The sequence below is a fragment of the Plantimonas leprariae genome, from assembly GCF_008802405.1.
Lineage (GTDB): Bacteria > Pseudomonadota > Alphaproteobacteria > Rhizobiales > Rhizobiaceae > Plantimonas > Plantimonas leprariae.
Map to the genome: position 1 here is coordinate 1 of NZ_VZDO01000023.1, position 54,563 is coordinate 54,563.

Genomic DNA, 54,563 nt, shown 5'->3' on the forward strand with positions numbered 1-54,563 from the left:
GCGGCGCAGCTCCCAAGGCGCAGGCAGACGACTGGGAGGAATTCTGACAACGAAGGGGATGGTCCGCGCATCGCATCGTGCGCGCCCGGACTGATCGCGTTTCGAATTGCGAGAATGCGAAAGCGGTGCCGAGCCTCTGGTTCGGCACCGGTCGCTTTTCGACGCAGGGGCGCTGTCCCGCAACTTCGGCTCGCTTCCCGTCGTTCGATCGAGCGTATGGAAGCGAGGGCGTGACATGACGATGATGGCTGCCGATTCCAGTGGAGCGGATCGATGATCGCCTCGATCCTCATGGGAATCGTCGCGGGCGCGCGCTCGATGCTGCCGCTGGGCGCCGTCGCGTGGTTGGCGCGGCGTGGCGAACTTCCGAACGACGGTCCGCTGTTCCGGCATCGCCCTTCGGTTCCGGTCGTGGCAGGGGCGACCGCCCTCGCCTTCGGCGAAATCCTCGGCGACAAGTTGGCTTCCGCTCCGGATCGCATCGTTGCGGCGGGAATGATCGGGCGCGTCTTTACCGGCGCGCTCGCCGGCGCCGCGCTGTCGCATCGCCGCGAAGAGCGTCTCGGGGCGTGCCTCGGCGCGGTCGCGGCGAGCCTGTCCGCCTATGCGACGTTCGATGCGCGGGCTCGCGCGATGCGGCGCTACGGTCAGCGTCCGACCGGCGCGATCGAAGACATCGCGATGGTCGCCTCCGCCGTCGCGATCGCTCTCGCGTTCCGGGAACGGCGCGCATAGCCCGGTCGGACCGTCGGGAGCGTTCCTTCCCTTCTGAAGGCTCCGGTCAGAACGGCTCCGGAACGTCGCCGAACCGCACCACGACGCCGCCCTCCGGATCGAACACGACGACGCCGGCATAGATGTCGGCCAGACAGCTCGCCGTGTAGCGCGCCTGTTCGCCGTCGGTCTCGGCGATATCCTCGACGGCCTGGGACGAGCCCACCGAAACGTAGCAGCGGATCACGTAGAACGGGCTCAGCGTTCGCGATTGTTCCCGATCGGCCGCGCCGGGCAGCGGCTCCCGCCCGTCGGGTCCTGTCGCTTCAGTCGACAGCGGCGGAACCGCCGAGATCGGCGACCTCGATCATCACGATATCGCCGAGCCGGAACGTCGTCTCGTCGTCGGTCTCGACGAGCGCACCGGCCGAGGTGAGCCACTCCACCTTGTCGTCGCTCCAAGGCGCGTCCGGGCCGAGCGCCTTCGGGCGCGATCCGTGCGAAATGCGGTGCAGATCGTAGATCTTGCCGTCCGACCCTTTCGCGACGAGCAACCTCGTCTCGACGCGCCGCGTTTCCATCGCCGTCTCCAAACCTCCACTGAGCGATTCGAGACTGGGAACCTATCCGAAGCCGCCGCCGATGCCAGTGGCAATTTCGTCAATGGGCTTCCGATCTGCGGTCTCCGCGCCGACCGAATCCGTCAGGCGATGCGAACGGGCGTTTGCGGCCGGGACGATCCGGCGGCGGAGAACACGAGCGAGACGATCACCGACACGACGATGTTGACGACGAGCGCGTAGACCGCCGCGTAGCCGGGTATCGTCAGGCCGAAGAGGTTGAGGGCGTAGGTCGCGTTCTTGAAGGCCTGCAGGTAGGCCATCCAACTGCCGAGTACCATGCCGCAGACCCAGCCGATGAGCAGGCCCCAGCCGTTCAGGACGCGCCACCGGAGGCCGAGCACCAGCGACGGCAGGATCTGGCTCATCCAAATGCCGCCGAGAAGCTGAAGCTGGATGGCGTATTCGAGCGGCAGCGCGAAGATGAAGACCAACGCGCCGGCCTTGACGATCAGCGACACGAGCTTCGCCATCCGCGATTCCTCGGCGTCCGTCGCGGTCGGCTTGATGAACTCCCGATAGATGTTGCGCGTCCAGGTGTTGGCCGCCGCGATCGACATGATGGCGGCCGGCACCAGCGCGCCGATGGCGATCGCGGCAAAGGCGACGCCGACGAACCAGGACGGGAACGTCTCCAAGAAGAGCGCCGGCACCGAGAAGTTGTTGCCGTAGCGCGCGAAACCATCCGCATAGGCCGGGTTGTCCTTCACGCCGAGGGCAATCGCCATGAAGCCGAGCAGCGCGAGAAGGCCGAGCACCACCGAATAGGCCGGCAGGATCGCGGCGTTGCGCCGGATGACCCGCTCGCTCGACGAGGACAGGATGCCGGTCAGCGAATGTGGGTAGAGGAAGAGCGCCAGCGCCGAGCCGAAGGCGAGCGTCGCATAGGCGCTGTAGGAGCCGAGACTGCCTTCCGGCGGCACGGGCAGCGTCTGCTTCGCGGCCGGAACGGCGGCGAAGATGTTGCTGAAGCCGCCGAGATGCATCGGCACCACGATGATCGCCGCGATGACGGTGATGTAGATCAGGACGTCCTTCACCACCGCGATCATCGCGGGCGCGCGCAGGCCGCTCGTATAGGTGAAGGCGGCGAGGATGACGAAGGCGATGATCAGCGGCAGGTCGCCGATGAACCCGCTCGTCTCGATGCCCATCGCGCCGATGACCACTTCCATGCCGACGAGCTGCAGCGCGATGTAGGGCATGGTGGCGACGAGCCCGGTCGCCGCGACTGCCAGCGCCAGCCAGCGGTTGGCGAACTCGCTCTGCACGATGTCGGCGGCGGTAACGCAGTTGCGCTCGCGCGCGATCCGCCAGATGCGCGGGAAGAACAGGTAGAGCAGCGGATAGATCATGATCGTGTAGGGCACGGCGAAGAAGCCGAGCGCGCCCGCACCGAACATGAGCGCCGGCACCGCCACGAAGGTATAGGCGGTGTAGAGGTCGCCGCCGAGCAGGAACCAGGTCACGAAGGTGCCGAAGCGCCGGCCGCCGAGCCCCCATTCGTGCAGGAGGTCGAGGTCGCCCTGCCGCCACCGGGCGGCGACGAAGCCGAGCACGGTCACGAATAGGAAGAGCGCGACGAAGACGACGAGAGCGGTCCAGTTCACGGCCATGAGCGGCTCCACGGGACGGACATTCGGGAAGGCGGGCGATGCGGCGGCCGGGTCATGACCGGCGGGGTCGTAGCTAACGGTGCTCGGCTAGATACACGATGCCGATGATGGCGCCGCACAGCACCACCCAGAGAAGCTGGTACCAGTAGAACAGCGGGATCGAGGCGATGCTGGGCTCGATGCTGTCGTAGGACGGCACCCACATCATCGCGGCGAAGGGCAGGAGGAGCAGCCAGCGGAGCTTCGACACGCGCCGCACGTCGTCCTCGTGCGCGGCCTCGGTCAGCGGCGGCGGATCGGTCAGCAAATCGGATTCCCTCCTAGCGCGCCCGGCGCGATCCGGTCTCCCCTGCCGAATCACGAAGTCGCGAGTCGGGCGAGAGTAGGGAACCGCTTCCGGCGATGCAACCGGAGCGCACACCATGGTGCGAACGGCGACGGCACGCATCGCAATGCATTGCCGAATATAGCGAATCACGGACGTTTGTAGCTCGTCCCGCGATCGGCCAGGCAGTTTGGAATTGTTATCGTTCGAAGCTCTCCCATCTGCCGTGCTCGCGATCGCCGCCCCCGGCCCTTGCCGGCATGGACCGGCCTGCCGGCCGCCTCCTGAGCGGCCCCGCCCGCGGATTTTCCGCCGGCTGCGATCGGCCGAGACGAGAAGGATCGAACGGCAAGATGGACAATCTCGAACCATTCGAAGTGAACCGACGCGACCTTCTCGTCGGCGCCTCCGCAACGGCGGCGGCGATGACCGCGCTGCCGACGATGGCGCGGGCGCAAGGCGCCGCGCCGGACGCCCCGGTGACCGCATCCGTGTCGCTTACCGTGAACGGCGAGCGGCAGGATCTCGACCTCGACCTTCGCACGACGCTGCTGGATGCCTTGCGCGAGCATCTGAAGCTGACCGGCACGAAGAAGGGCTGCGACCACGGCCAGTGCGGCGCCTGCACGGTGATCGCCAACGGTAGGCGGATGAACAGCTGCCTGTCGCTCGCCGTGATGCATCAGGGCGACGAGATCACCACGATCGAAGGGCTCGGCACGCCAGACCACCTCCATCCGATGCAGGCGGCGTTCGTGAAGCACGACGGCTACCAGTGCGGCTACTGCACGCCGGGCCAGATCGTTTCGGCCGTGTCCGTGTTGGCGGAGGTGAAGGCAGGCGTGCCGAGCCACGTCACCGCCGACCTCACCGCCCGTTCGGAGGCGACGAACGACGAGATGCGCGAGCGGATGAGCGGCAACATCTGCCGTTGTGGCGCCTATTCCAACATTCTCGAAGCGATGGCCGAAGTCGCCGGGAGGGACGCATGAAGCCCTTCACCTACGAGCGGGCGACCTCGCCCGCGGCGGCCGCCGCCGCCGCTGCCTCCCGACCGAACGCGAAGTTCATAGCGGGCGGCACCAACCTTCTCGATCTGATGAAGCTGGAGATCGAGACGCCGCAGCATCTCGTCGACGTCAACGGGCTCGGCCTCGACAAAATCGAGGCGACGCCGGAAGGCGGCCTCAGGGTCGGCGCTCTCGTCCGCAACACCGACCTCGCGGCGCACGAGACGGTGCGGCGCGACTATGGCGTCCTGACGCGGGCGATCGTCGCCGGCGCGTCGGGCCAGCTTCGCAACCGCGCGACGACGGCGGGCAACCTCCTGCAGCGGACGCGCTGCCCGTACTTCTACGACACCAACATGCCCTGCAACAAACGGACGCCCGGCTCCGGCTGCTCCGCGATCCACGGCATCTCGCGCCAGCTCGCCGTGGTCGGTTCCAGCGACCGGTGCATCGCGACCTTTCCGGGCGACATGGCTGTGGCGATGCGTGCGCTCGACGCGACCGTCGAGACCGTCGCGCCGGACGGCAAGACGCGTCGGATCCCCATCGCCGACTTCCACCGCCTGCCGGGCGACGCGCCGGAACGCGACAACGTCCTGGGAAAGGGCGAGTTGATCACCGCCGTGACGCTGCCGAAGCCCCTCGGCGGCAAGCATTTCTACCGCAAGGTCCGGGACCGCGCCTCCTACGCCTTCGCGCTCGTCTCGGTCGCGGCCGTGATCCAGCCGGACGGCTCGGGCGCCGTCGCGGTCGGCGGCGTCGCCCACAAGCCTTGGCGCATGGCGGCAGCAGAGGCGGAATTGCCTCGCGGCGCGAAGCCGGTAGCCGAACGCCTGTTCGCCGACGCGCGGCCAACCGAAGAGAACCGGTTCAAGATCCCGCTGGCCGAACGAGCGCTCGGCTCGGTCCTCAACGAAGCGAGGGGCTGATCGCCATGAAGTTCGACACCCCCGCCACCACGAACCCGATCGACGCGATGAAGGCGGTCGGGCAGCCGGCCGACCGCGTCGAGGGACGGTTCAAGGTCAGCGGCACCGCCCCTTACGCCTACGAGCGCCACGACCTCGGGCCCGACACCGCCTACGGCTATGTCGTCGCGGCCGGCATCGGCAAAGGCCGCGTCGCCGCGATGCGTCTCGACGAGGCCCGCCGCGCGCCGGGCGTCCTCGGCATCGTCACGGCGGAGAATGCCGGCCCGCTCGGCAAGGGGAAGCGCAACTTCGCCAAGCTTCTCGGCGGCCCCGACGTCGACCACTACCATCAGGCCCTGGCTCTCGTCGTCGCTCGCACCTTCGAGGAAGCGCGTACGGGTGCCGGCCTCGTGCGCGTCGAGTACGAGCGGACGGACGGCAGGTTCGATCTCGCCGCGCTCGCGAACACGGCGCCCGCGGTCGAGGGCAGCAGCGGCGAAGGCAGCGAGGCGCCGCCGGTCGGCGGCGTCGGCGACTTCGAGGGTGCCTTCGCCCGCGCTCCGGTCCAGCTCGACCAGCGCTACACGACGCCGGACCAGAGCCATTCCGCCATGGAGCCGCAGGCCTCAATCGCCCGCTGGGACGGCGAGAAGCTGACGCTCTGGACCTCGAACCAGATGGTGCATTGGGGCGTCGTCGATCTCGCCGCGACGCTGAAAATTCCCGAGGAGAACATCCACCTCGCCAGCCCCTACGTCGGCGGCGGTTTCGGCGGTAAGCTGTTCCTCCGGGCCGACGCGCTGCTCGCCGCGCTCGGCGCGCGCCTCGTGAAACGCCCGGTGAAGGTGGCGCTGACGCGGCCGACCATCGCCAACAACACGACGCACCGGCCCGCCACGATCCAGCGCATCCGCATCGGTGCGGAGCGCGATGGGCGCATCGTCGCGATCGGGCACGATTCGACCTCGGGCAACGTCGCGAAGGGCCGGCCGGAGACGGCGGTCGCGCAGACGCAGATGCTCTATGCCGGCGCGAACCGCATGACGGCGATGCGCCTCGCCGAGATGGACTTGCCCGAAGGCAACGCCATGCGCGCGCCCGGCGAGGCGCCCGGCCTGATGGCGCTGGAGATCGCCATGGACGAGATGGCGGAAAAGCTCGGGATGGACCCGATCGAGTTCCGCATCCTGAACGACACCCAGGTCGATCCCGGCAAGCCGGAGCGGCGTTTCTCGCGCCGGCATCTCGTGGATTGCCTGCGCGACGGCTCGGAACGCTTCGGCTGGGCAAACCGCAACGCCACGCCGGGCGCGACGCGCGACGGGCGCTGGTTGGTCGGGATGGGCGTCGCGGCGGGTTTCCGCGACAGCCCGGTCCAGACCTCCGGCGCGCGGGTGCGGCTCGGTCGCGACGGGGTCGCGACCGTCGAGACCGACATGACCGATATCGGCACCGGCTCCTACACGATCATCGCGCAGACCGCCGCCGAGATGCTGGGCCTGCCGATCGAACGCGTCGCGGTCTCGCTCGGCGACTCCGCCTTTCCCGTTTCGGCGGGCTCCGGCGGCCAGTGGGGCGCGAACTCCTCAACCGCCGGCGTCTACGCGGCCTGCGCGAAGCTCCGCGAGGAGATCGGTCGGCGGCTCGGCTTCGACGCCACCGACGACCTCGTCTTCGCGAACGGCGAGGTGCGCTCCGGCAACCGCAGCGTGCCGCTGGCGGATGCGGCGAAGGACGGCGACCTCGCGGCCGAGGACAAGATCGAGTTCGGCGACCTCGACAAAAAGTACCAGCAGTCGACCTTCGCGGCGCATTTCGTCGAGCTCGGCGTCGACGCCTATACGGGCGAAACGCGCCTGCGGCGGACGCTCTCGGTCTGCGACGCCGGCCGCATCCTCAACCCGAAGACGGCGAGGAGCCAGGTGATCGGGGCGATCGTGATGGGCATCGGCGGCGCGCTGACGGAGGAGCTCGCCGTCGACAAGCGGCACGGCTTCTTCGTCAACCACGACCTCGCTTCCTACGAGGTGCCGGTCCATGCCGACATTCCGCGCCAGGACGTCGTCTTCCTCGATACGCCGGATTCGACCTCCTCGCCGATGAAGGCGAAGGGCGTCGGCGAGCTCGGCCTCTGCGGTGTGGGCGCGGCGGTCGCCAACGCCGTCTACAACGCCACCGGCATCCGGGTGCGCGACTACCCGATCACGCCGGAGAAGCTGATCGGCGAGCTGCCGCAGGTGGCGTGACGCTCGGGGTTCAGGCGGGCGTGGGAATCTCCGCCGAGGCGTCCTCGATGAGGCGCGTCGGCGTGAAGCCCTCGAAATAGGTCCGCAGGTCCGCCGAGGACTGGAGCAGCCGCTCGATCTCGCGGGGATGCAGCGCGCGGTCGCCGAACCATGGAAAGCGCTTGGCGGAGAAGCAGTCGACCAGCCAGTCCACCACCGCGCGGTGGCGCGCGGTCTTGACGACCTCCGGGTGCACCGCGAGCCAAACGCCCACCTTCGCGCCAAGGTCGATGTCGACCGGCACCAGGTCGCCGCCGATGGCGGTGGCATAGTTCGGCAGCATGCCGAGACCGGCACCCTTGGCGATCGCCCAGTACTGCGCGCTGGCGAAGTTCGTTCGGACGCGTACCATCCGCTCGGCGATCTCGGGCGTGAAGATGTCGGCAAGGCCGTAACCGCCGAACTGCTCCATCTCCTGCGCGATGATGCGATGGTCGGCGAGTTCGGCGACGCTGCCCGGCAGGCCGAAACGCTCGGCGTAGCTGCGCCCGGCGAACATGTTGAGGTGGATGGTGCCGAGACGGCGCTTCAGGAGTTCCGGGGCGGTCGGCTCGGTGAGCTGGATCGAGATGTCCGCTTCCAGACGAAGGACGTCGACCGAGCGAAGCGCGCATTGCAGGTTCACCCGGATATCGCGACCGCGGTTTTCCAGGAAGTTCACGAGCTGCGGCAGGAGCCAGAACGTACCGATGCCCTCGGTCACCGCCAGATGCACCGATCCGCTCATCGTGTCGGCGGCGGACTGCGCGACGCGCCAGAGGTCCGACACCGATTGCTCGACATGGCGGGCCGAGCTTGCCAGCCGCCGCCCTTCGGCCGTCAGCCGGGCGCCGCCGACGTCGCGATAGAAGAGCTTGAAGCCGAGCTGATCCTCCAGCCGCTCGATGCCGAGCTTCACCGTGCTCTGGCTGCATCCGAGGTCGGCAGCCGCCTGCCGGAAGCTCTGCCGTTCGGCCACCGCCAGGAAGATGCGGATGCCGTTCCAGTCCATCCCGTCGGGCACGTGTTCCATTTATCGAACGCCCCGCATCCGTCTTTGGTGCATGCAACCGACCGATTGCTAGTTAACGAAATCTCCACAACTTAGGAGATTTCTCAATGGCCTTCGCCCAAGAAGATTTCTCGTCCGCCGCGTCGGGCGCGCCATCGCATATCGCCGCACGCCGGGCGCCGCGCTTCAACACGAACGATGCCGAGCACAAGGGGACGGGCATCGCCGTGGTGCACGGCATGGACGACCTGATGAAGGTCGTGGCCATCCGCTCGGCGGTATTCATGGGCGAGGAGAAGTTCGCCTTCGCCCAGCAGTTCGACGGCAACGACTTCTGCGCGACGCATCTCCTCTACAGTGTCGACGGCGAGCCCGCCGCCTGCATGCGCATCCGCTTCTTCGGCGATTTCGCCAAGATGGAGAGACTGGCCGTCAGGCGCGAGTTCCGCCGCTCGCGCATCGCCTTCCAGCTCGTGCGGGCCAGCGTCGATCTCTGCCGCGCCAAGGGCTATCGCCGTATCTACGGCCACGCCAAAGTCGACAAGCTCGATTTCTGGCAGCATTTCGGCTTCAAGATCAAGGACAACGGCGAGCCTTTCGAGATGGCGGGCTATCTCTGCGTCGAGATGGTCGAGGAAGTCGAGCCGTTCGACGACGCCATCCGGCTCGGCGAGGACCCGATCCGCACCATCCGGCCGGAAGGAGCCTGGGACGAGCCGGGCATTCTGGAACGCGAGGTCGGCTTCTGATGTCGGCGCTCGCGGACGACGAAACCCGGACGATCTCGGACCTCGCGCGCTCGATCGCGCGCGACCGCGAGACCGCCCGCCGCCTGTCGATGACCTTCGCCTGCCGGCTGCTCGATCTTTGTCTGGTCGAGGTCGCGATGGTCTGGCAGGGCCGCGACGAGCTCGCCTCGCCGCCGACGGCTTCCGGCGGCCCGCTGGCGGCGCTGGTGGAAACCAAGATGCGCCTCGCCATGGCCGAGCAGAACGGCGACGGCCTCGCCTCGCATCGCACCTGAACGCCTTCGGCGGCCCCCCTGCGGCGCTCTCATCCCTGGCAACCGGAATGCCTGCAATGATCGTGAACAATTCGGACAAGCTGGCGACCCTTTTCTACGTCGCGCACGCCTTGCCGTTGGTTCGAAGCATGTCGGAAGAAGCGGCCATCATGACGGAGTTGGCGCTGTCCGAACTGATCCTGTCTTTGCTCGGGCGCAAAAACACGCTAAAGTCGCATACCGGCCTCGTCGATTACCTCAACTATTCGATCGAGGACGTTCAGACGATCGCACCGGCGGCCGCGACGGCCCTGCGGGCGGCGATGCGTGAGTTGCGCGAGGTCCCGTTCGATGTCGACGCGGAAGAAGAAAGACGGACCGGTTGAGGCGGAGATCGGCCGCCGCATTCGCGAGGCGCGGCTGGAACGAAAGGTGACGCAGGAAACGCTGGCGGAGGCCATCGGCATCACCTACCAGCAGATCCAGAAATACGAGGCCGGCAGGGACCGCGTGGCGGCCGGCCGGCTATGGCGCATCTCGCACGTGCTGGGCTGCCCGGTCGACCGGCTCCTGCCGGACGGCGACTTCTTCCGCGCCTGCGACCTGCGGCGGCTCGATCGCGGCGACGAGTTCGAACCGGCGATGCACCGCTAGCGCTTTTCCGCGGGATACCGGGCCGGGCGAAATCGGCGCGCATTCTGTTCAAGCATCCCACCCGTGTGCGGAACATTGCGAACGACGACGCCCGGGGCCGAACCGCGCGTCGCCGCCTCTCCTGTCGACCGGACCTCCGGCGTCAGCGTGCCACGATTCGCTGCGGGCGGTCCGCGATCTCGCCGCGGCCGTCCAGTTCCCTCGATGCCATCGCCCAGTAGACGTGCTCGCTGCCGCTCGGACGCCCGGCCTTCTCCCAGAGGAAGCGGGATAGCTCTCGAATTTGCGGGTCGTTGTCCGTCGTCGCCATGGCGAATCCCTTGCCTGATTCGCCTCATTCAACCCCGGCAAGGTTCAGAAAAGGTAACCGCCGATCGCATCTGTTCAGCTTGACGTCATCAATCTTGTTTATTCTCCGTGTACCGCGGCCGTGTATGCTTCGGACAAAGAATAAAAAGGGGGAATATCAATGCCGACCATCGGATGGCGCGACATAGCCTGCACGGAAGCTGCCGGTCCCGTGCAGTTCCGCAACATGACGGTTCATATCGGCCCGGAGCACGTCGCCCGGTGGAAGACCGATCCGGACGGCCGTTTCAAGCTGACAGTTTCCGCTTCCGACCCGACACGGGCGCATCTCGAGAAGTTCTATCCGAGCCTCTGACGCGCCGCCGGTCCCGCGTCGGCGAAGGCTCAGAAGACGGCGAGATACTTCAGCAGCGAGATGATGCCGATGATGATCACCACGGCCTGAACGATCTGGCGGATGCGCCCGTCGAGCGGCAGTCGCTGCACGAGCCAGAGAACCAGGACGATCACCAGGAAGGTGATGAGAATACCGATCAGAACGTTCATGCCGCCGTCTTCCGTCACGAGATACTTGCCAGCGACGAGATAGCGCAGCTTCGGCGACTTCGAAGTGGGGCATCCGACGAATTACGGCATCTTCGTGATGGCGGCTGCGGGGACAGCTTCGAACGGCGACCGTAGCTGCCGGTTGCCGCGGTCCCGTCGTCGCTGCTAGCGGAGGGGCATGAACGGTCACATCCGCAGCCTTCCCGCCCTCGCCGAGGCGGGCCTCGTGCCACGCGAGCGGCTCGCGGCGCTGGAAGGGGTCGCGGCGCGCTACGCGGTTTCGATCACGCCCGATATGGCCGCGCTCGTGGAGTCGGCCGAAGACGGCATCGCCCGGCAGTTCGTGCCTCGTCCCGAGGAGCTGGAGACGACGCCGGAGGAGCGCGCCGATCCGATCGGCGACGAGCCGCATTCGCCCGTGCCCGGCATCGTCCACCGCTATCCGGACAGGGTTCTCCTGAAGCCGCTGCATGTCTGCCCGGTCTACTGCCGCTTCTGCTTTCGCCGCGAGATGGTCGGGCCGGACGGCCTTGGTACTCTCGACGACGCTGCGCTCGACGCCGCCTTCGCCTATATCGCGGCGAACCCGGAAATCTGGGAAGTGGTCGTCACCGGCGGTGATCCGTTCCTGCTTTCGCCCCGCCGCCTCGCCCGCATCGCCGAGGCGCTGGCAGCGATCGACCATGTCCGGGTGCTGCGGCTCCATACCCGCGTTCCCGTCGTCGATCCCGCCCGCGTCGACGCGGCTCTGGTGCAAGCGCTGAAACGGTTCGGGCGCGCGGTCTTCGTCGCGCTCCATGCAAACCATCCGCGCGAATTCACGCCGGCCGCGCGGGAGGCCGTCGCGCGGCTGGTCGATGCCGGCATCCCGATGGTCAGCCAGTCCGTGCTGCTCGCCGGCGTCAACGACGATGCCGGGACGCTGGCGGCGCTGATGCGCTGCTTCGTCGAGAACCGGATCAAGCCCTACTACCTACACCAGGGCGATCTCGCGCCGGGTACTTCGCATTTTCGCGTGCCGCTCGGCGAAGGGCGCGAGCTCCTGCGTGGTCTCCGCGGCCGGGTCTCCGGCCTCTGCCAGCCGACCTACGTGCTCGACATTCCGGGCGGGCACGGCAAGGTTCCGGTCGGGCCGGACTATCTGGAGCCGGCGGGGAACGGCTGGACCGTCGCCGATCCGCAAGGCCGCCGGCACCGCTACCCGCCGAACGACGGCACTTCGTCGTGAAGCGCAGGCTCGGCGTCCAGCCGCGCCCTACTTCGAACGCAGGCGACAGAGAGAAGCTATCATGGCAAGCAAGCTGATACCTGTCGTCGCGACCGCCCTGCTGGCCTCGGCAGTCGCTGCGCCGAATGCCGTCGAAAAAGCGGAAGCCGCGCCCGTGCTGGGCCGATTGGTGGTCAGCGTCTCGGGGCTGCAGCCCCGCACCGGCTCCGTCATGGTGGCGCTGTTCGATGGCCGGAAGCGGTTTCCGAGCGTCGGAGGTCAGGTCGCCGGACGGCGCGTCGCGGTGACGGGTGCCTCCACGGCCGAAGCGGTGTTCGACGGCATACCTCAGGGCCGCTACGCGGTCGCCGTGTTCTACGACCGCAACAACAACGGCAAGCTCGATACCCGCCTCGGTGCGATTCCGGTAGAGCCGCTCGGCTTCTCCAACGGTGCCAAGGTCGGGCTGTTCGGCCCCCCTGCCTACGAAGACGCCGCGTTTGATCTCGCATCGACCGAACGGACGATCCGCATCGCCGTCAGATAGCCCGCTAGGGCGTCGAACCTGCGAACGCAGCCGCTATCCACCGCAGCCGACCGGCACCGCGTGACGAGACGGTGCCGGGCCAGGGCTGAGGCGGAACGCGGATACGGGAAGCGTCGAAAGGCAGCCTTGCCGTTAGTGCGCCACCAGAAGGGGCGGCATCACGGCAAGCTCCGGAATCTCAGGAATGCAGGGCGAGGGCCGAGGCCGAAGCCCGACGCATGCTCGCGGCGACGCTGTCGATACGCTCGACGGCGACGCGTTCGTAGAGGGCGTCGATCGTGTCGACACCGGACTGTTCGAGGGCCTCAAGTTCGGTGATGAGCCCATCCTCGAACGCTTCGAGTGTTTCGAACTTCGACATCCTCGATCCCTCTTGGCTTATGGTTAACGGGTGGCAGAATCGCCGAAAGCGGCGACGGTTCCCATACTTTTCATCACATCTGCTACGGCAAATGTTACAGAGGGTCGCTGGCAGGCGGCCGCGACATTTCGTAAACGGTCCTTTTTCCCGGCTCGTTCCGAGGAAGCCCGCCCTCTCCTCTCGCCGCTCCCGCATCATGACCCGTCACACCGCCTCCATCGCTCTCGACGGTTCGGCATTCGACTTCAAGACGCTGGCGCAGATCGGCGCCAACCGCATCCTCGTCCTGGCGAGCGAGGATGGCATGCGGCGTTGCGAGGAAGGCCGCCGCGTCTTCGACGCGATGCTAGCGGCGGGCCTGCCGGTCTATGGCTCGACCACCGGCGTCGGCGCGCTGAAGGACCGGATCCTGACGCCGGACGAGCTCGACGACTTCAATGCCGGCCTCGTGCGCGCCCACCATTTCGGCACCGGCCCCGCTTTCGAGGCGGAGGTGGTGCGGGCCGCGATCGCCATTCGCGTCAACACCGCGATGACGGGGCGCGTCGGCTGCACGCCGGACCTCGTCGACGCCTATATCCGCCTTCTCGCCGCCGACGTCGTTCCGGTGGTGCGCCGCACCGGCTCGATCGGCTGCGCCGACATCGGCCTGATGGGCCAGATCGGCGCGGTGCTGACGGGCGTCGGCGAGGCAGTGCATGGCGGGCGGCGCGTGCCGGCGGCGGCGGCGCTCGCGGCGGCGGGATTGCGCCCCTTGCGGATGCGCGCCAAGGACAGCCTCGCCTCGATCAGCGTCAACGCCATCGGCTATGCGGCCGCCGCGAATGCCCTGCGCGGCGGTGCGGCCGTGGTGCGCGTCATGCTGAGCGCCGGCCTCGCGGCGGCCTCCGCCATGGGCGTCTCCGCCGATCCGTGGCTCGCCGCCCGCGAATGCGGCACGCCGCACGAGGCGATGATCGGCGCCTGGCTGACGGAAGCCTGCGGCGAGGCGCACATGCCGAGCGCCACCCACATCCAGGATCCCCTGTCGCTGCGCATGATGGCGCAGGTCTACGCCATCGCCTTCGATGCGCTGGCGAGCGCCGGGCGCACCACGCTCGCCGCCATCGCCCGGCCGGACGACAATCCGGTGATCGTCGGCGACCGGCTGATCACCTCCGGCGCGTCGATGCCGCTCGACGTGACGCTCGCCATGCAGACGGCCTCGCTGGCGCTGGCGCATGTGGCGCGGAACTCCTTCAACCGCTGCGTCCTCATCGGCAACGGCATGCGGCGCGGTCTGCCGATCAACCTCGTGCCTCCGGGCGTGATCGCCACCGGCTTCGGCCCGATCATCAAGCTGGCGGGGGAACTCTTCGCGCGGGCCCTTTCCATGTCGCAGCCGATCTCGGCGCAGTCGCTGGTCGTGGCGGGCGGGCTCGAGGACGAAGCCGCCTTTTTGCCGCTGGTGGTGGAACGGTTCGAGCGGCAGGTCGAGGCGGTGCGCCGTCTCGCCGCCCTCGAAGCGCTGCTCGCCGCGCAGGCGATGGACATCCTCGGCGATCGTCCCGCCGGACTCGTCGGCATGGTCTACGGCATCGCCCGCCACCACTCGCCCTTCTACGTGAAGGATCGCCCGCTCTCCGCCGAAGTCGAGGCGATCGAGGAGGCGCTGGCCTCGCCCGCCACCATGAAGGCGCTGCTCGTGATCGCGCCGATGCCGGAAGTCGATGCGTTCTTTGCGCTGGATCCCGCTCTGACGGCATGAACATGCTTGCGTTCCGGCGTGAATGATCGGAACCTTCCGCGAACGGCGGCCGAATCCCTTCAAGTATGGCCGCGCGAGGGAGTTCTCGACCGTGCGCATCCTCCGTTTCGCTTCCGCCGCCGCCTTCGCGCTCGGCCTATCCGTTCTCCAGGCATCGGCCGCGCCGGTGGTGGTGTCGTCGAAGATCGACACGGAAGGCGGGGTCCTCGGCAACGTCATCCTGCTGGCGCTGAAGAATGCCGGCATCGAGACCACCGACCGCATCCAGCTCGGCGCGACGCCGGTGGTGCGCAAAGCCATCAGCGGCGGCGAGATCGACATCTATCCGGAATATACCGGCAACGGCGCCTTCTTCTTCAACAAGGCGGACGACCCGGCCTGGAAGGACGCCGGCAAGGCCTACGACGCGGTGAAGAAGCTCGACTACGACGCCAACAAGATCGTCTGGCTCCAGCCTGCCCCTGCCAACAACACCTGGGGCATCGCCGTGAAGGGCGAGGTCGCGGATGAGAACAAGCTCACGACCATGTCGGACTTTGGCAAGTGGATCGCCGGCGGCGGTAAGGCGAAGCTCGCCGCCTCCGCCGAGTTCGTCAATTCCGCGCCGGCGCTCCCTGCCTTCCAGACCACCTACGGCTTCCAGTTGAAGCCGGACCAGCTCCTGACGCTTTCCGGTGGCGATACCGCCGCCACCATCGCCGCCGCGGCGCAGGGCACGAACGACGTCAACGCCGCCATGGTCTACGGCACGGACGGCGGCATCGCGCCCTCGGGGCTGAAGGTGATGGAGGACGACAAGGGCGTCCAGCCGGTCTACCAGCCCTCGCCCATCGTCCGCGAGGAGGTGCTGAAGGCCAATCCGAAGATCGAGGAAGTGCTCAAGCCCATCTTCGCCGGCCTCGATCTCGCGACGCTGCAGGAGCTGAACGGCCGCGTCCAGGTCGGCGGCGAGCCGGCCAACGCCGTGGCGGAGGACTACCTGAAGTCGAAGGGCTTCCTCAAATAGCCGCTATCGTCGATCGCGCGACGGCATCGCCGCGCCCGCTGGCGGCGCGGCTCGACAGGCTCGGCGCGGCGGTCGCCGCGCTGGCGCTCGTCGCGGCCGGGGCGCTGCCCTTCGCATCGTTCCGCGCCAACCGCATCGTCGCCGGCCAGGCCCGCATGATCTGGGAAGCGCTGCCGCCGCTTGGCGCCGCGCTCCTCCTCGCGGCCGTGATCGCCGTCGCGTTCGTGGCAGTCGCTCGGACGCCGGCAGTTCTCCGCTTGGCGGCGAGCTTCGTCGCCGTCGCCCTGCTTGCCGTCGCGATCGGGCTCACGCCAGCGCATCTCGCGCCGCCCGGCAACAACTATGCCCGCGTTTCGCCCGCCTCCGGCTTCTGGGTGCTGCTCTTCGCCTTCGCCATCCTCGCCGCCGACGCCCTGACGCGGCTGCGCCCGCGGCCGCTCGCGCGGGTCGCCATCCTCGCCCTCGTCGCTGCCGGGCTGGCCCTGGTGCTCGGCTCCGGCCTCTGGGACGGGCTGTCGATCCTGAAGGAATATTCGACCCGCGCCGCCTCGTTCTGGCGGGAAGCGCGCCAGCACGTGCTGCTCGCCTTCGGCTCGCTCGTCGTCTCGACGGCGGTCGGCGTGCCGCTCGGCATCCTGTGCCACCGCGTGCGCCGGTTGCGCCAGCCGATCCTCGGCGTGCTCAACGCCGTGCAGACGATCCCCTCGATCGCGCTCTTCGGCCTCCTCATCGCGCCGCTCGGCTGGATCGCGCTGAACGTGCCGGGCGCGGCCGCCGCCGGCATACGCGGCATCGGTGCGGCGCCAGCGCTCGTCGCGCTCTTCTTCTATTCGCTGCTGCCGGTCGTCGCGAACACGGTGGTCGGCCTCGGCGGCGTCCCGCGCGACGCCGACGACGCAGCTCGCGGCATCGGCATGACCGACCGGCAGCGGCTGTTCGGCGTTGAGCTGCCCCTCGCCTTTCCGGTGATCCTCACCGGCATCCGCATCGTGCTCGTGCAGAACATCGGCCTTGCCACTGTCGCGGCCCTCATCGGCGGCGGCGGCTTCGGCGTCTTCGTGTTCCAGGGCATCGGCCAGACGGCGATGGACCTCGTCCTCCTCGGCGCAGTGCCGACCGTCGCCCTCGCCTTCGCCGCCGCGGTGATCCTGGACGCGGCCGTCGAGGCGATCACGCCCGCAACCCGAAGGGTGGACGCATGATCGAGCTCCGTCACGTCGTGAAGCGCTACGGCGAGGCGACGGTCGTCGACGACGTGTCGATGGTCGTCGAGCCGCGCACGGTCTGCGCCATCGTCGGCACGTCCGGCTCCGGCAAGACGACGCTGATGCGGATGATCAACCGCATGACCGAGCCGAGCGATGGCAAAATCCTGATCGACGGCGAGCCGAACACGAAGCTGCCCGCCCACGAGCTTCGCCGGCGGATCGGCTACGTCATCCAGAACCACGGCCTGTTCCCGCACCGGACGGTGGCGGAGAACATCGCCGCCGTGCCGAAGCTGCTCGGCTGGGACCGCGCGAAGACCGCCGCCCGCGTGGAGGAGCTGCTGCACCTCTTCGGTCTCGACCCGGCGCGTTTCGCGAACCGCCAGCCGCACGAACTGTCCGGCGGCCAGCAGCAGCGCGTCGGCGTCGCGCGGGCGCTGGCAGCGAAACCCAACATCCTCCTGATGGACGAGCCCTTCGGCGCGCTCGACCCGATCATCCGCAACAAGGCGCAGGCCGACCTCCTCGACATCCAGCGCTCGACTGGCACGACCGTGGTGATCGTCACGCACGACATGGAAGAGGCGATCCATCTCGGGCATCGGATCGCCGTGATGGACGGCGGCAAGCTCCTGCAATACGCGCCGCCGGCCGAGATCTTGGCGAAGCCAGCGACGCCCTTCGTGGAGGAGCTGATCGGTTCGGCCGAGCGGCCGTTCCGCTTCCTGTCGCTGGGGTCGCTGGAGGGGGTCGTCGAGCCGGGCGAGGCGGCGGGCGCGCCGATCGCTGCCGGCACCAACCGGCGCGACGCGCTGGCCGAGTTGCTCTGGTCGGGCCGCGACTCGGCGCCCGTCGCGGATGCCGAAGGACGCACCATCGGGCGCATCCGCACCGCCAGCCTCGTTTCCGGCGCGGCGAGGCCGGCGGCGTGAGGATCGTCCCGGTCGGCCTCCTCCTGCGCCTCGCCGTCCTCGCGGTCCTCGTCGTCTTCATCGCCCGGCCGGAGCTGTTCGGCGGCCTCCTTGCCCCGCTGAACTCCGACGACAAGCCGGCGATCTACAACCAGGGGAGCCTCCTCGGCCTGACGGTCGAGCATCTGGAACTGGTGCTGGCCGCGACCGTCTGTTCGACCGTCGTCGCGATTCTGCTTGCGGTGCTGGTCACGCGCCCATCCGGTCGCGAGTTCCTGCCGCTGTCGCGCAGCCTCGTGAACATCGGCCAGACCTTTCCGCCCGTTGCTGTCCTGGCGCTCGCCGTGCCGGCCATCGGCTTCGGCTGGCAGCCGACCTTCATCGCGCTCTTCCTCTACGGCCTCTTACCGATCTTCGAGAACACGATGACCGGTCTCACCACCCTGCCGCCGGCGGTGATGGAGGCGGCTCGCGGCATGGGCCTCACCGACCGTCAGCGCCTGTTCCGCGTCGAGCTGCCGCTGGCGCTGCCGATCATCCTCGCCGGCATCCGGCTGACGGCAGTGATCGGCCTCGCCACCGCGACCATCGGCTCGACGGTCGCCGCGAGGACGCTCGGCGAAGTGATCATCGCCGGACTCATTTCCGACAACCTCGCCTTCATCGTGCAGGGCGGGCTCATCGTCGCCGTGCTGGCCGTCCTGCTGTCCGACGCCCTGTCGGCACTGGAGCGGGTGCTCGCGAAGCGCGTCGGCCGGATCGCGGCACAAGGGAACTGACGCTCGTGGCGGATTTCGATCTCGTCCTCGCCGGCACGCTGGCGCTGCCCGACCGGGTGGTCGAGGGCGGCTTCGTCGCCGTGCGTGACGGCTTGGTGGCGATGCTCGGGCAGGGCGCACCGCCGCAGGCGCGCGAGCGGCACCTGCTCGGAAACGCCTTGATTCTGCCCGGCGCGATCGACGCGCAGGTCCATTCGCTCTCGCAAAAGGATCAGGAGGATTTCGTCTGGTCGACCCGGGCCGCGGCCGCCGGCGGCGTCACCACGATCGTAGATATGCCCTACGACGAGGGCGATCTCGTCTGCTCGGCCGAAGCCGTGCGGCGTAAGGCGGCCCATGCCGAGGCGACGGCGCGCGTCGACGTTGCGCTCTACGGCACGGTCGATCCTTCGGAAGGGGCGGCGCGCATTCCGGAAATGGTCGAGGCCGGCGTCGCCGGCTTCAAGTTCTCGACCTTCGGCACCGATCCGAAGCGCTTTCCCCGCATTCCGCCGCCACTCCTCCACGACTGCTTCGCGGCGATCGCCCGGACGGGCCTCGCGGCCGGCGTCCACAACGAGAACCACGAGGCGGTGGACGATTTCACCGCCCGCACGAAGGCGGCCGGCATCGCGGACTGGCGCGCCCACGGCCTGTCTCGCCCGCCGCTGGTGGAACTCCTCGCGATGGGGGAGATCTACGAGACCGGCGCGCTCACCGGCTGCCCGGCGCACGTCGTGCATTGCTCGCTCGGGCGCGGCTACGAGATGGCGGCATCGTATCGCGCGCAGGGTTTCGCCGCGACGGTGGAAGCCTGCATCCACTACCTCGTCTTGGACGAGGAGAACGACGTCGCACCGCTCGGCGGCCGGGCGAAGATCAACCCGCCGATCCGCCCGCGCGCCGAGGTCGAGAAGCTCTGGCGGCACGTGGCGGCGGGCAACGTCACGCTCGTTTCCACCGATCACGTCGCGTGGTCGGAAGAGCGGAAGACGAAGCCGGAGATGCTGCTGAATGCCTCCGGCGTGCCGGGGCTGGAGATCATGCTGCCGCTGTTCGTCGACGGCGCGCTCAAACGCGGCGTGCCGCTGACCTGGGCGGCGAAGCTGATGGCTGAGAACCCGGCGAAACACTTCCGTATCGATCACGCAAAGGGCGCGCTGCAGATTGGGCGCGACGCCGATATCTGCGTGATGACGCCGGAGCCGTTCACCTACGATCCCGCCGCGACCGGCCATACCGTCGTCGGCTGGAGCCCCTATGCCGGCATGCGCCTGCCCTGGCGCGTATCCAGCACGTGGCTGCGGGGCCGGCAGATTTTCGACGGGAGTAGCGTCCTCGCCGAGCCCGGCAACGGACGGTTCGTCCGACCGCCGGCGACGCTCGCCGCATGAGCGCGAACCTTCCCGTTCGCGCGCACCGGATCGCGGCGGACATCGAAGCGCTGGCCGCGATCACCGATCCCCATCGGCCGTATACGCGGCGCGCCTTCACGCCGCGCTTCCTCGAAGGCCGCGACCACGTGCGGCGCGCGATGGTGGCGGCGGGGCTCGAAACGCGCATCGATGCCGCCGGCAATCTGATCGGCCGCCGCGCCGGATCGGAACCGGGCACCGGGACGATCGCGGTGGGATCGCACACGGACACGGTGCCGGACGGCGGCCGCTTCGACGGGGTCGCCGGCGTCGTCGCGGGGCTGGAGATCGCGCGGGCGCTCCGCGACAACGGCGTCCCGCTGCGGCACGACTTCGAGGTGATCGACTGCCTCGCGGAAGAGGTGTCGGTCTTCGGCGTATCCTGCATCGGCTCGCGGTCCATCGCCGGCGTGCTGCCCCCGGAATGGCTCGATCGCATCGCGCCGGAGGGCGGCGACGCGGCCGGCATGACGCTTTACGAGGGCGTGCGCTTCGTCGGCGGCGAGCCGGAGCGGTTGCGGACGGCGAAGCGCGGCGACCTTAAGGCCTTCCTCGAACTCCACATCGAGCAGGGCACGGTGCTCGAAGGGGAGCGCATCGACATCGGCGTCGTCTCGGCCATCGCCGGCATCACGCGGATCGAGGTGATCGTCGAAGGCCGCGCGGACCATGCCGGCACGACGCCGATGGGCCGGCGGCGCGACGCGCTGGTCGCGGCCAGCGATTTCGTGACGCGGCTCGACGCGCTGGCGCGACAGCGGGCGGTGGACGGCGAGGGCCATTTCGCGGCAACCGTCGGCGAATTCCGCATCCAGCCGAACGCCGCCAATGTCGTGCCGTCGGAGGCGCGGCTCCTGATCGACGCGCGGGCCGAGTTGCGGGAGGGGATGGACGCCTTCTTCCGCGACGTCGAGGGCCTCGCGGCGGGGATCGCGGCGGTGCACGACGTCACAGTCCAGCCGCCGCGTGTGGTCTCCGACAACCGCCCGACACCCTCCGACGACGGATTGCTGACGGAGATCGAAGCCGCCTGCGATCGGCTCGGCGCGACCCGGCGGCGCATGGCGTCGGGCGCGGGGCACGACATGGCCTTCTTCGCGCGCGTCGCGCCGGCGGCGATGGTGTTCATCCCCTGCCGCGACGGCCGCAGCCACGCGCCGGAGGAATGGGCGGAAGCCGACGCGATCGCGCTCGGCGCGGCCGTGCTCTACGAAACCGTCATCGCGATCGACGCGAAGGGATAGAATATGGGCCGCATCCTCACCGAGAGGGACATCGAGGCCGCGGTGAAGGGCGGTTCGGTCTATGCCGCCGGCGGCGGCGGCTGGGCCGACCACGGCCGGATGCTCGGCCGCGCGGCGCTGGCCGCCGGAACGGTCGAGCTGGTTTCGGTGGACGAGCTCGACCCCGACGCGATCGTCGCCACCGCCGCGGCGATCGGCGCGCCGGCCGGCACGACGAAGTGGGAGATGCGACCGGAGGACTACGTGAAGGCGGCCCGCCTGCTGCAGGAGGCGGTGGGCCAGCCGCTCGCCGGCTTCATGGTCGGGCAGAACGGCCGCTCCTCGACGCTGAACGGCTGGCTGCCGGCCGCCTCGCTGGGCGCCAGGGTGGTGGACGCGGTCGGCGACATCCGCGCCCATCCGACCGGCGACATGGGCTCGATCGGCCTCGCCGGCTCGCCGGAGGAGACGATCCAGACCGCCGTCGGCGGCAACCGCGCCGAGAACCGCTACATTGAGCTGGTCGTGCGCGGTGCGACCGCGAAAGTCTCGCCGATCCTCCGCACCGCCTCCGATATGTCGGGCGGCTTCATCGCCTCGGCGAGAGCGCCGGTAAAGGCCTCCTACGTCAAGGAGAACGCCGCGCTCGGCGGCATCTCGCTGGCGCTCGCCTTGGGCGAAGCCATCATCGCGGCCGAGCCGCAAGGCGGTGCGGCGGTGGTGGATGCGATCTGCCGGAAGACCGGCGGCTCGATCGTCGCCAGCGGCGAGATCACCGCCTTCGACGTGCGCTACACGAACGAGGCCTTCGATATCGGCACGGTGCGAGTCGGCAGCGGCGCGTCGGCGCGCATTCTCCACGTCATGAACGAGTACATGGCCGTGGACGACGCGGACGGGCATCGGCTCGCGACCTTCCCGGACGTCGTCACCAGTCTTTCGCCGGAAGGCGAGCCCTTGAGCGTCGGACAGCTCCGGGTCGGAATGCCGGTGCTCGTGCTGCACGTGCCGAAATCGATCATCCCGCTCGGCGCAGGCGTGCTCGACCCCAGCGTCTATCCGCCGGTCGAGAAGGCGATGGGCATCGCCATCGCCCGATATGCTTTGGAAGGGCGTCGCTGATGGGCCGGCATCCGAACTTTCCGACGCCCGGCGGCCCGGTGCTCCGCGCCAAGGGCTGGCGGCAGGAAGCGCTGCTGCGCCTGCTCGAGAACGTCCTTTCGGTCGGCGAGGACCCGGAACGGCTCGTCGTCTATGCGGCGCTCGGCAAGGCGGCGCGCAACTGGGACGCCCACGCGAAGATCGTCGAGGTGCTGACCACGATGGACGAGGACCAGACGCTGGTCGTCCAGTCCGGCAAGCCGATCGGGCTCTTGAAGACCCACAAGGACGCGCCGCTCGTCGTGATGGCGAACTGCAACATCGTCGGCCAGTGGGCCAAGGCGGAGGTGTTCTACGAGCTGGAGCGGAAGGGCCTGATCTGCTGGGGCGGCCTCACCGCCGGCGCATGGCAGTATATCGGCAGCCAGGGCGTCATCCAGGGCACCTACGAGATCTTCATGCGCATCGCCGAGCGGCATTTCGGCGGCACGCTCGCCGGCCGCTTCGTGCTGACCGCCGGCCTCGGCGGCATGGGCGGCTCGCAGCCGCTCGCCGGCACGATGGCCGGCGCGGCGATCCTCTGCGTCGAGGTCGACCGGGCGCGGGCCGAGATGCGGCAGCGGATCGGCTATCTGCAGCACATCACGGAGGACCTCGACGAAGCCCTCGGCCTCATCGGTCAAGCGAAACATGCCGGCCAAGCCGTATCGGTCGGGCTCGTCGGCAACGCGGCCGACATCTATCCCGAGATCGCGCGGCGCGGTGTCGTGCCGGACGTCGTCACCGACCAGACCGCCGCGCACGACCTCGTCTACGGCTACGTCCCGGCGACGATGACACTGGACGAGGCGCGCTCCTTGCGCGGCGCCGACAACGCCCGGCTGATGGCGGAAAGCCGGAACTCGATCGTCGCACACGTGCGCGCCATGCTCGACTTCAAGCGGCAAGGGTCCGTCGTCTTCGACAACGGCAACTTGATCCGCACCCATGCTCGCGACGGCGGCGTCGAGGACGCATTCACGATCCCCGTCTTCACCGAAGCCTACCTCCGCCCGCTGTTTTGCGAAGCCGTCGGCCCCTTCCGCTGGATGGCGCTCTCCGGCGAGCCGGGTGACATCCGCCGGATCGACGACCTCGTGCTGGAGCTGTTCCCCGACAACCGGATCGTCACCAACTGGGTGCGGCTCGCCCGCAAGCACGTGCCCTTCGAGGGCCTGCCGGCGCGGATCGCCTGGCTCGGCCACGGCGACCGGACGAAGCTCGCCCTCGCCGCGAACGACCTCGTCGCCAGGGGCGAGCTCGCCGGCCCCCTCGCCTTCTCGCGCGACCATCTCGACGCCGCCTCGATGGCGCATCCGAACATCATGACGGAGAACATGGCGGACGGCTCGGACGCGGTCGCCGACTGGCCGCTGCTCGACGCGATGGTGCTCTGCTCGTCGATGGCCGATCTCGTCGCGATCCATTCCGGCGGTGGCGGCTATGCCGGCTTCATGACCAGCGCCGGCGTGACGCTCGTCGCGGACGGCTCGGAAGACGCCGCCCGCCGTCTCGGCTACGCGCTGACCAACGACACCTCGCTCGGCATCATGCGTTATGCCGATGCCGGCTACGAGACGGCGCGGGAGGCCGCGCGCGAGAAGGACGTCGGCTGGCTCGGCCTATAGCCGCATCCCCATCGTCACGCCCTCGCCGCGCTCGATCTCGGCAAAGCCGAGATGGCGGTAGAAGCCGAGCGCCCGCTCGTTCGTCAGGCTGACGCCGAGATGGACGGCGGGAGCACCGGCCTCGCGCAGCGACTCCAGTTCCGTCTTGATCAGCCGCCGTCCCCAGCCGCCGCCCTGCGCTCCCGGCAGGATGTTGATGTGGAGATGCGCGGGATAGCGCGCCGCCAGCGCCGGGTCGGTCCGCTCGGGCGCGCCGATATACTCCAGCACCCTTGCATCGGAAGGCGCGCGCGGCTGACTCGCGGCATGGCGCGACCGAAGCTCCGGCCACCAGCGATGCTCCAAATCCGCCTCGAAGGCGAGCGTGTCGGGCGCGCCGACGACATAGCCGATGGGCTTGCCGCCATCCGCGAGGACGAAGGCGTGCGCCGGCTCGAGTTCCAGATAGGGCACCGCCCAGACGTAGCCGGGATAGTGCGGGTCGGAATAGTCGGCGCTGCCGTCCGTGCCCGACCTCGACGTCAGGAGGCAGATGCGGAACAGCGCCTCGCGGTCGTCCTCACCGGCCTGCCGGATTTCGATGGTCATTCAGAGCTTCGTCCAGCGCCCGTCGGCCTTCGAGGATTCGACGCAGGCCGTGATGAAGCGCATCGCCCTGACACCGTCGGAAACGCTCGGGAACACCACTCCATCAGGCACGCCCTCCCCGCGGTCCGCGGCACGGATGGCGGCGGCCGCCTCGCGGTAGATCGTGGCGAAGCCTTCGAGATAGCCTTCCGGATGGCCGGGCGGAATGCGGGTGACGCGGGCCGCCTCCGGCCCCGCCCCCGCGCCGCCGCGGGTGACGAGCTGCTTCGGCTTGCCGAAGGGCGTCCACCAGAGCTGGTTCGGGTTCTCCTGCGCCCATTCGAGCCCGCCCTTCTCGCCGTAGACGCGAAGGCGCAGGCCGTTCTCGTTGCCGGGCGCGACCTGGCTCGCCCAGAGCATGCCCTTCGCCCCGCCGGCGAAGCGCAGGAGCGCGTGGTCGTTGTCGTCGAGCCGGCGGCCGGGCACGAAGCTGGTGAGATCCGCCGCGACGGCCTCCAGCTCGAGGCCGGTGACGAAGGACAGGAGGTTGAAGGCGTGGGTGGCGATGTCGCCGAGCGCGCCGCCGGCCCCCGCCTTCTCGGGATCGACGCGCCATTCGGCCTGCTTCGAACCGGTATGCTCGGCCGCTTCCGTCAGCCAGTCCTGCGCGTACTCCGCCTGGACGACGCGGATGGCGCCGAGCTCGCCCGCCTCCACCATCGCCCGCGCGTGGCGGACCAGCGGGTAGCCGGTATAGTTGTGGGTGAGGACGAAGACCTTCGCCGAACCGGAGGCGATCTTCTCCAGTTCCACCGCGTCCTCCAGCTTCGCGGTGACCGGCTTCTCGCAGATCACGTGGAAGCCGGCTTCGAGGAAGGCTTTCGCCGCCGCGAAGTGCAGATGGTTCGGCGTGACGATCGCCACCGCCTCGATCCCGTCCTCGCGACCGCGCTCCTGCTCGGCCATCTCGGCGAACGTACCGTAGGCCCGCGAGGGATCGATGCCGAGTTCGGCCGCCGAAGCGCGCGAGCGCTCCGCGTCGGAGGAGAAGGCTCCGGCGACGAGCTGGAACTCACCGTCGATGCGGGACGCGATGCGATGCACCGCGCCGATGAAGGCGCCCTGCCCGCCGCCCACCATGCCGAGCCGGATCGGACGCGCCGCCGACGTTCCTTGCGCTGCGGAAACCATGCGTGCTTTCCCCTATCCCCTCACCGGTCGAGCCCGAGCGCGCGGCGGTTCACCGCCTCGTCCGCACCGGACCCGGCGAAGTCGTCGAAGGCCTTCGCACCGCGCTCGATGATGTGCGCCTCGATGAACGACGCACCTTCCCGCGCGCCCTGTTCCGCGCTCTTGATCGCGCATTCCCATTCGAGCACCGCCCAGCCCTCGAAGCCGTATTGCGTCAGCTTGGAGAAGACCGCGCCGAAATCGACCTCGCCGTCGCCGAGCGAGCGGAAGCGCCCGGCCCGGTTCGCCCAGGACTGGTAGCCGCCGTAGACGCCCTGCCTGCCGGTCGGATTGAACTCGGCGTCCTTCACGTGGAACATGCCGATTTGGGAGTGGTAGATGTCGATGTTCGCGAGGTAGTCGAGGCCCTGCAGCACGTAGTGCGAGGGGTCGTAGAGCATCCGGGCGCGCTTGTGATTGCCGGTGCGCTCCAGAAACATCTCGTAGGTCACGCCGTCGTGCAGGTCCTCGCCCGGATGGATCTCGAAGCAGACGTCGACGCCGTTCTCCTCGAACGTGTCGAGGATCGGCCGCCAGCGCTTCGCCAGTTCGTCGAAGGCGGCCTCCACCAAACCGGCCGGGCGCTGCGGCCAGGGATAGACGTAGGGCCAGGCGAGCGCGCCGGAGAAGGCGGCGGCGGCCTTCAGCCCGAGGCGGCGCGAGGCGACGGCCATACGCTTCACCTGATCCACCGCCCATTCCTGCCGCGCCTGCGGGTTGCCGCGCACGTGCGGCGCGGCGAAGCCGTCGAAGAGCTCGTCATAGGCCGGATGCACGGCCACGAGCTGGCCTTGCAGGTGCGCCGAGAGCTCGGTGATCTCCAGACCGTGGCCGGCGACGATGCCCTTCACCTCGTCGCAATAGTCCTGCGATTCGGACGCCTTGACGAGATCGAACAGCCGCCCGTCCCAGCTCGGGACCTGCACGCCCTTGTAGCCGAGGTCGGCGGCCCAGCCGCAGATCGCGTCGAGCGAGTTCATCGGCGCCGCGTCCCCGGCGAACTGCGCCAGGAAAATGCCCGGTCCCTTGATCGTCATCGGCCTTCCTCCCTGCCCCTCTGCATGGCGCAATATGCAGAGGAGACGGTCGCTGGGAAGCCCGACGCGGTCGATCTTGCCCGGACGGAGAGGCGCGGCGGCCACAGGCTCCGCGCCTCCGAACCGTCGCTCAGTTGGTCTTGGCGAGCGCCGCGACGATCTGATCGACGTTGTAGTGGAACATCTTCAGGTAGGTCGGAGCCGGCCCGTCCTTTGCCGACAGCGACTCGACGTAGAGTTCGCCGCCGGGCTTCGCGCCGGTCGCCTCCGCCACCTGACGGACGAGGCGCGGGTCGTTGGAATTCTCGAAGAAATAGGTGGTGATCTTCTCGGCCTTGATCTGGTCGATCAGCCGCGCGACGTTCTGCGCGGAGGCCTCCGTTTCGGTCGAGAGACCTTGCGGTGCGAGGAAGGTCACGCCGTAGGCGTCGCCGAAATAGCCGAAGGCGTCGTGGCTGGTGAGGATCTTCCGGTCCTCCTTCGGCGTCCTGCCGATCTCGGCCTTGGCGTATTCATCGAGCTTGCGCAGTTCGGCGGTGTAGCGCTCGGCATTCGCCTTGAAGCTCGCCGCGTCCTCGGGATCGGCTTTCGCCAGCGCCGCCTCGATCACCTCCACCCAGCTCTCGACGTTCTTCGGGTCGTTCCAGACGTGCGGGTCCTGTTCGTGGTCGTGGTCGGCGCCCTCGGCGGCGTGGTCGTGCCCTTCCTCCTCGCTCATCTCGCGCGGCTTGACGTTCGCCGAAGCGACCACCGGCTGGCCGGCGTAGCCGGAGGCGGTGATCAGCCGGTCCATCCAGCCCTCCAGCCCGATGCCGCTGACGAAGACGACGTCGGCCGCCTTCAGATGCTTTGCGTCGTCGGGAGCGGGCTCGTATTCGTGCGGGTCGCCGTTCGGCCCGACCAGCGTCGTGACGTCGACATGATCGCCGCCGACCTCCTTCACCACGTCGCCGAGGACGCTGATCGAGGCGACGACGTCGAGCGTTTTGGCGAAGGCGGCGGGCGTCGCCGCCATCAGGGCCGTCGCGCAGCCGAGTGCGAGAGCGATGCGCTTCAGGGTCATGGACGTTCTCCTTTGCGGTCGAGGATCAGGCGGTGCGGTGGCGCCGGCGGGGCCGAAGCCGGGCGAGCGCGCCGGACGGGGCGAAGACGAGCGACAGGCAGTAGATCGCGCCGGCGAAGAGCAGGATCGTCGGGCCGGAGGCGAGCCCGAAGTGGAACGAGACGACGAGGCCGAGCCAGCCCGACACGACGGCCACGCCGACGGCGATCGCCATCATCGCCGGCAGCCGCTTCGCCCAGAGCTGCGCGGCGGAGGCCGGCAGCATCATCAGCCCGACCGCCATCAGCGTGCCGAGCGTCTGGAAGCCCGCGACGAGATTCAGCACGACGAGGAGCAGAAACAGGAAGTGGAAGACGCCGTCGCGCACGCCGACCGCCCGAAGGAAGCCGGGGTCGACGGACTGCGCGACAAGCGGCCGGTAGAACAGCGCGATCGTCAGCACCGTCACGCTCGAGATCGCGCCGATGAGCAGGATCGCCGACCGGTCGACAGCGAGGATCGTGCCGAACAGGACATGGAGGAGATCGATGTTCGAGCCGCGCAACGAGACGATCAGGACGCCGAGGCTGAGCGAGATCAGGTAGAAGCCGGCGAAGCTCGCATCCTCCTTCAAGGCTGTCGCGCGGGCGGCCAACCCGGCGAGCCCCGCGACCGCGAGTCCGGCGACGAAGCCGCCGAGCCCCATCGCCGGCAGCGAGAAGCCGGCGACGAGGAAGCCGACCGCCGCGCCCGGCAGGACGGCATGGCTGAGGGCGTCGCCGACGAGGCTCATCCGACGCAAGACGAGGAGCACGCCGACCGGTCCCGCGCCAAGCCCCAGCGCGAGGCAGGCGACGAGGGCGCGGCGCATGAAGCCGTAGTCGGCGAACGGCGCGACGGCGAAGTCGTAGAGCATCACGCTGCCACCGCCCGGTCCGGCTCCGGCGCGCGGCACAACGCGGCGTCGTCGTCCCAGGCCTCGGCCATGGCCCGCGCTTGACGCAGGTTTTCGGTGCTGAGCACGTCCGCCGTCGGCCCCCAGGCGACCGGCTCACGCGCGATCAGCAGGGTTTGGGGAAAATACTCGCGCACCTGCGCGATGTCGTGGACGACGGCGGCGACGGTGCGCCCCTCGCCGTGCCAGCGGTGGATGATCGCGAGAAGGTCGGCCGTGGTGCGAGCGTCGATCGAAGCGAACGGCTCGTCCAGCAGCACGAGCTTCGGATCCTGCAGGACGAGGCGAGCGAAGAGGACTCGCTGGAACTGGCCGGTGGAGAGTTCGGCGATCGGCCGGCGCTCGAAGCCTTCGAGCCCGACCGCGGCGACCGCCGCGCGCGCCGCCTCCGTGCCCTGGCGCGTCAGACCGCCGAACAGGCCGACATGCCGCCAGGCGCCGAGCGCCACCATGTCGCCGACGCTGATCGGAAAGGAACGGTCGATCTCGGCCGCCTGCGGCAGGTAGCCGATGTCGGCGGGACGCAGCCCTTCGCGCCGGATACGGCCGGTCGACAAGGGAAGCTGTCCCATCACGGCCTTCAGCAGCGTCGACTTGCCGGCCCCGTTCGGCCCGACGATGCCGGTGAGGCTGCCGCTCGCGAAGGCGCCGGACAGGTGGTGGACGGCCGGATGACGCCCATAGGCGACCGTCACGTCCTGCAGCGAAAGCACGGTCGCGTTCACGCCAGCGCCAGCGACCAGAAGATGCAGAGCCAAAGGACGAGCAGTACTGCCGCCGCCAGCCCCAGCCGACGGTGGGCCGGCTGCATCAGCGTCGAACGCCCGAATCGATCCCCGTCCGCCGCCATCGCACCCGCCTACAGCCAAGCCGCGACTGCCGCCGGCTTCGGATGGGGGCTTAATGTGATATTATAACATTGTCAAACCGAGCCCGGGCAGGTCGGTGCGGATGCGGCTCGGCGCATCATTCCCATTCGATCGTGCCGGGCGGCTTCGAGGTCACGTCGTAGACGACGCGGTTGATGCCGCGCACCTCGTTGATGATGCGCGTCGCCGCCGCCCCTAGGAACTCCATGTCGTAAGGGTAGAAGTCGGCCGTCATGCCGTCGACAGACGTGACGGCCCGCAGCGCGCAGACATATTCGTAGGTTCGCCCGTCGCCCATCACGCCGACCGTCTGCACCGGCAGAAGCACCGCGAAGGCCTGCCAGATCGCGTCGTAGAGGCCGGCCTTGCGGATCTCGTCCAGATAGATCGCGTCGGCCTGGCGCAGGATGTCGAGCTTCTCACGCGTCACCGCGCCGGGGCAGCGGATCGCGAGGCCTGGCCCCGGGAACGGATGGCGGCCGACGAAGCTTTCCGGCAGGCCCAGTTCCCGGCCGAGCGCGCGGACCTCGTCCTTGAAGAGCTCGCGCAGCGGCTCCACGAGCTTCATGTTCATGCGCTCGGGCAAGCCGCCGACATTGTGGTGCGACTTGATCGTCACCGACGGCCCGCCGGTGAAGGACACGCTTTCGATCACGTCCGGGTAAAGCGTGCCCTGCGCCAGGAACTCCGCCCCGCCGAGCTTGGCGGCCTCCGCCTCGAAGGTCTCGACGAACAGCCGGCCGATGGTCTTGCGCTTCTTTTCCGGATCGCTCTCGCCCTCCAGCGCGCCGAGGAACAGGTCGGCCGCCTCCACGTGGACGAGCGGGATGTTGTAGTGACCGCGGAACAGGCCGACGACTTCCTCCGCCTCGCCCTGCCGCATCAGGCCGTGGTCGACGAAGATGCAGGTGAGCTGGTCGCCGATCGCCTCGTGCAGCAGCACCGCCGCGACGGCGGAGTCGACGCCGCCCGAAAGGCCGCAGATCACCTTGTTGCGCCCGACCTTTTGCCGGATCTCCTCGATCGCCTGCTCGCGGAAGGCCGCCATCGTCCAGTCGCCGGAAAGGCCGGCGATGCGGTGGACGAAGTTCGAGATCAGCTTCGCGCCGTCGGGCGTGTGCACCACCTCGGGGTGGAACTGCACGCCGTAGAAGCGCCGCGCCTCGTCGGCGATCGCGGCGAAGGGCGCGCCGGGCGAGACGCCGACGATCTCGAAGCCGGGCGGCAGGGCGGTCACGCGGTCGCCATGGCTCATCCAGACCTGATGGCGCGTGCCCTCCGCCCAGACGCCGTCGAACAGCGGCGAAGCACGCTTCACCTCGACGAAGGCGCGGCCGAACTCGCGGTGGAGGCCGCCCTCGATCCGGCCGCCGAGCTGGGCGCACATGGTCTGCTGGCCGTAGCAGATGCCGAGCACCGGCACGTCCGCATCGAAGATCGCCTGCGGCGCGCGCGGCGAGGTCTCTTCCGTAGTGGAAGCCGGCGAGCCCGAGAGGATCACCGCCTTCGGCTGCAGCCGGGCGAAGCCGTCCTCGGCCGACTGGAACGGCACGATCTCGGAATAGACGCCGGCCTCGCGCACGCGCCGCGCGATGAGCTGCGTCACCTGGGAGCCGAAGTCGACGATGAGGACGGTGTCTGGGTGCGCGGTCATTGCGAGCCTTTACGAGCGCTCTCGCCGCTTCGCAAGCCTCAGATCAAGCCGGCCTCGAGCGCGATGCCGAGACGGTCGACGGCGTCGGCCAGCCGCTCGTCCAGAACCCCGAGCAGCGAGGTCCAGTCGTCGTAGTGGTGGAGGTCGGCCGCGCCGTCCGAGACGCCGCGGAGGCCCACCAGCGGCACGCCGTAACGCTGGCAGGCGCGCAGGACCGCGAAGGTTTCCATGTCGACCATGTCGGCATCGATCTCGTGATACCGCAGTCCCGTCACCACGTCGGCGCCGGTCGACAGCCGCGCCGCGGGAATGCTCGGAATCGGGGTCGGCAACGGCGTTTCGACCGGATGGTCGAGGAAAGGCGTCACGCCCTTGGTGAAGCCGAGCGCGGAAGCGTCGATGTCGCGCCAGGAAACGCCAGCCACTTGATAGACAGCGCCCTGCTCCAGCGTGCGGGAGCCGGCGGAGCCGAGCGAGACGACGAGGTCGGGCAACCGCCCGGCCGCCGCCAGCGCCTGCAGCGCGATGCCGGTGCCGAGCGCCGCTTCCACCGGGCCGACGCCGGTCATCAGCGGGCGGATGCGCTCGCGAAGCCGTGGCCCGTATTCGGCGTCCGCCGCCATGACGAACAGGACGCGGCGACCGCCGAGTTCGCCCTGAACGATGTCGTCCCGGAAGTCGCCGCCGGCACTCATCCGCGTGCGGGCCTGCGGCGGATCAGCTGGTGACCAGCGAGCAGCGCCAGCGGGCATCGCCGCCGACCATCGTCGCGTGGTTGCCGACGCGCCAGACGTCCTGCCCGGAATCGAGGCACATGCCGCGGGCTGCGAGAATGGCGGCGAACGCGTCCGAGCGCCCACAGGCCATCCAGGTGTCCGGGCTCTTCTCGTCGCCTTCCTTGCAGACCTGCTTCTGCGACGACCAGAGGTCGATCAACCTCACGTCGTCGATGCTGTCGGCCTTGGCCGCAGGCAAGGCGAACGCGACGGCAAGCGCCGCCGATAGCGCAAGCGATTTCATCATGTTTCGCGTCATCCCCTCAAATGCCGCAACGCGAAAAAGTTAAGGTTGGGCGAAGCCCGCTGTCAACGCGCCTTTCCGGCCGCCGCCAGCTTCAGTTCAGCCGCAAAATCGAAAGGTTGAGTGCTGTGGCATAGGCGACCCAGACGCCGTAGGGGACGAAACAGGCGAAGGCCGCACGGTTCTGCCGGATGGTGGCAGCGAGGAAGGCAAGGATCGCGACCAGCAGCGCGGCGATCACGCCGAGCCCGAAGCCGATCCGTTGCGCGCCGAAGAAAGTCGGCGACCACGCGAAGTTCAGCGCCAGCTGCACCGCCCAGGGAAGCAAGGCCAGCGCCGGTCCGCGGAGGAGAACCAGCCAGCCGGCGACCGCGACGAGCACGTAGAGCAGCGTCCAGGCTACCGGAAAGAGCCAGTCCGGCGGGGTGAAGGAAGGCTTCGCCAGCGCGGCGTACCAGTCGCCCGGCGGGTTCGACAGGCCGATCACCATGCCACCGCCGAGCACCAGCGTGATCATGAGGCCGAGCAGAAGAGCGGAGCGGATCGACAGAAGCGTCATCGCCGCACCAGCCGGGCGAAGAAGAAGCCGTCGGTGCCGGACCGGCGCGCCGTCAGCAGCAGTCCGGACCCGCCGCCTCCAGGCACGTTGAGGAAATCGGGCGGGACGTCCGACAGTTCCTCCCTCCAGACGGCGCCCGCGTCTTCCACGGCGAAGTCCGGGTGCCGCGCGAGAAAGGCCTCGACGCGCGCGCCGTTCTCGGAGGCGAGCACCGAGCACGTGACATAGGCGAGCCGCCCGCCGCCCGGCCGCACGAAGCGCGCGGCGCTGTCCAGAACGGCGTCCTGCTCCGCCGTCCGCTTCTCGAGGGCGGAGCGGGACAGTCGCCACTTCGCATCCGGCCGCCGCCGCCAGGTGCCGGAACCGGTGCAGGGCGCATCGACGAGGACGCGGTCGCAAGCACCCTCGAGCGCTTCGAGTTCCCCCGTGCGGCTGTGGACCTCGACGCTCTCGGCGCGGGCGCGGCGGAGCCGCTCGTAGATCGGCGCGAGCCGGCGCCGGTCGGCATCGAAGGCGTGGATCCGCCGCTCGCCCGCCGTCGCCGCGGCGAGCGCCAGCGTCTTGCCGCCGGCCCCGGCGCAGAAATCGAGGATCGTTTCGCCGGCCTTCGCGCCGACGAGCAGCGAGACGAGTTGCGAGCCTTCGTCCTGCACCTCGACCGTTCCCATCTGGAAGACGGCCTCGGCCTGGACGTTCGGATGCCGCCCCGCGCCGGCGATGGGCGGGATGCGCAGGCCGAGCGGCGACAGCCGCGTCGCCGCCGCGCCGAACTCGGCGAGCTTGGCTGCGGCCTCCTCGCGGTTGCCGAGCAGCGCGTTGACGCGAAGGTCCAGCGGCGGGCGTTCGGCGAAGGCGGCGGCTTCCGCGATCCACTCCGGCCCGAGCGAAATGGCGAACTCGTCCGCCAGCCAGTCCGGCACGTCGGCGCGCACCGCGTCCGGCGCTTTGGCGAGATCGACGGTTCTGAAGCGCTCGAAGTCCGCGGCGCTCGGCAGCTTCGGCGCGAAGCGGTCGCCCTCCAGCGCAGCGGCGACCGCGTCCGCCGCCATGCCGTAGCCTTCCGCAAGCGCGGCGAAGACGAGGGCGCGCGGCGAGTCGTTGCCCATGCGCCAGCCGAACGAGCGGCGACGGCGGAGCGCATCGTAGACGAGGTTGCCGATCGCCGAGCGGTCGCCGGAGCCGGCGAAGCGATGCGACAGGCCCCAATCCTTCAGCGCGTCGGCGACGGGGCGATGGCGCTTCGCCACGTCGTCCAGCACCTCGACCGCGGCGGCGAGCCGCCCGCCTAGGCGCATGGTGTCGCCTTCCGGCGCGGTCTTATCGATAGGATGGTCAATCGATCAGGCTTCGTAGGGGTTGAAGAGCTTCGCACCGGTCGGCGCGAAATGCCGGACGTTGCGGGTGACGACGGTTAGGTCGTGTTCAAGCGCAGTCGCGGCGATGAACAGATCGAGGTCGCGCCGCTTGAGTTGCATGGAAAGTGCACCCCAACGGAGAGCGATCTCGGTGCTGAATGGCAGCGTTCGCCTTTCGTAATCCCTCCGAGTTCTGTCGAGCCAGTCGGAAAGTCGCTGAAACGCCCTTACGTCCCTCGAACGCTGCTTTTCGACGCCCGCCGCCACTTCGCCGAAGGTCAGAACGCTCACACGTAGGGGCCCGCCCCCCGTCTGCCGCAGCCAATCGACGACATCCGGGTTTGGACGGGTTTTGAAGTTTTCCGAAAAGACCATCGTGTCGAGAAGGAACATGCGTCAGTCGCGGAAATCGATCTCGCGTCCCTGTAGTTCGAACGGATCTTCCCGATCGAAGAGGTTCTGGCAGTCATCAGGAAGTTTTGGAGCGTTAAGCAGATGATTCAGGAAATCGTCGTCCGCTTTGACATCGAGTGCAACCAATCGCTCGTAATCGGCGGTCGATAGTACCACGACCGCCTCGACGCCACGCTTGGTCACGCGTTGCGGCTTGCCGTTCTGCGCGGCTTCCACGACTGCCGAGAACTTGTTCTTCGCATCCTGCAAGGTCCAAAGATTGCCCATGGTCGACCCCATTATCTGGCTAGATGATAGGCTAGACCGACCTGCAGCGCAAACAGTGGCTGCGAAGGCAAAAGGCCGGGATCGCTCCCGGCCTTTCCAATGTCGCTTATTATTAAGCAGCCTACTCCGCCGCCGCCGCATGGCTGGTGGTGAGGCTCGCCTGCGCGTCGTCCTTGCCCTGTTCCGCCAGCGCCTCGCGAACGCCCGCGCCGTAGGCCGGATCGACCTTGTCGAAGTGGGCGAGCTGCCGGTCGACGATGAACTGCGGCACGCCCTGCATCGCGCCGGCCAGCGTCTTGAACAGGCGCTGGCGGTGCGCCTCGTCGAACAGCGCGAACAGCGCGCGCGGCTGCGAGTAGTGGTCCGCCTCGGCGCGGTATTCGTAGCGGCCCACATCGCCGGAATAGCGATGCGGCGGCTCCTCGACGCTCGGGTCTTCCACCGGGCCGTCGAACGAGTTCGGCTCGTAATAGGCGTCCGGGTTGGTCCTGAGGCCAAACGGCGTCGTTCCGTCGCGGTTGTAGTGGTGCACCGGGCAGCGCGGCTTGTTCACCTCCAGCGACTCGTAGTGCGTGCCGATGCGGTAGCGGTGCGCGTCCGGGTACGAGAACAGCCGGCCCTGCAGCATCTTGTCCGGCGAGAAGCCGATGCCGGGCACGACGTTCGACGGGTTGAAGGCCGACTGCTCGATCTCGGCGAAGTAGTTCTCCGGGTTCCGGTTCAGCTCCATCACGCCGACCTTGATCAGCGGATACTGCGAATGCGGCCAGACCTTCGTCAGGTCGAAGGCGCTCCAGCCGGTCTTCCGCTCGAACTCCTCGGCTTCCGCTTCCGGCATCGCCTGGATGTAGAAATCCCATGCCGGGAAGCGCCCATCCTCGATCATGCCGTAGAGGGCTTCCTGGTAGCTCTCGCGCGACTTCGCGATGACGCCCTCGGCCTCCTCGTTGGTGAAGGTCTTGTGGCCCTGCTTCGTCTTGAAGTGGAACTTCACCCAGAAGCGCTCGCCCTTGTCGTTCCAGAGCGAGAAGGTGTGCGAGCCGTAGCCGTTCATGCGGCTCGGGTCGACCGGGATGCCGCGATCCGACATCAGGATCGTCACCTGATGCAGCGATTCCGGGCAGAGCGACCAGAAGTCCCACATCGCCGTCGCCGAGCGGAGATTCGTGCGCGGATGCCGCTTCTGCGTATGGATGAAGTCCGGGAACTTGTAGGGGTCGGCGACGAAGAACACCGGCGTGTTGTTGCCGACGAGGTCCCAGTTGCCCTCCTCGGTGTAGAACTTCAGCGCGAAGCCGCGCACGTCGCGCTCGGCGTCGGCCGCGCCCTGCTCGCCGGCGACAGTGGAGAATCGCGCCAGCATCTCGGTCTTCTTGCCGACCTCGGAGAACAGCTTGGCGCGCGAATAACGCGTGATGTCCTCGGTGACGGTCAGCGTGCCGTAGGCGCCCCAGCCCTTGGCGTGAACGACGCGCTCCGGCACGCGCTCGCGGTTCTGGTGCGCCAGCTTCTCGATGAGCTGGTAGTCCTCCAGCAGCACCGGCCCGTTCGGGCCGACCGTCTTGGAATTCTGGTTGCTGGATACCGGCGCGCCGGCTGTGGTCGTCAGCCTCGGTTTATCGGTCATCTCGAATCTCCTCGCTGGACGCTTTGGAATTGGAAGCGTTCCAACAGATTCGACCGATAACTTCCAATCGTATTTTCAAACCGCGTCGATCGGATTATCCGATCGATATGATCACGCTGCGACAGCTTCGCTATTTTCAGGCGCTCGCCGAGACGCTGCATTTCGGCCGGGCGGCGCGGCTCTTGAACGTCAGCCAACCGGCATTGTCCGGCCAGATCGCCGCGCTGGAGGAGGTGCTCGGCCTGCGGCTGTTCGAGCGCCGGGCGAGCGGCGTCGCGGCGACGCCCGAAGCCGGCAGCATCCTCCAACGGGTCGACGCGATCCTTGCCGAGGTGCGCGAGCTGGAAGCGCTGGCGCAGCGGCCCGGCGACGTGCTGGCCGGCCGCCTACGGCTCGGCCTCATCGCGACGGTCGCGCCCTATCTGCTGCCGCGGCTCCTGCCGCGCCTCGCGCACGATCACCCGCAACTGGATCTCGCCATCCGCGAGAGCCTGACGGCCGCGCTCGTCGCCGATCTCCAAGCGGGCGAGTTGGACTGCGCCCTGGTCGCCCTGCCGCTGGACGCGGCCGGTCTCGACTGGATCGAGCTCGGCGCGGACCCGTTCTGGCTTGCGGTGCCGGCCCGTGAGGCCGGACGCTTCGGCGACCATGTCGAGGTGCAGGCCCTGTCGCACGAGCCGCTGATCCTGCTGGAGGAAGGCCATTGCCTGCGGGACCAGGCGCTGAAGCTCTGCCAGCTCGCCGAATCCAGCCGCTTCGCCAGTCTCAGCGCGACGAGCCTCGCGACGATCCTCAGGATGGTTGCGGGCGGGCTCGGCGCGACGCTGATCCCCGCCATCGCCATCGAAGCCGAAACCGCGGCTGGCGGCATCGAGGTACTGCCGTTCCGCGACCCGCAGCCGTCCCGCACGCTGGTGCTCGCCTTCCGCCGCTCGTCGACACGGCGGCGCGACATCGAGGCCCTGGCGGAGGTCGTGCGGCGGAGCCTGTGCGGGCGGCCAGCGTGATCAGGCGACGCCGAGCAGGTGGAGCGCGAACAGGATCCAGAGAACGAACAGGACGACGAAGCCGGCGACGAAGGCCTGGAAACGCTGCGCGACGGCGTTCGAACCGAGATGCACGAAAGCGTGGACGAGGCGGCAGACCACGAAGATCCAGGCGAGCGCGACCGCGAGCCAACTCGCGCCGTTGGTGACGTAGAGCGCGAGGCAGACAGCGTGGAACAGGACCGGCAGCTCGAACTGGTTGGCGACGTTGCGGGACGCCGAGGCGCTGTCCGCCGGCTCGGTCCCGGCGGTACGGAACGTGTCCAGCGATGCGCCGCCGCCGCGGACCGCCGTCCGGCGACGCGACAGGAGCACGAAATACGCCGCGAAGGTCAGGAAGGCCTGCGCGACCATCGGCCAGAAGATCGCGAGGTTGCCGATCATCCTCAAAGCCCGACGCCCGGATAGTTCGGGCTCTCGCGGGTGATCGTCACGTCATGCGCGTGGCTTTCGCGCAGGCCCGCGTTGGAGATCCGCACGAAGGTCGCCTTCTCGCGGAAGGCTTCGAGATCGGCCGCCCCGACGTAGCCCATCGCCGCGCGCAGGCCTCCGACGAGCTGGTGCAGCACCGCGGCGACCTGCCCCTTGTAGGGCACCTGACCCTCAATACCCTCCGGCACGAGCTTCAGCGTGTCGCGCACCTCCGCCTGGAAGTAGCGGTCGGCGGAGCCCCGCGCCATCGCGCCGACCGAGCCCATGCCACGATAGGCTTTGAACGAGCGGCCCTGGTGCAGGTAGACCTCGCCGGGGCTTTCCTCCGTGCCGGCGAGCAGCGAGCCGACCATCGCGGCGGACGCGCCGGCGGCCAAGGCCTTCGCGAGGTCGCCGGAATACTTGATGCCCCCGTCCGCGATCACCGGCACGCCGGCGGCGTCGGCCGCCTCGCAGGCGCCCATGATGGCGGAAAGCTGCGGCACGCCGACGCCGGCGACGATGCGCGTCGTGCAGATCGAGCCCGGACCGATGCCGACTTTGATCCCGTCCGCGCCGGCATCGATCAGCGCCTTGGTCCCGTCCGGCGTCGCGACGTTGCCGGCGATGACCTGAACGTGGTTCGACAGGCGCTTCACCCGCATCACCGCGTCGAGGACGCGCTGCGAATGGCCGTGTGCGGTGTCCACCACGACGAGGTCGACCCCGGCGTCGATCAGGCGCTCGGCGCGCTCGAAGCCGTCCTCGCCGACGCTGGTCGCGGCCGCCGCGAGCAGCCGCCCCTGCCCGTCCTTCGCGGCGTTGGGGTTCAGCTGCGACTTCTCGATGTCCTTGACCGTGATGAGGCCGATGCAGCGGTTCGCCTCGTCGACGACCAGCAGCTTCTCGATGCGGTGCTGGTGAAGAAGGCGCTTGGCCTCCTCCTGCCCGACCGTCTCCCTCACGGTGACGAGGTTTTCCTTGGTCATCAGCTCGTGGATCGGTAGGCGGTCGTCGGTCGCGAAGCGGACGTCCCGGTTGGTGAGAATGCCGACGAGGACGCCCGGCCCACCGCCGTTGCCGGACACGACCGGGATGCCGGAAATGCGGTGGCGATCCATCAGCGTCCGCGCGTCGCCGAGCGTCGCCTCCGGGCCGATGGTGACGGGGTTCACCACCATGCCCGATTCGAACTTCTTCACCTGCCGCACTTCCTCGGCCTGAACCTCCGGCGAGAGGTTGCGGTGGATGACGCCGATGCCGCCGGCCTGCGCCATGGCGATGGCGAGCCGCGACTCGGTCACCGTGTCCATCGCGGCGGAGAGGATCGGCAGGTTCAGGCGCAGCGTCTTCGTGATGCGCGTCCGGACGTCCACCGCGCCGGGCATCACCTCCGAATGGCCGGGCTGCAGAAGGACGTCGTCGAAGGTCAGCGCCAATGCGCCGGTCGCGGTTTCGATGATGCGCGCCATGTGCCGCTCCTAAACGAACGCCGCCGGGATGCGTCTTCGACATCCGGCGGCGGAGGATTGGCACCGGCCCCTAGCATGGGGGCTTTGTCTTTGGAAGCGGACTAGACGTCGAACTGGTAGGTCACCGGCACGAAGCGGAAGCCCTCCCCCGTCTGCTCGGCGAAGCCGATGCCGGGGAACGGCATGTGATAGCCGACGAACGGCTCGCGTTTCTCCGCCACCATGCCGAAGACGCGTTTGCGCGTCGCGGTCGCCTGCTCCGGCACGTGGTCGAACCGGACCCGCCAGTCCGGCCGCTGCAGCGAAGCGACGTAATGGTTCGACGTGTCGGCGAGATGCCAGAGCTTTCTGCCGCCGAACGTCATCTCGAAGATCATGTGACCCTGCGTGTGACCGAAGGCCTCGTGCGCGACGATGCCCGGCAGCACCTCGTCGCCTTGCCTCAGGAACCTCGCCTTGTCGACGAGGGGCGTGACGTTCTTCGCCACCAGCGCCGCGCCGTCCTTGCGCTCGCCGTTCTTCGCCTCGTCGGAGGTCCACCAGCCGTATTCCGCCCGGCCGAGCGCCAGCTTCGCGTTCGGGAAGGCCGGGCCGCCTTCCTCCATCGCCCCGCCGATATGGTCGCCGTGGAGATGGGTCAGGACGAGCAGGGTGACGTCCTCCGGCTTGTAGCCGGCCTCGCCCATCCGTTCGCGCAAGCGGCCCATGCCGTTGGCGCGGCCCATCGGTCCCATGCCGGTATCGAACAGGACGAGCTGGCCGCCGGTCTCCACGAAGACCGGCAGGAAGCCGTTCACGAAGCGCTTCTCGGGCAGGAAGTTGGCGCGCATCAGTTCCGCGACCGCCGCCTCGCTCTGGTCCGCTCCGAAGGTCGGATAGGGTCCGTCGCCCGGCCTGAGGCCGTCGAGCACGATCGTGACGACCGCGTCGCCCACTTTGAAGCGGCGCCATTTCGGCTCCGGCCGTTCCTGCATTCCCGTCTCCGCTGCTTGGACTTCGGCTTGGCGGGCGAAATAGGGGGCGCCGGCCGCGAGGACACCGAGGCCGCCCGCAAGTTTCATCGCGGCCCGGCGGTGTATCCCGCCCGATCCCCGCCCGATCGTCCCGCCCATCGCTCCCGGCTCCCGATTTTCCGTGCGGGCGAACTGGATCAAGGCCCGCGGTGCGACAAGACACGAACACGGCGAGTTGAGGCGCGTCGCCAAGCGTGAAGGCTCGAACCCGTTGCGCCTTGCGGCCGACGGGTTCAAGAGGACGTTTCTCCAACCGCGCCATGTTCCGCTCGGCTTCGAACGGCTCACGACGTCGCCCTCCTGTCGCGAAGGGTTTCACGTGAAACAACGCATCGTCCCGATCGTGCTCGCCGTCGCACTGTTCATGGAGAACATGGACTCGACCGTGATCGCGACCTCGCTCGCGACCATCGCGCGCGACATCGGCACGAGCCCGATCGCGCTGAAGCTGGCGTTGACCAGCTACTTCGTCTCGCTCGCGATCTTCATCCCGATCTCCGGCCGCATGGCCGACCGCTTCGGCGCGAAGGAGGTGTTCCGCCTGGCGATCGTCGTGTTCATGGCCGGCTCGATCGCCTGCGCCTTCGCCGGCTCGCTGCACGCCTTCGTCTTCGCGCGCTTCCTGCAAGGCATGGGCGGCGCGATGATGACGCCGGTCGGCCGCCTCCTCCTCGTCCGCGCGGTGCCGAAGGGCGACCTCGTCTCGGCGATGGCTTGGTTCACCATCCCTGCCCTCATCGGCCCCCTCGTCGGCCCCCCGATCGGCGGCGCGATCGCGACCTATGCCGACTGGCGCTGGATCTTCCTGATCAACATCCCGATCGGCATCGCCGGCATCGCGCTGTCGACCCGCTTCCTGCCGCATGTCGAGCGGATCGCCGACATCACCTTCGACTGGACAGGCTTCGCGCTGTCGGGCCTCGCCTGCGCCGGCATCGTCTTCGGCTTCTCCGTCGTCTCGCTCCCCGCCCTGCCGCCTGTCTTCGGCGCGATCATGGTGCTCGTCGGCGCGATCTTCGCCGTCCTCTATGTCGGCCACGCCCGGCGCGCGACGCGGCCCGTGATCGACCTCGCGATGCTCGGCATCCCGACCTTGCGCGCGGCGGTGATCGGCGGCGCGGTATTCCGCATCGGGGCGGGTGCGGTCCCCTTCCTGTTTCCGCTGATGCTGCAGCTCGGCTTCCATTTCACGCCGCTGCAGTCCGGCCTCGTCAGCGCCGCCTCCGTCGGCGGCGCGATGGGCATGAAGTTCCTCGCCCGTCCGATCCTGCGCCGCTTCGGGTTCCGCTCGACCCTGCTCGGCGCCGGCGTCGTCGGCGGCATGTTCACGGCGCTGATCGGCGTCTACCGGCCGGAAATCTTCATGCCGTTCCTGATCGTCTTCCTGCTCGCCGGCGGCTTCTTCCGCTCGCTGTTCTTCACCTCGATCAACACCCTCGCCTTCGCCGACGTGCCGAAGCAGAAGGCCAGCGACGCGACGGCGCTGCTCGCCGCCTTCCAGCAGGTGGCGATCGCGACCGGCGTCGCGACGGCTGGCGCCATCCTCGAAGCCGGCATGGTGATGCAAGGAACCGAGGTGCCGACGCTCGGCACCTTCACAACGGCGTTCTTAATCGTCGGCGGCATCTCCGCGCTCGCCTCCGCGCCGTTCCTCCTGCTGCCGCACGAAGCCGGCGCGGAGGTCGCGGGACACCGCGTGGCGGCAGCGGCGACCGAACGGCGCGTGCCGGCGGAGTAGCGGCTACCCCTCGTCCGCCGCCTCTTGCCGCCGCCCCTTGAAGCTCTTCGCCAGCAGGTAGAGCTCGACGGAATCCTCGCGGCTCGCCGGAGGCTTCACGTGGTGCACGCTGGTGAAATGCCGCTTCAGGTTGGCCAGGAGCTCGTTCTCCGTGCCGCCCTGGAAGGTCTTGGCGAGGAAATGCCCGCCGGGCTTCAGAACCGACACGGCGAAATCCGCCGCCACCTCGCAGAGATGCATGGTGCGCAGGTGATCGGTGCGGCGATGGCCCGTGGTCGGCGCCGCCATGTCGGACAGGACGATATCCGGCGCGCCGCCGAGTTCCTGGATCAGCCGGGTCGGTGCCGCATCGTCGAGGAGATCCAGCTGAAGGATCGTCGCGCCCGGCACCGGGTCCATCTCCAGGTAGTCGATGCCGACGACACGGATTTCGCGACCCGACGCATCGCCGCAGCGCTCCACCGCCACCTGCGTCCAGCCGCCCGGCGCCGCGCCGAGATCGACGATGCGCATGCCGGCCTTCAGCAGCTCGTAGCGGTCGTCGATCTCGATCAGCTTGTAGGCGGCGCGCGAGCGGTAGCCGTCCGCTTTCGCGCGGCGCACGTAGGGGTCGTTGAGCTGCCGCTCCAGCCAGGCCCGCGACGAGGCCTTCAGCTTGCCCTTCTTCTGGACGCGGACGGTCAGCCCGCGATCGTCGCCGCGTCCCTTCGCGGTCATGCCCGGCCCCTCACGCGACGGCCGCCGCTTGCGGACGCCCGGGCGCCCCGCGCCGCCAGACGCCGTCGGCGGCCATCATCTCGGTCAAGAGCCCCTCGCGCAGGCCCCGGTCGGCGACGCGTAAGGTCGGCGCCGGCCAGACGCGGCGGATCGCTTCGAGGATGGCGCAGCCGGCGATCACGAGATCGGCCCGGTCCGAGCCGATGCAGGGGTTCGCGACGCGCTCGGCGAAGCTCCAGCCGGCGATGCGCCGGATGAGGTGATCCACCTCGGCATCGTTGAGCCAGAGACCGTCGACCTGCCGCCGGTCGTAGCGTTCGAGGTCGAGGTGGATGCCGGCGAGCGTCGTGACCGTGCCGGAGGTGCCGAGCAGATGGAAGGCCTCGGTGCCGACGAGCTTGCCGAGCCGGTCGCGCCCGCCGAAGGTACGGATGCGGTAGAGCACGTCCTCCACCATGGTTTCGAACAGTTCCGGTGGGACGTCGCGGCCACCGTAACGCTCGGCGAGCGTCACGACCCCGACCGGCAGCGACGTCCAGGCGATGATGGCGTTCGACAGACGGCGCGGATTGGTGTGCCGCAGATCAAGGAGCGCGATCTCGGTGGAGCCGCCGCCGATATCGAACAGCACCGCGCCTTTCGCGCCGCGGTCGATCAGCGAACCGCAGCCCGAAACCGCGAGCCGCGCTTCCGTCTCGCGGCTGACGATCTCGAGCCGCAGGCCCGTCTCGCGCTCGACCCGCTCGATGAACTCTTCGCCATTGGCCGCCGAGCGGCAGGCTTCCGTCGCGATCAGGCGCGAGCCCGCGACATCCCGCGCGGCGAGCTTCTGCGCGCAGATCGCCAGCGCCGCGAGCGCCCGGTCCATCGCGCCGGTGGCGAGTCGCCCGGTGCGGCCGAGCCCTTCGCCGAGCCGCACAATGCGCGAGAAGGCGTCCACGACGCGGAACTGGCCCGGCCGCGTCGGCGTCGCGACCAGCAGACGGCAGTTGTTGGTGCCGAGGTCGAGGGCGGCATAGACCGGAAAGCGCTGCCGGTCTTCGTCGCGGCCGGCCGCCTGCGCCTTCGCCTCCCCGTTGAGAGGCAAGCTCCGTCGGTTCGAGTTGTCGGCCGACCGCGGCGGCTCTGCCCTGGCGGGCCGCTCCGTGCCTGGCGTCCTCGCGGACGCATGGGCGCCGGCTGCGGGCGGCGCGAACCGGTGGCCGCGCTTCCGCCGCCGGGCTGAGCGCTTCTGCTCCGAGCCGATCGCCGGCAGGGGCGACGCATCGGCAACTCCGGCCGCGGGGCTCCCGCTCCGCCGCCGGCGCCGCTGCCGCTTCGTCAAGACCTTGCCCGAGCCTTCGCCGGCAGCGCCGCCGACCGTCTCCATGCGACCGGCGACATGCGACGCCGCGCCGTCCGCCCGGCCGGCCGGTCCTTCCACGGCATCACGCGTCAGGTTCGAAGCGAAACGGGTGTTCTGATCGTCCTCATCGATATTCAATTGACCTCTTCCGGCGGTCGCGGCGAAACGCCTGTCTTCCGCCATGATTTGAAACGCAGTTGATCCGAAGCTTACCAACCCCGCGTTCGAGCACAAGGGGAAGCCCCGCCGGCGGCGCACGCAGGAGAGCCCCTCGACCGGTCGGGCCGATGTTTCGTCCGCCTGTCGCGACACGACGGAAAGGGTTTGCAATCCCGGCCTCGGTCGATATATAGGCGGCGCTCGGCTGCGGAACGGCGGCCCGGCGCCCTGCTGGGGGATAGTTTAAGGGTAGAACAGCGGACTCTGACTCCGCTAGTCTTGGTTCGAATCCAGGTCCCCCAGCCAATCTTCGTCAAGCTGTTGATCCTGTTGCCGCAGCTCCGCGCATAAGCGTCGAGGTGAAGGACGGATGCATTCCTGTCGCACAGGAGTGTATCACATCGTGCCGATCGGCCCTTATCTGATCCGTCGCGGCGCGCGCTTCTACTTCCGCGCTCGCCTGCCCTCAACGATGCGAGGCGGCGTCGGCGCCTCGCATGTTACCATCAGTCTTCGAACCAACGATTCGGCCACGGCGCGGCGGCTGAGCTTGGCCTGCGCCGACCGGATGGAGCTGTTGCGCATGCCGTTCGTGTCGACGCTGACGCGTCAGCAGGTCACCGCCATCTTCCAGAACGAGGTCGCGCGGCAACTGCATCAGCTGGACGATCTGGCGTCCCGCGTCCGGCGCCTGGACGATTTCGATCCGAACCAGCAGGCGCATTTCGACCGGATCATGGGCTGGGTCTGGCGCCTGCTCGCCCTTTTCGGACGCCATCGGGTCTTGCGCTTCGACGATGCCTGCCCTGCCCGCCGTATGCTGGTCGCGGCCGACCTCGCCGACTGCGACATTCGCTGGATCGGTGAGAACGTCCAGCACGAGCAGCAGATGCATCGCCGCCCGTCCGCGATCGATGCCATCGACGACCGTATCCGCGCTGTGCAAGCCGAACCTGACGAAATGAACCGGCGGCGGGCGTTCGACGAGCTGTTTCGCGCCCGTGCTGCTGCGTTCAATGCGACGGACCGGCGCTACGGCGAGCAACGACCGGAGGAAGCTGACCTTCTGCACGGCGCGGTGATGCCAGATTTTCGGGCGGCAGACGCTCTTCCCCTACCATCGGCCGCGCCTGCCAATGAGGCAGCCACAATCAGGCTTCCGACCGAGAAGGCTCATCAGGCGATCGTTCCAGCCTTACTAGCGGCGGACAAGCACGAAGCCGACCCCATCGCGAACGTTCTGAACCTTGCCGCCGATGCCCTGTTGGTGGTCGAGAAGGTGTCTCTGCGGCAGATCAAGTCGCAGGTCTGGACCACAAAGACCGCCGCGCAAGTTCGTCAAACGGCCAAGCTGTTTCTTGGCCTTCTCGCCAGCTTCGGCGTGGAAACGTCGGCTGGCATTGCGCAGGCGCACATCGCGGCGTTTCGCGATCTCGTCGATGTCTTGCCGCCGCGCTACGGACAGAGCGCCCATATGCGTGCCCTGCCCGTCCCCGAACTGCGCTGCCTCGGCGAGGCGATGCGTGCGAAGGGCGAGACGGTCGGGCTGTCGGACAAGACCATTATCAGGCATTTTGGCGCGTTGCAGTCGTTCCTGACGAGCGTTGCCGCCGAAGGCTATGTTCTCCAACCGCTCGCGCTCGACAAGCTACGCCCGCGCAAGCCGCAGGACGATGCGCGAACGGAGTCGCCGAAGCCAGAGCCGAAGGAGATCGAGGCGCTGTTCCGTACTCCAGTGTTTGTCGGCGCCAAGCGCTTCGACAGGCTGAACGTTCCCGGCCCGGAGCGCTTCCACCGCGGTGCCTACTTCGCCTCGATCATCCTCGCCTATTCGGGCGCGCGCCGTCATGAGGTGTGCGGCCTGCTGGTCGAGGACGTCGTCACGATCGAGGACATCCCGGCTTTCCATATCCGCAAGCAGACTCTGCGCCGAATCAAGAACAGGGCGTCGCAGCGCCTTCTGCCGATCCCGCCCGAAGCGCTTCGCCTGGGCTTTATGCAGTACGTCGAGGCCATCCGGGCGCTTGGCTATTCGATGGTGTTTCCGGATCTCTACAAGGCTGCTGGCAACAACGATCCGGGCGATCGACTGTACGACGAGTTGCAGAGCACCCGGAAAGCCCTGCCGAAGGATGAGCTCCTCTGGGCTCGGCTATTGCATGCGCTTCGCCACGGCTGGAGCAACACGACGAAGCAGGAAGGCGCTCGGGCGGAAGTCCGTGCCGACGTGCTGGGGCACGCGGCGAAGGGCGAAACGGAGAAGCGTTACGCGTCCGCAGCGAAGCTTCGGCTGATGCTGGAGGCATATCAAAAGGTCGATTGCTTCACCGCGCATCTCGAACCCTTCCCGTTGCGCTTGCTGCCTTGGGTGGTTCAGAAAGAATTTCCACATTGGGAAAGAAATGGTGGTCAAACTCGGAGGCGACTGTTAGCTGAAGAGCCGGTAACGGGAAGCATTTGAACGGCCCAACGGATCAGATGTTAACCTTCTTGCAAGCCTGCGATTGACGGCGAACGCAACTTGCGACATTCGAAACCATTACCGCTGCACAAGCGGCCAAGGGAAGCCTCGGATGCGGTTCGCTGCAACGCGAGGATGACGATGAACCAAGGTTCGCGTCCAAATGCAGTATGATCACCGCCGCACCGGCGGACGAGTGACGAAAGCCGGCTTTTTGAGCCGGCTTTTTTGTTTCGATCTTCAGTGACCTTGCCCCCTGGATGCCCCCGTTCATAACCAGGATCCGTTCTGGATCTGGTCCTGTCTGGACCGGGTTGCGAACTCGTTCGGGGTGAGGCTGCCCAGGCTCGTATGGGGGCGGCAGGTGTTGTAGTCGACCCGCCACGCTTCGATGATCGTTCGCGCCGCCGGCAAACTGCGGAACAGATGCTCGTTCAGGTACTCGTCGCGCAAGCGCCCGTTCAAGCTTTCGACGAAGCCGTTCTGCTGCGGCTTGCCGAGCGCAATATAGTGCCAGTCGACGCCGCGCTCCTCCTGCCAGCGCAGCATGGCATGCGAGGTCAACTCGGTGCCGTTGTCCGAGACGATCATCAGCGGCCTGCCGCGGAACTCGATGATCCGGTCGAGTTCGAGCGCAACGCGCCGGCCGGACAATGAGGTGTCGACCACGAGCGCCAAGCATTCGCGCGTGCAGTCGTCGACCACAACCAGGATGCGGAAGCGCCGGCCGTCGTCCAGCGTGTCGGAGACGAAGTCCAGGCTCCAGCGCTGGTTGGGCTCCTGCGGTATGGCGGCCGGCGCTCGGGTGCCGAGCGCCCGCTTGCGCCCACCGCGCCGGCGCACCGACAGCCGCTCCTCTCGGTAGAGGCGGAACAGCTTCTTGTGGTTGAGGTCGAGCCCTTCCCGGCGCAGCATGATCAAAAGCCTCCGGTAGCCGAATCAGCGACGCTCGCCGACCAAACTGCGCAGGCGCGCCCGCACCGGCGCATCGTCGCTCCGCGTCGAGGCGTAGCGATACGTCTTCGGCTCCATGCCGATCAGCGTGCAGGCACGCCGCTGCGAGTAGCCCTTCTTCTCGATCGCCCAGCTCACGGCGGTTCTCCGTGCCCCAGGTGTCAGAAGTTTTTTCCCAGCGCTTCCCGCAAGGTCGCCACGTCGAGCATCGCCTCGGCTAGCTGTCTGGATGCGAAACCTCCTTGGCGTCTGCGACGATGCGGAGGGCGCGTTGTAGGATGCTGGGTTTAGGCGGTCGGTAGCCGGGATTGGCTAAGGCGGGATCGGCTTCGAGGCGCTGGCGCAGGACCATCTCGGGCGAGAGGCCGTCGAGTACGCGCTGACGCCGGCCGTTGTAGGCTTGGTTGAAGCCGGCAAGCACGGTTTCGAGGTTGTGATGGCTGTAGATCGTGATGCCGAGCACTTCACGCTGCACGCGGCCGTTGAAGCGCTCGACCATGCCGTTGGTGCGCGGCGTGTAGGGGCGCGTCTTGCGATGCTGCACGCCGTGCTGGCCGCAGGCGGCTTCGAAGGCGTCGGCGGTGAAGCAGGAGCCGCGGTCGGTGAGCACGTGCATGACCTGGAAGGGAAAGGCGGCCAGCGCCTCCGCCAAGAAGGCCGCCGCCGAGGCCGTGGTCTCGTCGTCCTTTACCGCCAAGTGCACGTAGCGCGAGGCGCGGTCGATGGCGACGTAGAGGTAGCGCTTGCGCGTGGCGCCATCGCAGTCGCGCAGCTTCGGCAGGTGCTTGATGTCCAGATGGACGAAGCCGACCTCATAGTCCCGGAACGTACCATGCGGCTTGCGTGCTCGATCCGCCGGCGGCAGGCGGTTCAGTCCCTCCGCTTTCAAGATGCGGTAGACGGCATCTCGGTTCAGGTGCGGCAGGAAATGGGTGACGACGAAGGTGAGGTCGTCGAGTGGAAAGCCGGTGGCGCGGCGCAGCGCGCACACGATGGCGCGCTCCTCCTCGCTGGCGCGCCATGGCAGCTTGTGGGGCGCGCCGAGCGGTCCTGGCAGTCGGCTGGACCGCGCTTGCGCCATTTGCGGATGGTTTCGGCAGACACCCCGTAGCGCTGGGCCAGTACGCCGGAGCGCTCGTGCGAGCGGGCGATCTCGGCGCGAACAGGCGGGGTGGTGCGGGCATTCGGATGGATCGAGAGCATCAGCGGACCCTCCGGGTTGAAACGCGCTGGCCCGAATCGTCAAACCGCCACGCGTGCTCCCTGACCGCCCAATGAACCCGATCCCAACAATGTTCCGCTACCAAACAGCTAAGGGTTTGACGGTATCGTATCCCATAAACAAAGCGTATTATGTATCGAAACTGATACAGGACCGCTCGATCGATGTCAGTCAAATCAGCAGGGCGCATTCTCGCCGCGATGGAGCGGATCGCTGCGCGCGGAGAACGACCGACCCTTCGCAAGGTCCGCGCGGACATGATCGCGACGGACGGACCGGGAGCATCGCTTTCGACGATCCAACCGATCCTCGCGGCCTGGAAAAGGAACCGTCCTGACGAGGAAAGCTACGCGGTCCGCGCTCCCCGAGCGTCATCGAGCAATCGAGCCCAACGCCGTCAACTGATCGATACTCTATCGGATTTCATCGATCAGAGGATCGAGACGCATGTATTGACGACGGGTACCTACACGGTCGTATCGCGTATCGATGCGCTCGGCGGTGAACTAGCAGCGCTGCGCGAGGAGCTTAGAGCGCAGCACGATATCTTGGAACAGCTCACGCATCAGAATGCCGAGCTGCTGCATGAGTTGCAGCACCTCACAACGTTCGCGATCGTCAACAAGGGCGGCGCCCGTAAGAACGGTACGGGGGGAACACCCAACACACTCGTTATCACTGACGAACGGTTGCGCGAGATCCAAGCACTCTCGCCCCGCCGTTTCAGCAACTTCGTCGTCGGGATGCTGTATGCCGCGTTGTTGGTCCGCCTGCAACGGACACCCGATCTGCCTGCAATGACGAAGCGGGAATTGATCGATGCCCTGCCATGCCTTCTGTTGGGCGAAATCCAGCGAAGAAATGGGCGCCCCGTGGATGAGTCATATGTAAGAAGCTTGCTGCGCCCGCGCGTTGAGCGCCAGCGCTACGTATGCGCGGTCGCCAATGGCAGGTATGCGGCAATCCCCGACTGGCGCGAGCGCAAAAGCGCAGCGCGCGGCGCGAAAGCGTTCGAATCATTTGCGGTCCAGCCGATGCCGAAGCTGGAAACCGAAGTCGGCTCAGTCACATCAAGCTGACCATCTGTTGCACCGATCTTGTAGCATGCTACCGTAGTAGCACAATCTGTCACGCAGCCAATCTACGCTCGAGCGCAAGCGATTACACATGGGCAGAACCTCCCCGCCGCAGTGGTATCCGGTGGCGAGATCGTCACTTGTATCGCTGCACGGTGATACGTTCGCGTTGCAAGGAACCAGCGGACGACCAGGAGCCAACAGCGTCGGTCCATCAGGAGTTATAAATATCGACCGAAAATTATTAAGGACGGGAGCTGGCACGGTCTTTTCTAAACCGGTCGGCGGCGCCGAGTTTGCGAACGACGGGCATGTCTTCGTCGCGGTAGATCTCGTAGCGCAGCCAGTGCATCTCGGCACCGAGCGCGGTTTCGCCGACGGTCCTCATCCAGCACTTCGGTTTGCCGTCCGCGCCCGGCGACCACCGGTAGCCGCGCTCCTTCAACACGCTCCGCATGTCGTAGGGCGTGCGCTCGGCGCGGATCTCGTAGGTCTCGAGGTTCGCCGCCGCGACGAGCCGCGCGAAGGCGCCGTTCCGGCCGCCCCACTTCGGCGCAGCCAGCACCTCGAGCAGCGCAAAGCAGTCGGTGAGCGCGCGGTGCGCGCTGTGGAACAGCCCGACCTCGGCGAGGAGGTGCGTCAGCTTCGCGCCGTCGGCGCCCAGATCCTTCCAGCCAACGTCGGTCGCCGAGCAGGCCCAGCGCTTCGCCGCGAACACCGGCGCGAGCGTCTCGCAGAACGGCCGGTCGAAGCCGGCATTGTGGGCGATCACCAAGTCGGCCGGCGCGACGAAGGCGGTGAGCGCGGCGCGGTCGATCGCGCGGCCTTTGACGTCGGCGTCGGTGAGGCCGGTCAGGCGGACGATGGGCGGCGACAGGCTGCAGCGGGGCTGCTCGAGCGCTTCGAACACGCCGACGACGTCGCGAATGCGGGTGTCGTCGTAGGTGAAGGCGACCGCCGCGATCTCGATCACCTCGCAGCGGCGCGGGTCGAGGCCGGTCGTCTCGGTGTCGACGACGACGCCGAGCTTCAGGTCGTGCCCGTCCGACCGCGGCGCGTCGTGTCGGACCGGGCGGTGCTCCAGCCGGCGCAGCACACGGTAGCGACCGGTGCGCTCCAGACGGCGGGCGTCGGTCTCGTCGCAGCGGGCGTCGGCGACCGATCGGTCGCCGTCGCCGTCACCGCCGTCGTCCCCCTCATCGAGATCGGTGAGGAAGTCCATCTGCATCGTCGTCTCCGTTGTTCGGTGGGAAAGGGCTGAGTCGTGCGTTACGCCGGGCGTCCGGCACTGGATGCCGGACGCCCGGCGCAGGCGGCTGTGTCGGTCGCGGTCGTGCGGCGATCGTCTCGGGCTACGCCGATGGATGTGCCGGCGGCTGCGACCGGGTCGTGTCAGGTGCAGCCGCCGCCACGGTCCAGAGCCGCTCGAGAGCGACGAACGTGGTCGCAGGCTTATGCCGTGGAAACGCAGATTGAGATCGACACTGCCCTATCATCCCGGCTGCTCCGCTTCGGGTTCGCATTCCGCCCCCCGCTCGCGCTCCATCGCGAGCCCGTGCCCGCGCGCGAAGGCCTCCAGCGTCCCCTTCGTCAGGACGCGTTTCTCGAGGGCAAGTTCGGCCAGCGTCTCGACTGTAAATCGGCGTCAGGGTCAGAGACCTTGGTGATCAAAAAGATCAGCTGTTTAGCGCGCCGATCGGCATTAAGACCCCTCGCCGATCCACAACCAGGATCATCAGGACCCAGAGTGTTTTATGCACCAGCTTCGCCGTGACTTCGCGGAAACGGGACGGATCGGGAAAGGGGCGCGGCCCGGCCATTCGCGACCGCAGGACGATGCGCAGCACGATCAGCACAAGAAGCACGAGACCCAGCGACTTATGCAACTCGCGGACAGTGTCGTTGACCTCGTCGCCGAACGGCTTCCGGACGTATTGCATGGCGAACAGCGTCAGCACGATCAGGGCGATGGCCGCATGGAGGACGCGGTATGCATAGGGATAGGTCGATCCGCGCTGCGCTCCCGCGTCGTTCATCCCCTGCCGTCCTTGCGATCGGTCGACAACCTAGCGAGCGCTGGACGTTAGGCTGGCCAACCGGCGCAAACAATGCTGCTGTCACGCCATCAGTATTCCGTTGCAGGAACAATCGGGATGGATCGCTTCGATGCCATGCGGCTGTTCGTCCGGATCGTGGAACGGCAGAGCTTCTCCTCCGCGGCGGCTGACCTCGGGGTGCCGCGGTCGACGGCGACGCAGGGCATCAAGGACTTGGAGACGCGGTTGGGTGTCCGCCTCCTGCAGCGGACGACCCGGCAGGTCCGACCGACGGTGGAAGGCGAGACCTACTACCAGCAGTGCCTGTCGATCCTCGCCGACGTCGAGGATGTCGAGTCGGGACTCGGAGCCGGGCCGCCGAAGGGCCTTCTCAAAGTCGATCTGCACGGCTCGCTGGCGCGGCACTTCATCTTCCCTGGCCTCCACCGGTTCATTGCAGCCTATCCGCAAGTCGAGCTTCGCCTGAGCGAGGGCGGCGAGAGCGTCGATCTGGTCCGCGATGGCGTCGACTGCCTCCTGCGAAGCGGATCCTTGTCCGATCGCTCGGCGATCGGTCGGCAGATTGCCTTGATGACCAAGGGGACGTTCGCCAGTCCGGCCTATGTCGCGACCTTCGGCTTGCCAACTCGTCCGGACAGGTTGCAAGGGCACCGTTCCGTCGGTTTCTCGGGCGCGAAGGATGAAGCCATGCCGCTGCGGTTCACCGTCAAAAACAAGATCGTCCCCATTGCCCTCCCGTCGATAGCGACGGTCACGAGCCCGGAAAGCAATGTTGCCCTCGGGCGTCTGGGGCTCGGCCTCATCCAGGTGCCACGGTATCGCGTGCGGGACGATCTCCTCGCTGGCACGCTCGTCGAGGTGCTCGGCGATTACCCCCCACCGCCCCTTCCGGTACACGTCGTCTACTCGCACAGACGACACGTCTCGGCGCGACTGCGCGTTTTCATCGATTGGATGGCGACGGAATTTGCGACGCGGCTTGCCGAACTGCCGGAATGCCGATCTTCCTGAAGACAGCAAACTCATCGAGCGTCGGCAGGCTGGAAGGAATTCCCTATGCTTCTTGGATCATCTTCCAGCGCAGACGATGTGCTTCGAGGACGCGATCTTAGTGGACAGCGCGTGCTGATCACTGGGGTTTCTGCCGGCGTCGGCGCCGCGACAGCGCGTGCGATCCTGGATCAGGGCGGCACGGTGTTGGGTGCCGTGCGCAACATCGACAAAGCTCGAATCGCGTTGGGAATGAGCGAGGGCCGGCAGGATTTCCATCGTCTGGAACTGATCGAGCTTGATCTCGCGTCGCTGGAAAGCGTGAGGAGTTGCGCGATCGAGCTTCGGAGACGGGCGAAGCCATTTGACGTCATGATCTGCAATGCCGGGATAATGGCGGTACCGGAGGGATCTACGGTAGACGGCTTCGAGACGCAGCTCGGCACCAATTACGTCGGCCATTTCGTTCTGGTGAACGAGTTACACACGCTCTTTGCACCGGCAGGCAGGCTCGTCGTCCTCTCATCGGCCGGACATCGCGGCGCCGATGTCGGCCCAGGAGACTTGCAGCCCGAGAGCGGCACTTACGATCCCCTGACGGCTTACCGACGCTCAAAGACTGCCCTGATCTTGATGGCGGTGGAGTTCGATCGACGTCATCGTCACCGCGGCATCCGGGCGACTGCGGTTCATCCAGGTGCCGTCTTGACGGAGACGGCACAGAAGCTGGTGGATGCCCAACCTGAAGCGGCGTCGAGGTTCAGCTGGAAGAGTCCGGCACAAGGTGCCGCCACCAGCGTCTGGGCAGCGTTCGTCGCCGACGCGGACGAGATTGGCGGCAGGTATTGCGAGGACTGCCATGTCGCTGACGTGAACGACGATCCAAGATCGTCGGAAGGTGTCCGTTCCTATGCGATGGATCCCAAGCGAGCGCATGAGCTTTGGGAAGCAACCGAAAGTCTCACCCCGGCACATTGATCGGTCCATGGTATGGCTGCAGCGCTGCACCAGGCTAACAGCAGGCCGTCGGAGGCGGCGCCCTACCTCCGATCAACAGTCGCAAAGCCGGGACAATTCATCGAAATCGCGACGGAGAAGCGGATGGCCCCTGACGCTCGATCGTCTGCTCACGACCTCCAGGACATGGCATCGGCAGATCTGCTGCTGCTTC

At 68.0% G+C, this 54,563-nt stretch carries 57 protein-coding genes, 1 tRNA gene and 2 pseudogenes (1 of these 60 running past the window's edge); 29 read left to right on the forward strand and 31 right to left on the reverse strand.

The genetic code is table 11. The features are described from left to right. Window positions 1-273 precede the first annotated feature (273 nt). Window positions 274-735: a DUF4126 domain-containing protein gene (locus F6X38_RS21075; protein ID WP_150973312.1), complete on the forward strand. Its 462-nt coding sequence runs from the start codon at window positions 274-276 to the stop codon at window positions 733-735. 46 nt (window positions 736-781) lie between these two features. On the opposite strand, the gene F6X38_RS21080 is transcribed toward F6X38_RS21075, so the two are convergent. The 4 genes from F6X38_RS21080 to F6X38_RS24015 form a co-directional block, all read right to left on the reverse strand. Continuing rightward, window positions 782-961 carry a hypothetical protein gene (locus tag F6X38_RS21080; RefSeq protein ID WP_150973314.1) on the reverse strand — a complete coding sequence of 60 codons (180 nt, stop codon included), beginning with the start codon at window positions 959-961 and terminating at the stop codon, window positions 782-784. A gap of 79 nt (window positions 962-1,040) precedes the next feature. Beyond that, window positions 1,041-1,295 (reverse strand): hypothetical protein, encoded by a 255-nt coding sequence (locus F6X38_RS21085; RefSeq protein WP_150973316.1) that lies wholly within the window; start codon window positions 1,293-1,295, stop codon window positions 1,041-1,043. A 122-nt stretch (window positions 1,296-1,417) separates the two neighbouring features. Continuing rightward, window positions 1,418-2,950 (reverse strand): monocarboxylate uptake permease MctP, encoded by a 1,533-nt coding sequence (mctP, locus tag F6X38_RS21090; protein ID WP_150973318.1) that lies wholly within the window; start codon window positions 2,948-2,950, stop codon window positions 1,418-1,420. A gap of 73 nt (window positions 2,951-3,023) precedes the next feature. Further along, window positions 3,024-3,257: a DUF3311 domain-containing protein gene (locus F6X38_RS24015; protein WP_343033243.1), complete on the reverse strand. Its 234-nt coding sequence runs from the start codon at window positions 3,255-3,257 to the stop codon at window positions 3,024-3,026. A 371-nt stretch (window positions 3,258-3,628) separates the two neighbouring features. On the opposite strand from F6X38_RS24015, the gene paoA reads away from it, so the two are divergent. Genes paoA through paoC form a run of 3 tightly spaced genes read left to right on the forward strand, consistent with a single transcriptional unit; the run spans window position 3,629 to window position 7,442 of the window. Then, a complete protein-coding gene (paoA, locus tag F6X38_RS21100) occupies window positions 3,629-4,267 on the forward strand; it encodes an aldehyde dehydrogenase iron-sulfur subunit PaoA (protein WP_150973320.1) in 639 nt (212 codons plus the stop codon). Beyond that, a complete protein-coding gene (locus F6X38_RS21105; RefSeq protein WP_150973323.1) occupies window positions 4,264-5,214 on the forward strand; it encodes an FAD binding domain-containing protein in 951 nt (316 codons plus the stop codon). Before paoA ends, F6X38_RS21105 begins: the two co-directional genes overlap by 4 nt. A 5-nt stretch (window positions 5,215-5,219) precedes the next feature. Then, entirely contained in the window at window positions 5,220-7,442 is a 2,223-nt protein-coding gene (paoC, locus tag F6X38_RS21110; protein WP_150973325.1) for an aldehyde oxidoreductase molybdenum-binding subunit PaoC, read from the forward strand. A 10-nt stretch (window positions 7,443-7,452) separates the two neighbouring features. On the opposite strand, the gene F6X38_RS21115 is transcribed toward paoC, so the two are convergent. Beyond that, window positions 7,453-8,493: a LysR family transcriptional regulator gene (locus F6X38_RS21115; RefSeq protein ID WP_150973327.1), complete on the reverse strand. Its 1,041-nt coding sequence runs from the start codon at window positions 8,491-8,493 to the stop codon at window positions 7,453-7,455. A gap of 86 nt (window positions 8,494-8,579) precedes the next feature. Here F6X38_RS21115 and F6X38_RS21120 point away from each other — a divergent pair, with 86 nt between their 5' ends. The 4 genes from F6X38_RS21120 to F6X38_RS21135 are packed head-to-tail and all read left to right on the forward strand — an operon-like array spanning window position 8,580 to window position 10,129. Continuing rightward, window positions 8,580-9,221, forward strand: a complete 642-nt coding sequence (locus tag F6X38_RS21120) for a GNAT family N-acetyltransferase (protein ID WP_150973329.1) — start codon at window positions 8,580-8,582, stop codon at window positions 9,219-9,221. Continuing rightward, window positions 9,221-9,496 (forward strand): hypothetical protein, encoded by a 276-nt coding sequence (locus F6X38_RS21125; protein ID WP_150973331.1) that lies wholly within the window; start codon window positions 9,221-9,223, stop codon window positions 9,494-9,496. The genes F6X38_RS21120 and F6X38_RS21125 overlap by 1 nt, the downstream gene beginning before the upstream one ends. A gap of 56 nt (window positions 9,497-9,552) precedes the next feature. After that, a complete protein-coding gene (locus F6X38_RS21130; RefSeq protein WP_150973333.1) occupies window positions 9,553-9,861 on the forward strand; it encodes a hypothetical protein in 309 nt (102 codons plus the stop codon). Further along, window positions 9,827-10,129 (forward strand): helix-turn-helix domain-containing protein, encoded by a 303-nt coding sequence (locus F6X38_RS21135; RefSeq protein ID WP_150973335.1) that lies wholly within the window; start codon window positions 9,827-9,829, stop codon window positions 10,127-10,129. The genes F6X38_RS21130 and F6X38_RS21135 overlap by 35 nt, the downstream gene beginning before the upstream one ends. Window positions 10,130-10,271: 142 nt before the next feature. On the opposite strand, the gene F6X38_RS21140 is transcribed toward F6X38_RS21135, so the two are convergent. Next, on the reverse strand, window positions 10,272-10,439 hold the full coding sequence (locus F6X38_RS21140; protein ID WP_150973337.1) for a DUF2934 domain-containing protein: 168 nt from the start codon (window positions 10,437-10,439) through the stop codon (window positions 10,272-10,274). A 159-nt stretch (window positions 10,440-10,598) separates the two neighbouring features. Here F6X38_RS21140 and F6X38_RS21145 point away from each other — a divergent pair, with 159 nt between their 5' ends. Next, window positions 10,599-10,793 (forward strand): hypothetical protein, encoded by a 195-nt coding sequence (locus tag F6X38_RS21145; RefSeq protein ID WP_150973339.1) that lies wholly within the window; start codon window positions 10,599-10,601, stop codon window positions 10,791-10,793. Window positions 10,794-10,822: 29 nt separating this feature from the next. Here the strand turns inward: F6X38_RS21145 and F6X38_RS23745 are convergent, their stop codons facing one another. Continuing rightward, window positions 10,823-10,984: a Thivi_2564 family membrane protein gene (locus F6X38_RS23745; protein ID WP_150973341.1), complete on the reverse strand. Its 162-nt coding sequence runs from the start codon at window positions 10,982-10,984 to the stop codon at window positions 10,823-10,825. Between the two features lie 178 nt (window positions 10,985-11,162). Between F6X38_RS23745 and F6X38_RS21155 the strand changes: the two genes are divergently transcribed. Then, window positions 11,163-12,212: a lysine-2,3-aminomutase-like protein gene (locus F6X38_RS21155; RefSeq protein ID WP_150973343.1), complete on the forward strand. Its 1,050-nt coding sequence runs from the start codon at window positions 11,163-11,165 to the stop codon at window positions 12,210-12,212. Between the two features lie 61 nt (window positions 12,213-12,273). Then, entirely contained in the window at window positions 12,274-12,738 is a 465-nt protein-coding gene (locus tag F6X38_RS21160) for a DUF2141 domain-containing protein (protein WP_150973345.1), read from the forward strand. Window positions 12,739-12,916: 178 nt separating this feature from the next. Here the strand turns inward: F6X38_RS21160 and F6X38_RS21165 are convergent, their stop codons facing one another. After that, a complete protein-coding gene (locus F6X38_RS21165) occupies window positions 12,917-13,099 on the reverse strand; it encodes a hypothetical protein (RefSeq protein WP_150973348.1) in 183 nt (60 codons plus the stop codon). A 196-nt stretch (window positions 13,100-13,295) separates the two neighbouring features. Here F6X38_RS21165 and F6X38_RS21170 point away from each other — a divergent pair, with 196 nt between their 5' ends. The 9 genes from F6X38_RS21170 (at window position 13,296) to F6X38_RS21210 (ending at window position 24,135) form a co-directional block, all read left to right on the forward strand. Next, complete coding sequence (locus F6X38_RS21170) at window positions 13,296-14,846, forward strand: aromatic amino acid lyase (RefSeq protein ID WP_150973350.1); 1,551 nt, start codon at window positions 13,296-13,298, stop codon at window positions 14,844-14,846. Between the two features lie 91 nt (window positions 14,847-14,937). Then, window positions 14,938-15,852 carry a glycine betaine ABC transporter substrate-binding protein OsmF gene (gene osmF, locus F6X38_RS21175; protein ID WP_150973352.1) on the forward strand — a complete coding sequence of 305 codons (915 nt, stop codon included), beginning with the start codon at window positions 14,938-14,940 and terminating at the stop codon, window positions 15,850-15,852. Window positions 15,853-15,890: 38 nt separating this feature from the next. Continuing rightward, the gene (locus tag F6X38_RS21180) at window positions 15,891-17,054 is read left to right on the forward strand and encodes an ABC transporter permease (RefSeq protein ID WP_150973354.1); all 1,164 of its coding nucleotides are present in this window, start codon (window positions 15,891-15,893) and stop codon (window positions 17,052-17,054) included. After that, a complete protein-coding gene (locus F6X38_RS21185; protein ID WP_150973356.1) occupies window positions 17,051-17,992 on the forward strand; it encodes an ABC transporter ATP-binding protein in 942 nt (313 codons plus the stop codon). Before F6X38_RS21180 ends, F6X38_RS21185 begins: the two co-directional genes overlap by 4 nt. 2 nt (window positions 17,993-17,994) lie before the next feature. Beyond that, window positions 17,995-18,750, forward strand: coding sequence for an ABC transporter permease (locus tag F6X38_RS21190; RefSeq protein ID WP_161992868.1), 756 nt, complete (start codon window positions 17,995-17,997; stop codon window positions 18,748-18,750). Window positions 18,751-18,755: 5 nt separating this feature from the next. After that, a complete protein-coding gene (locus F6X38_RS21195) occupies window positions 18,756-20,123 on the forward strand; it encodes a dihydroorotase (protein WP_150973360.1) in 1,368 nt (455 codons plus the stop codon). Next, window positions 20,120-21,388, forward strand: coding sequence for a Zn-dependent hydrolase (locus tag F6X38_RS21200; RefSeq protein WP_150973362.1), 1,269 nt, complete (start codon window positions 20,120-20,122; stop codon window positions 21,386-21,388). The genes F6X38_RS21195 and F6X38_RS21200 overlap by 4 nt, the downstream gene beginning before the upstream one ends. 3 nt (window positions 21,389-21,391) lie before the next feature. Further along, window positions 21,392-22,489: a thiohydantoin desulfurase gene (locus F6X38_RS21205; RefSeq protein ID WP_150973365.1), complete on the forward strand. Its 1,098-nt coding sequence runs from the start codon at window positions 21,392-21,394 to the stop codon at window positions 22,487-22,489. Next, window positions 22,489-24,135 (forward strand): thiourocanate hydratase, encoded by a 1,647-nt coding sequence (locus F6X38_RS21210; protein ID WP_150973367.1) that lies wholly within the window; start codon window positions 22,489-22,491, stop codon window positions 24,133-24,135. The genes F6X38_RS21205 and F6X38_RS21210 overlap by 1 nt, the downstream gene beginning before the upstream one ends. Here the strand turns inward: F6X38_RS21210 and F6X38_RS21215 are convergent. The 14 genes from F6X38_RS21215 to F6X38_RS21280 form a co-directional block, all read right to left on the reverse strand. Then, window positions 24,130-24,723 (reverse strand): GNAT family N-acetyltransferase, encoded by a 594-nt coding sequence (locus tag F6X38_RS21215; RefSeq protein WP_150973369.1) that lies wholly within the window; start codon window positions 24,721-24,723, stop codon window positions 24,130-24,132. The genes F6X38_RS21210 and F6X38_RS21215 overlap by 6 nt on opposite strands. Next, window positions 24,724-25,893: a Gfo/Idh/MocA family protein gene (locus F6X38_RS21220; protein ID WP_150973371.1), complete on the reverse strand. Its 1,170-nt coding sequence runs from the start codon at window positions 25,891-25,893 to the stop codon at window positions 24,724-24,726. Window positions 25,894-25,913: 20 nt separating this feature from the next. Then, window positions 25,914-26,969: a sugar phosphate isomerase/epimerase family protein gene (locus tag F6X38_RS21225; protein WP_150973373.1), complete on the reverse strand. Its 1,056-nt coding sequence runs from the start codon at window positions 26,967-26,969 to the stop codon at window positions 25,914-25,916. Window positions 26,970-27,099: 130 nt separating this feature from the next. Then, window positions 27,100-28,032 carry a metal ABC transporter substrate-binding protein gene (locus F6X38_RS21230; protein ID WP_150973375.1) on the reverse strand — a complete coding sequence of 311 codons (933 nt, stop codon included), beginning with the start codon at window positions 28,030-28,032 and terminating at the stop codon, window positions 27,100-27,102. Window positions 28,033-28,057: 25 nt separating this feature from the next. Further along, window positions 28,058-28,930 carry a metal ABC transporter permease gene (locus tag F6X38_RS21235; protein ID WP_425482904.1) on the reverse strand — a complete coding sequence of 291 codons (873 nt, stop codon included), beginning with the start codon at window positions 28,928-28,930 and terminating at the stop codon, window positions 28,058-28,060. Then, window positions 28,927-29,691, reverse strand: a complete 765-nt coding sequence (locus F6X38_RS21240; RefSeq protein WP_150973379.1) for a metal ABC transporter ATP-binding protein — start codon at window positions 29,689-29,691, stop codon at window positions 28,927-28,929. The genes F6X38_RS21235 and F6X38_RS21240 overlap by 4 nt, the downstream gene beginning before the upstream one ends. Before the next feature lie 241 nt (window positions 29,692-29,932). Continuing rightward, window positions 29,933-31,489, reverse strand: coding sequence for a glutamine-hydrolyzing GMP synthase (gene guaA / locus F6X38_RS21245; protein WP_150973381.1), 1,557 nt, complete (start codon window positions 31,487-31,489; stop codon window positions 29,933-29,935). Window positions 31,490-31,527: 38 nt separating this feature from the next. Beyond that, entirely contained in the window at window positions 31,528-32,184 is a 657-nt protein-coding gene (locus F6X38_RS21250) for a 5'-methylthioadenosine/S-adenosylhomocysteine nucleosidase (protein WP_150973383.1), read from the reverse strand. A 22-nt stretch (window positions 32,185-32,206) separates the two neighbouring features. Continuing rightward, window positions 32,207-32,509, reverse strand: coding sequence for a hypothetical protein (locus F6X38_RS21255; RefSeq protein ID WP_210248904.1), 303 nt, complete (start codon window positions 32,507-32,509; stop codon window positions 32,207-32,209). Window positions 32,510-32,603: 94 nt separating this feature from the next. After that, a complete protein-coding gene (locus F6X38_RS21260) occupies window positions 32,604-33,068 on the reverse strand; it encodes a TspO/MBR family protein (RefSeq protein ID WP_150973387.1) in 465 nt (154 codons plus the stop codon). Continuing rightward, window positions 33,065-34,363, reverse strand: coding sequence for an RsmB/NOP family class I SAM-dependent RNA methyltransferase (locus F6X38_RS21265; RefSeq protein WP_150973389.1), 1,299 nt, complete (start codon window positions 34,361-34,363; stop codon window positions 33,065-33,067). The genes F6X38_RS21260 and F6X38_RS21265 overlap by 4 nt, the downstream gene beginning before the upstream one ends. A 45-nt stretch (window positions 34,364-34,408) precedes the next feature. Next, window positions 34,409-34,816 carry a type II toxin-antitoxin system VapC family toxin gene (locus tag F6X38_RS21270; RefSeq protein WP_150973391.1) on the reverse strand — a complete coding sequence of 136 codons (408 nt, stop codon included), beginning with the start codon at window positions 34,814-34,816 and terminating at the stop codon, window positions 34,409-34,411. Between the two features lie 3 nt (window positions 34,817-34,819). Beyond that, window positions 34,820-35,104 (reverse strand): type II toxin-antitoxin system Phd/YefM family antitoxin, encoded by a 285-nt coding sequence (locus F6X38_RS21275; protein WP_150973393.1) that lies wholly within the window; start codon window positions 35,102-35,104, stop codon window positions 34,820-34,822. Window positions 35,105-35,225: 121 nt separating this feature from the next. Continuing rightward, window positions 35,226-36,731 carry a catalase gene (locus F6X38_RS21280; protein WP_150973395.1) on the reverse strand — a complete coding sequence of 502 codons (1,506 nt, stop codon included), beginning with the start codon at window positions 36,729-36,731 and terminating at the stop codon, window positions 35,226-35,228. A gap of 107 nt (window positions 36,732-36,838) precedes the next feature. Here F6X38_RS21280 and F6X38_RS21285 point away from each other — a divergent pair, with 107 nt between their 5' ends. Then, the gene (locus F6X38_RS21285) at window positions 36,839-37,738 is read left to right on the forward strand and encodes a LysR substrate-binding domain-containing protein (RefSeq protein WP_150973397.1); all 900 of its coding nucleotides are present in this window, start codon (window positions 36,839-36,841) and stop codon (window positions 37,736-37,738) included. Here F6X38_RS21285 and F6X38_RS21290 read toward each other — a convergent pair whose 3' ends face one another. From F6X38_RS21290 to F6X38_RS21300, 3 genes are all read right to left on the reverse strand, one after another. After that, window positions 37,739-38,161: an MAPEG family protein gene (locus tag F6X38_RS21290; RefSeq protein ID WP_343033244.1), complete on the reverse strand. Its 423-nt coding sequence runs from the start codon at window positions 38,159-38,161 to the stop codon at window positions 37,739-37,741. 2 nt (window positions 38,162-38,163) lie between these two features. Then, window positions 38,164-39,660: an IMP dehydrogenase gene (guaB, locus tag F6X38_RS21295; protein ID WP_150973399.1), complete on the reverse strand. Its 1,497-nt coding sequence runs from the start codon at window positions 39,658-39,660 to the stop codon at window positions 38,164-38,166. Window positions 39,661-39,761: 101 nt separating this feature from the next. Next, window positions 39,762-40,634: an MBL fold metallo-hydrolase gene (locus F6X38_RS21300; RefSeq protein WP_246191474.1), complete on the reverse strand. Its 873-nt coding sequence runs from the start codon at window positions 40,632-40,634 to the stop codon at window positions 39,762-39,764. Window positions 40,635-40,794: 160 nt separating this feature from the next. On the opposite strand from F6X38_RS21300, the gene F6X38_RS21305 reads away from it, so the two are divergent. Further along, entirely contained in the window at window positions 40,795-42,411 is a 1,617-nt protein-coding gene (locus tag F6X38_RS21305) for an MFS transporter (protein WP_281353091.1), read from the forward strand. Window positions 42,412-42,414: 3 nt separating this feature from the next. Here F6X38_RS21305 and F6X38_RS21310 read toward each other — a convergent pair whose 3' ends face one another. Both F6X38_RS21310 and F6X38_RS21315 read right to left on the reverse strand, forming a co-directional pair. Continuing rightward, the gene (locus F6X38_RS21310) at window positions 42,415-43,128 is read right to left on the reverse strand and encodes an RlmE family RNA methyltransferase (RefSeq protein ID WP_150973403.1); all 714 of its coding nucleotides are present in this window, start codon (window positions 43,126-43,128) and stop codon (window positions 42,415-42,417) included. A gap of 10 nt (window positions 43,129-43,138) precedes the next feature. Next, window positions 43,139-44,497 (reverse strand): Ppx/GppA phosphatase family protein, encoded by a 1,359-nt coding sequence (locus tag F6X38_RS21315; protein ID WP_246191478.1) that lies wholly within the window; start codon window positions 44,495-44,497, stop codon window positions 43,139-43,141. 12 nt (window positions 44,498-44,509) lie between these two features. On the opposite strand from F6X38_RS21315, the gene F6X38_RS23555 reads away from it, so the two are divergent. From F6X38_RS23555 to F6X38_RS21325, 3 genes are all read left to right on the forward strand, one after another. Then, a complete protein-coding gene (locus F6X38_RS23555) occupies window positions 44,510-44,674 on the forward strand; it encodes a hypothetical protein (RefSeq protein WP_161992866.1) in 165 nt (54 codons plus the stop codon). A 190-nt stretch (window positions 44,675-44,864) separates the two neighbouring features. Further along, window positions 44,865-44,938 (forward strand) — tRNA-Gln (locus tag F6X38_RS21320). Window positions 44,939-45,023: 85 nt separating this feature from the next. Continuing rightward, window positions 45,024-47,093, forward strand: a complete 2,070-nt coding sequence (locus F6X38_RS21325; protein WP_150973407.1) for a DUF6538 domain-containing protein — start codon at window positions 45,024-45,026, stop codon at window positions 47,091-47,093. A 270-nt stretch (window positions 47,094-47,363) separates the two neighbouring features. On the opposite strand, the pseudogene F6X38_RS21330 reads toward F6X38_RS21325, so the two are convergent. Together F6X38_RS21330 and F6X38_RS21335 are read right to left on the reverse strand one after the other, a co-directional pair. After that, a pseudogene (locus F6X38_RS21330) lies at window positions 47,364-48,274 on the reverse strand (IS3 family transposase); the annotation flags it as partial. Then, window positions 48,265-49,250 (reverse strand): annotated as a pseudogene (locus tag F6X38_RS21335) (IS481 family transposase). The pseudogenes F6X38_RS21330 and F6X38_RS21335, both read right to left, overlap by 10 nt. 183 nt (window positions 49,251-49,433) lie before the next feature. On the opposite strand from F6X38_RS21335, the gene F6X38_RS21340 reads away from it, so the two are divergent. Continuing rightward, on the forward strand, window positions 49,434-50,348 hold the full coding sequence (locus F6X38_RS21340; RefSeq protein WP_150973410.1) for a DNA-binding protein: 915 nt from the start codon (window positions 49,434-49,436) through the stop codon (window positions 50,346-50,348). Between the two features lie 241 nt (window positions 50,349-50,589). Here the strand turns inward: F6X38_RS21340 and F6X38_RS21345 are convergent, their stop codons facing one another. Together F6X38_RS21345 and F6X38_RS21350 are read right to left on the reverse strand one after the other, a co-directional pair. After that, complete coding sequence (locus F6X38_RS21345; protein WP_150973412.1) at window positions 50,590-51,573, reverse strand: 3'-5' exonuclease; 984 nt, start codon at window positions 51,571-51,573, stop codon at window positions 50,590-50,592. Between the two features lie 448 nt (window positions 51,574-52,021). Further along, complete coding sequence (locus F6X38_RS21350) at window positions 52,022-52,381, reverse strand: cytochrome b/b6 domain-containing protein (RefSeq protein ID WP_150973414.1); 360 nt, start codon at window positions 52,379-52,381, stop codon at window positions 52,022-52,024. Window positions 52,382-52,498: 117 nt separating this feature from the next. Here F6X38_RS21350 and F6X38_RS21355 point away from each other — a divergent pair, with 117 nt between their 5' ends. From F6X38_RS21355 to F6X38_RS21365, 3 genes are all read left to right on the forward strand, one after another. Continuing rightward, window positions 52,499-53,413 (forward strand): LysR family transcriptional regulator, encoded by a 915-nt coding sequence (locus F6X38_RS21355; protein ID WP_150973416.1) that lies wholly within the window; start codon window positions 52,499-52,501, stop codon window positions 53,411-53,413. A gap of 45 nt (window positions 53,414-53,458) precedes the next feature. Further along, window positions 53,459-54,370, forward strand: coding sequence for an SDR family NAD(P)-dependent oxidoreductase (locus tag F6X38_RS21360; RefSeq protein ID WP_150973418.1), 912 nt, complete (start codon window positions 53,459-53,461; stop codon window positions 54,368-54,370). A 123-nt stretch (window positions 54,371-54,493) separates the two neighbouring features. Then, window positions 54,494-54,563, forward strand: partial view of a hypothetical protein gene (locus F6X38_RS21365; RefSeq protein ID WP_150973420.1) — the 5' end (the start) only. Its footprint extends 263 nt past the window's final position; only the first 70 of its 333 coding nucleotides appear in the window; the start codon lies at window positions 54,494-54,496; its stop codon lies beyond the right edge, outside the window.

Bases quoted from the DNA above. Each gene is read 5' to 3' on its own strand.
- F6X38_RS21075 (WP_150973312.1), top strand. From the start codon at position 274: ATGATCGCCTCGATCCTCATGGGAATCGTCGCGGGCGCGCGCTCGATG.
- F6X38_RS21085 (WP_150973316.1), bottom strand. From the start codon at position 1,295: ATGGAAACGCGGCGCGTCGAGACGAGGTTGCTCGTCGCGAAAGGGTCG.
- mctP (WP_150973318.1), bottom strand. From the start codon at position 2,950: ATGGCCGTGAACTGGACCGCTCTCGTCGTCTTCGTCGCGCTCTTCCTA.
- paoA (WP_150973320.1), top strand. From the start codon at position 3,629: ATGGACAATCTCGAACCATTCGAAGTGAACCGACGCGACCTTCTCGTC.
- F6X38_RS21105 (WP_150973323.1), top strand. From the start codon at position 4,264: ATGAAGCCCTTCACCTACGAGCGGGCGACCTCGCCCGCGGCGGCCGCC.
- paoC (WP_150973325.1), top strand. From the start codon at position 5,220: ATGAAGTTCGACACCCCCGCCACCACGAACCCGATCGACGCGATGAAG.
- F6X38_RS21115 (WP_150973327.1), bottom strand. From the start codon at position 8,493: ATGGAACACGTGCCCGACGGGATGGACTGGAACGGCATCCGCATCTTC.
- F6X38_RS21120 (WP_150973329.1), top strand. From the start codon at position 8,580: ATGGCCTTCGCCCAAGAAGATTTCTCGTCCGCCGCGTCGGGCGCGCCA.
- F6X38_RS21125 (WP_150973331.1), top strand. From the start codon at position 9,221: ATGTCGGCGCTCGCGGACGACGAAACCCGGACGATCTCGGACCTCGCG.
- F6X38_RS21130 (WP_150973333.1), top strand. From the start codon at position 9,553: ATGATCGTGAACAATTCGGACAAGCTGGCGACCCTTTTCTACGTCGCG.
- F6X38_RS21135 (WP_150973335.1), top strand. From the start codon at position 9,827: ATGTCGACGCGGAAGAAGAAAGACGGACCGGTTGAGGCGGAGATCGGC.
- F6X38_RS21140 (WP_150973337.1), bottom strand. From the start codon at position 10,439: ATGGCGACGACGGACAACGACCCGCAAATTCGAGAGCTATCCCGCTTC.
- F6X38_RS21145 (WP_150973339.1), top strand. From the start codon at position 10,599: ATGCCGACCATCGGATGGCGCGACATAGCCTGCACGGAAGCTGCCGGT.
- F6X38_RS23745 (WP_150973341.1), bottom strand. From the start codon at position 10,984: ATGAACGTTCTGATCGGTATTCTCATCACCTTCCTGGTGATCGTCCTG.
- F6X38_RS21155 (WP_150973343.1), top strand. From the start codon at position 11,163: ATGAACGGTCACATCCGCAGCCTTCCCGCCCTCGCCGAGGCGGGCCTC.
- F6X38_RS21160 (WP_150973345.1), top strand. From the start codon at position 12,274: ATGGCAAGCAAGCTGATACCTGTCGTCGCGACCGCCCTGCTGGCCTCG.
- F6X38_RS21165 (WP_150973348.1), bottom strand. From the start codon at position 13,099: ATGTCGAAGTTCGAAACACTCGAAGCGTTCGAGGATGGGCTCATCACC.
- F6X38_RS21170 (WP_150973350.1), top strand. From the start codon at position 13,296: ATGACCCGTCACACCGCCTCCATCGCTCTCGACGGTTCGGCATTCGAC.
- F6X38_RS21185 (WP_150973356.1), top strand. From the start codon at position 17,051: ATGATCGAGCTCCGTCACGTCGTGAAGCGCTACGGCGAGGCGACGGTC.
- F6X38_RS21200 (WP_150973362.1), top strand. From the start codon at position 20,120: ATGAGCGCGAACCTTCCCGTTCGCGCGCACCGGATCGCGGCGGACATC.
- F6X38_RS21205 (WP_150973365.1), top strand. From the start codon at position 21,392: ATGGGCCGCATCCTCACCGAGAGGGACATCGAGGCCGCGGTGAAGGGC.
- F6X38_RS21210 (WP_150973367.1), top strand. From the start codon at position 22,489: ATGGGCCGGCATCCGAACTTTCCGACGCCCGGCGGCCCGGTGCTCCGC.
- F6X38_RS21215 (WP_150973369.1), bottom strand. From the start codon at position 24,723: ATGACCATCGAAATCCGGCAGGCCGGTGAGGACGACCGCGAGGCGCTG.
- F6X38_RS21220 (WP_150973371.1), bottom strand. From the start codon at position 25,893: ATGGTTTCCGCAGCGCAAGGAACGTCGGCGGCGCGTCCGATCCGGCTC.
- F6X38_RS21225 (WP_150973373.1), bottom strand. From the start codon at position 26,969: ATGACGATCAAGGGACCGGGCATTTTCCTGGCGCAGTTCGCCGGGGAC.
- F6X38_RS21230 (WP_150973375.1), bottom strand. From the start codon at position 28,032: ATGACCCTGAAGCGCATCGCTCTCGCACTCGGCTGCGCGACGGCCCTG.
- guaA (WP_150973381.1), bottom strand. From the start codon at position 31,489: ATGACCGCGCACCCAGACACCGTCCTCATCGTCGACTTCGGCTCCCAG.
- F6X38_RS21250 (WP_150973383.1), bottom strand. From the start codon at position 32,184: ATGAGTGCCGGCGGCGACTTCCGGGACGACATCGTTCAGGGCGAACTC.
- F6X38_RS21255 (WP_210248904.1), bottom strand. From the start codon at position 32,509: ATGAAATCGCTTGCGCTATCGGCGGCGCTTGCCGTCGCGTTCGCCTTG.
- F6X38_RS21260 (WP_150973387.1), bottom strand. From the start codon at position 33,068: ATGACGCTTCTGTCGATCCGCTCCGCTCTTCTGCTCGGCCTCATGATC.
- F6X38_RS21265 (WP_150973389.1), bottom strand. From the start codon at position 34,363: ATGCGCCTAGGCGGGCGGCTCGCCGCCGCGGTCGAGGTGCTGGACGAC.
- F6X38_RS21270 (WP_150973391.1), bottom strand. From the start codon at position 34,816: ATGTTCCTTCTCGACACGATGGTCTTTTCGGAAAACTTCAAAACCCGT.
- F6X38_RS21275 (WP_150973393.1), bottom strand. From the start codon at position 35,104: ATGGGCAATCTTTGGACCTTGCAGGATGCGAAGAACAAGTTCTCGGCA.
- F6X38_RS21280 (WP_150973395.1), bottom strand. From the start codon at position 36,731: ATGACCGATAAACCGAGGCTGACGACCACAGCCGGCGCGCCGGTATCC.
- F6X38_RS21285 (WP_150973397.1), top strand. From the start codon at position 36,839: ATGATCACGCTGCGACAGCTTCGCTATTTTCAGGCGCTCGCCGAGACG.
- F6X38_RS21290 (WP_343033244.1), bottom strand. From the start codon at position 38,161: ATGATCGGCAACCTCGCGATCTTCTGGCCGATGGTCGCGCAGGCCTTC.
- guaB (WP_150973399.1), bottom strand. From the start codon at position 39,660: ATGGCGCGCATCATCGAAACCGCGACCGGCGCATTGGCGCTGACCTTC.
- F6X38_RS21300 (WP_246191474.1), bottom strand. From the start codon at position 40,634: ATGCAGGAACGGCCGGAGCCGAAATGGCGCCGCTTCAAAGTGGGCGAC.
- F6X38_RS21310 (WP_150973403.1), bottom strand. From the start codon at position 43,128: ATGACCGCGAAGGGACGCGGCGACGATCGCGGGCTGACCGTCCGCGTC.
- F6X38_RS21315 (WP_246191478.1), bottom strand. From the start codon at position 44,497: ATGGAGACGGTCGGCGGCGCTGCCGGCGAAGGCTCGGGCAAGGTCTTG.
- F6X38_RS23555 (WP_161992866.1), top strand. From the start codon at position 44,510: ATGCGACGCCGCGCCGTCCGCCCGGCCGGCCGGTCCTTCCACGGCATC.
- F6X38_RS21340 (WP_150973410.1), top strand. From the start codon at position 49,434: ATGTCAGTCAAATCAGCAGGGCGCATTCTCGCCGCGATGGAGCGGATC.
- F6X38_RS21345 (WP_150973412.1), bottom strand. From the start codon at position 51,573: ATGCAGATGGACTTCCTCACCGATCTCGATGAGGGGGACGACGGCGGT.
- F6X38_RS21350 (WP_150973414.1), bottom strand. From the start codon at position 52,381: ATGAACGACGCGGGAGCGCAGCGCGGATCGACCTATCCCTATGCATAC.
- F6X38_RS21355 (WP_150973416.1), top strand. From the start codon at position 52,499: ATGGATCGCTTCGATGCCATGCGGCTGTTCGTCCGGATCGTGGAACGG.
- F6X38_RS21360 (WP_150973418.1), top strand. From the start codon at position 53,459: ATGCTTCTTGGATCATCTTCCAGCGCAGACGATGTGCTTCGAGGACGC.